This is a genomic window from Streptomyces sp. NPDC059785, assembly GCF_042732375.1.
Classification (GTDB): Bacteria; Actinomycetota; Actinomycetes; order Streptomycetales; family Streptomycetaceae; genus Streptomyces.
The window spans coordinates 57672-114338 of record NZ_JBHWHV010000030.1; the positions used below are offsets into that span (position 1 = coordinate 57672).

A 56667-nucleotide genomic window follows, 5' to 3' on the forward strand; every position below is an offset into this window, starting at 1 on the left:
TCGACCCGGACGCCGCCGACCACTTGGCGAAGAACTCCCTCTCCCACATCGACCTGGCCAACTGCCGCAAGGTGGGCAAGCTGGGCGTGGAGATCGCCCTCACCCGGCCCAACGCCGAGCTGCCCAGCCAGCTCGCGATGACCGGCACGCCCATCGTCCGGGACGGCTGGGACGACCCGACGAAGCCGGTGGGCACCGGCCCGTTCCGGTTCGTCTCCTTCACCGCCGGACGCAGCTTCGCCGGCCGTCGCTTCGACGACCACTGGAACGGTGCCGCGCATCTGGACGAGGTGCGCATCCTGTCCGCCGAGACCGAGGCGCGCGCCGCCGCCGTCCGCAGCGGCGAGGTGCACTTCGCGCACGAGATGACGCCCACCTTCGCCCGTACCGTCGCCCATGACAGCCGGGTGCGGGTGGTGGCGACCAAGCGCAGCGGGGTGCAGGGCTTCGCGCTGAAGACGGACCGGGCGCCGTTCGACGACCCGGACGCGGCTATGGCCGTGAAACTGCTCATCGACCGGGAGCGGCTGGTGGAGGTGGTCTGCTCGGGCCGCGCGGAGATCGGCAACGACCTGTACGGCAAGGGATACACCTACTACCCGGACGGCCTTGAGCAGCGCGAGCAGGATGTCGCTCAGGCCCGGAAGCTGCTCAAGCGCACCGGCCTGTACAACAAGAAGGTCACCTTCTACACCTCCACGGCTGCGGACGGGTTCGCGCAGGCCGCCCACCTGTTCACCGAGCAGGCCGGGGAGGCGGGGCTGAAGGTGGAGGTCGTCAACGGAGCGCCGGAGTCGTACTTCACGGACGCGCTGACCAAGGGCACCGTCACCAACCACCGCTGCGGCGCCATGACCATCCCCACCTACATCAGCGAACGGCTGCTGTCCGACGCCCCGCAGAACCAAAGCGCCTGGAAGCACGAGGACTTCGACGACGACTTCACCGCCGCGCGGGCCGTGGTGGACGACGACAAGCGGACCGCGCGGTACCGGTCGGTGCAGACGACCCTGCGCGATCAGGGCGGTCTGGTGCTGTGGGGGCACCCCGAGTGGCTCAACGCCGTCTCCCGCAGCGTCCAGGGCGTGCAGGAGGCCCCGCCCAACACCGTGGACTGGGCGCGGTTCGACACGGTGTGGCTGGCCTGAGGCCGGGATGCTGCGCCATGCCCTGCGGCGGTCCGGGTGGACGCTGGTCCAGCTCGCCGCGCTCAGTGTCATCGTCTTCCTGCTGACGGACCTGCTGCCGGGGGACGCCGCGACCGTCGACTTCAACGAACAGGCGGGGCTGGACCAGGTCGCCCAGCTGCGGGAGCAGATGGGCCTCGACCGGCCGCTCGCCGAGCGGTTCGCCGACTGGGCCCACGGTCTGCTCACCGGTGACCTCGGTACGTCGCTGGTCGGCGGAGGTCCGGTCAGCGAGACGCTGTCGTCCTCGGTGCCGGTGACGGCCGCGCTGGCCGCCGTGACGATCGTGCTGCTGGTGCCGCTGGCCGTCGGGGTCGGCCTGCTGACCGGGCTGCGGGCGGGCAGCCGTACCGACCGGATCGTGTCCGCCGTGACCCTGACGCTCACCTCCGTCCCGGACTTCGTCCTCGCGCTACTGCTGGTGGGCGTCTTCGCGCTGCGCCTGAACTGGCTGCCGTCGACCTGGGTGGGCGCCGACGACGGGTGGTGGCAACGGCCCGAGCTGTTCGTGCTGCCGGTGGCGGTCCTGCTGGCCCGGACCGTGTGCGTGCTGTCCCGGCAGATCCGCGCCGGTACGGTCACCGCGCTGCACGCCGGGTACACGGTGCAGGCCCGCCGGCTCGGCGTACCACCCGCCCGGCTGGTGCTGCGGCACGTCCTGCCGGGCGCGGCCGTGCCCGGCGTACAGGAACTCGCCCGCACCGGCGACCAGTTGCTCGGCGGCGTACTCGTCGTCGAGGCCGTCTTCGCCGTCCCCGGCACCGCGACCGCGCTGGTCGAGGCGGTACAGAACCGGGACGTGCCCACCGTCCAGGCCCTCACCCTCACCCTGGCCGCCGTGGCCTGCCTGCTCAACCTGGCGGCGGACCTCGTCAGCCACCGCCTGGCTCCCCGTACGGAGGTACTGCGATGAGCGCCGTCGGACGGAAGCGGCGCGCGGCGGGCGGGGCCCTGCTCCTGGTGCCGCCGGTCGGCGCGGCCGTCGTCGGGCCGTTCGTCACGGACGCCGCCGTCCCCTCCGACGGCATGCCGTACGCCCTCGGTGACGGGCATCCGCTGGGGACGGACGGGCTGGGCCGGGACGTGCTGACGCTGGTGCTGCGCGGCGGGGCCAGCGCCCTGGGTGTGGCGTGCGCCGCGGTGGCACTGGCCGTCGCCGTGGGCGCCGTGCTCGGACTCGCCGCCGCCGCGTCCCGGAGCCGGTGGCTCGACGACCTGCTGATGCGGCCGGTGGAACTGCTGCTGCCGCTGCCCTCGTTGCTGGTGATCAGTGTGGTCGGGGTCGGCTGGCGCGGAAATCCTCTCGCCGTGGCGCTGGCGGTGGCCGCCCTCAACGTGCCGGCCGTGGCCCGGCTGCTGCGGGCAACGGCCCTGGACGCGGCCAGCGGCCCCGTCGCCGAGGCCATGCGATTGCAGGGCGAGTCCCCGGCGCGCGTCCTCTTCTCCCACGTCGGACGGGCCGTGCTGCCGGTGGCCGCCGCCGACGCGGGCACCCGCGTGGGCGGCGCGGTCTTCACCGTGGCCGCCGCCAACTTCCTCGGTCTCGGTCTCGATCCGACCTCGCCGGACTGGGGCGTGGCGATCGCCGCGAGCCGGGAGGCGCTGTTCGTGCAGCCGTGGGCGGTGCTGGCGCCGACGCTGCTGCTGGTGATGTTCGTGGTCGGCGTCAATCTGCTGGCGGACGGGCTGCTGCCGCACACCGCGCGGAGCAGGCGGAGCGAGGGGAAGGCGGCGGCGTGGAACCAGTGATCGAGGTCAGCGGCCTGAGCGCGCACGCCGGCACGGCCCGGCTCCTGGCCGGCGTCGACCTCACCGTCCGCGCGGGTGAGGTGACCGCTCTGGTGGGCCCCTCCGGCAGCGGCAAGACCACCGCCGCGCTGGCCCTGCTGGGCGAGGCCGCGCCCGGCGTCCGGCTCAGCGGCTCGGTACGTGTCGGGGGCGTCGAGGTGGTGGGCGGCGAGGGGCCGACGGGCGCCGGCCATGAGGTGCGCGGCCGGGTGGTCGCCTACATGCCCCAGCACCCGGCCCACGCCCTCAACCCCGCCCGGCGCATCGGCGCGGTCCTCACCGAACTGGCGCGTCTGCACCGGCCGTTCGACGAGAAGGGCGCCCGTGTCCGTGCCGCCGCCACCGCCCACGCGGCCGAAGCCCTGCGCACCGCCGGCCTGCCCGACGACCGAGCGACCCGGCGTCGCTTCCCGCACCAGTTCTCCGGCGGCCAGCGGCAACGCGTGGCCCTCGCCCAGGTGCTGGCCTGCGGCCCGCGCGTCCTGGTGCTCGACGAACCCAGCACCGGACTGGACACGGTAGCCCGGTTGCGGCTCGCGGAGCAGCTGTCCCGGCTGGCTTCCGACGGGTACGCGCTCCTGCTGCTCAGCCACGACCATGACCTGATCCGCGCGGTGGCCGACCGCACGGTGACGCTGGATCGCGGCCGCGTGACCGCGACCGGCCCCACAGCGAAGGTGCTTCCAGCGCCGGCGGTACCGGCCGTACCACCGGCGCCCCTCACCCCCGCGAGACCGGGCGGCGCCGTACTGGAGGCGCGGGACCTGACGGCGTGGCTGCACCCCGGGCGCCGGGGCGAGGTCCTGCACGAGGTGACTGTCCGGGTCGCGGAAGGGGGCTGTACCGCGGTCGTCGGCCCGTCCGGCAGCGGCAAGACCGTCCTCGCCCGCTGCCTCGCCGGGCTGCACGAACGCCACCGCGGCCACCTCACCCACCGGGGCGCTCCACTGCCCGCCCTCCGCCACCGCACCACCCGGCAGATCCGGGGCGTCCAGTACGTCTGGCAGGAGGTGCGCAACTCCTTCGACGACCGGCGCACCGTCCTCGAGCAGGTCGCCCGCACCGCCGTAAGGCTGCGCGGCCTCGCACCGGCGGACGCCGAGCGGCGGGCCCGGCAGCTGTGGGAGCGCCTCGGCCTGACGCCGGAACACGCCACGCGGCACGCCGTCTCGCTGTCCGGCGGCGAACTGCAACGCGCCGCCCTGGCACGGGCGTTGCTCGCCGAACCCGACGTCCTGATCTGCGACGAGATCACCACCGCCCTCGACGCCGTCAGCACCGGCCTGGTCACCGCCGAGATCACCCGCCTGCGTGAGGAGAGCGACACGGCCGTGCTGTGGATCGGCCACGACCTCGCACTCGTCGAGCGGCTCGCCGACGACCTGGTCGTCCTCGACGCCGGCACGGTGGTGGAGAGCGGCGGGACCCGTACGGTCCTGCACTCCCCCGCCGCCGGGACCACCCGTCTGCTGCTGCGGTCCCGGCACCTGACCACCACGACGCCATCCTCCGAACGAAGCGACCAGTGAAAGGAACACCTTGCCCATGACCACCACCCCCACTTCCACCACCCCCGACTGGCAGCAGTGGCAGACGAGCTGGGACCGCCAGCAGGAGTGGTACATGCCGGACCGGGAGGAGCGCTTCCGGGTCATGACCGACGCCGTCGAGGCGGTCGCGGGCCGCACCCCGCTCGTCCTCGACCTCGCCTGCGGTACCGGCAGCATCTCCGACCGGGTACTGCGCGCGCTCCCCGGCGCCCGCACCGTCTGCGTCGACATCGACCCGGCCCTGCTGACCATCGCCCGCGGCCACTTCGCCGGCGACGACCGCGTCGCCTTCACCGAAGCCGACCTCACCGACCCCGACTGGACCGCACGCCTCCCCCACACCACCTTCGACGCCGTGGTCACCGCCACCGCCCTGCACTGGCTGGACACCGAACCGCTGCGCCGCCTCTACGGCACCCTGGCCGGAGTGCTGCGCGAGGGCGGCGTGTTCCTCAACGCCGACCACATGTACGACGAGTCCGCCCCGCGCTTGAACGCCGCCATGACCACCCTGCTCACCGAGCGTCAGGAACGGCAGCGGGCCGAGGGCGCCCTGGACTGGGCCGACTGGTGGCACCGGGTCGCCGACGACCCCGCCCTCGCCGAACCGGCGGCCCGACGCTTCGCCCTGCTCGGCGACCCGCGTGAACCCCGGCCCGCCGGCGCGAAGCCCGACCGTCCCACCGCCGTCCAGTGGCATCTGGACACCCTGCGCGAACAGGGCTTCACCGAGGCACGGCAGATCTGGTGCTCGGCGGCCGACGCTCTGGTGGCCGGACTGCGCTGAACCGCGGTGCACCCGCGGACGTCGTCAGACGAGGTTCTTCTCGATCGCGGCGGCGTACTGCTTGACCGGGTGGTCGCGCAGAGCGTCACTGGCGGGAGCGAGGAGGTCGGCGGTGGCGCCCCTGACACGGTCACCGAGTGCGCCGAGGAGGGGCATCGAGTCGCGGATACGGCCGGAGGCGTCGATGTAGTGCAGGGTGTCGACGTGGGTGTAGGCCGGCTCCGGGGGGAGCTGGGGGACGATGTCGTTGTTGTTGACGTAGCGGTGCAGGCGGTCCTTGAAGTCCCTGTTGCAGGAAGCGGCCAGCAGGCGCTCGCAGGTACGGGGCTGGCCGTAGGTGTAGATGCCGTCGGCCTGCAGGCGGGGGGCCTCCAGGTAGAGGCGGCAGCCGGCGAGCATTGCGAGGGCGCCGCCGAGGCTGTGGCCGGTGAACCAGACACTCTGGTCGTCGTCCCGGAAGTCCGCGAGTGCGTCCTTGACGGCGGGGAAGACGGAGTCGAGGGCCTCGCCGAAGCCGTAGTGCACGAACCCGGTCCTCGCCGGGCCCGGCACGGGCGGGGTCGTGGCATCGGAGAGCCAGTCCTTGATCTGCGCCGGCTCCGTGCCCCGGAACCCGGTGATGATCATCTTGTCGCTGGCGATCGTGTACGCCTGCGTGTCCTGGATCGGGAAAGGCGGCGTGAACCGGGTGTGATGATGCCGGACCCGGTCGAAACCCCACTCCCGGGCCGTGGACTCCACCGTCGCCTCGTCCTTGTAGGCGAGGTCAGCGGCCTTCACCATCCAGTAGGCCAGGTCCAGGCTGTGCTCGGTCGTGTTGTGGTCGATCGCTGTCGGTACGGGCACCAGATGCCTCCATGGGACACGGCTTCTCCGACCCCGGTCCGCCGCCGGCCACCCCACCGTGCAGGCGGACCGGGCCGGCTGCAGGAGCACACGACCGTGTCCGACGAGCGCGGATGAATCAGAAGCACTGGGCAGGGCCGCCGCCGTTGGCGGGCGAGGGTCGCTTCGCGAGCGACCGTAGGCCGCGACCACCTCCGGGACGTGGGGGCGACACGGGCTGCGCGGGCAGGAACGGTCCCCCCTCACCCGAGCAGACCAACTCTCCCGCCGGGGCCGGCCAGGCCACTCTCGGACAGCAGCCGCCCGCACCACCGCCCCCTGCCGGGCCGGAGCCGGACCACGGGGCCCCGCGCGGACCACGGCCCCGCTCGGGCCGCAGGCGCTGTGAGAGGCCGGTTCCGGCCCCGGGTGGGCATTCGGCGGAGCGAGGCTGGTCAGGACGGTACGAGATCCTTACGGACGAGCAGTGCGAACCGAGTGGAAGAGACCTCCTGCTGCACGTCCACGCTCGGCGCCGGACCTTCGGCCGACGGCAGCTCGAGGGCCTTGGCCTGCGCCACGGGGAAGTCCCTGCGGGCCAGGCCGAGGGTCACGTGGGGCCAGAAGCCGTCCTCGACGATGTTCAGCCCTTGGGTGATTTCATCGTGGAGGCGGGCGAGTTCCGGGGTGTTCTCGACGCCCAGGCGGACCTGCTCCCCCTCCTGCACCGTGTCCTCGTCGTAGTGGTAGGCGGGGTCCTTGCCCAAGGACCAGCTCCCGTGGCGGACCTCGCCGGTCAGGCGGATACGCGGAGCCGTCCACGTTCCCTGCTCGATGAGGGTCCTCACCGCGGCGAGCTTGTCCTCGTCCGCGCCGTGGAGAAAACCGAGCGTGATGTGGATGTGCTCCGCCTCCTGCGGGTCGACCTGGTCGGGGCACTGGTGCTGCAGTTCGACCAGGGCGTCGACCAGCGAGCCGGGGACGCGCAGGCAGATGAAGGCGTTCGTCGTCTGGGACATGGGCTTCTTCCATCGTCGGGCCGACGCCGGTCCGCGGCAGTGTGGTGTCACTGCCGCGGCAGACGGGGGTTCGGGGCAGCGGCTTGCGTGCCGGCGGCCTTCGGAGGCCGGTCGCCGGTGTCGTGCTCGGTCGCTGAGAAGTCCGTTATAAGGGACCGGCAGCGGTCGCGGCGGTGAGGCACCGGGCCGGGCCCGCCCGGGCCCGGATGGAGCTTCGGGTGGGCGGGCCCGGCCGAGCGGGTCAGCGGTTGTCGCCGAGTCCCTGGTGCATCCGGGGCTGATTGTCCTGGTCGTGGGTCAGGGCGTGGTGCTCGATGTCGAGATTGCCCCGTCGTTCGGGAGGCGCTGTTCATCTGGTCAGGGATAGTTGACGGGGTCTCGGATTCACTTGTTCGGCCGCTGCCCGGTCGGCGTAGTACTTCTCCCCGAACTCGATGGGACTGAGCCGGCCGAGCCGTTCCTGGACGCGGCGGGAGTTGTCGAAGCCGTCGATGCGCTCGAAGAACGCGAGGTCTGGCACGCATCCAGCACCTGCCGGGCCGTCGCCCGCGCTCAGCAGCGCTCCCCCGAGCAGCGGGCCGAGTGAGATGGGCAGTCCCGAGGCCGCCGCCCACGAGGCGATGGCCCGGGCCCGGCCCTCGGCCGGGAAGAGCCGCAGGATCACCGCGAGGGTGGCCGGCATGATCGTGGCCGCCGCCACGCCCATCAGCGCGCGCGCAGGACGATGATCCCGAGGGGCGAGTCGAGGAACCCGGCCACCGACGTCGTCACGGCGAAGGCCGCCGTACCCCAGGCGAGCAGGCGCTTCAGGCCGAACCTGTCACCGGCGACGCCCGCCACGGGCAGGAAGCCGGCGAAGGTGAGGGTGTAGGCGTTCAGGAACCACTGCTGTTCCGTGGTGCTCGCGCCGAGTTCGCTCTGCATCGTGGGCAGTGCCACGTTGAGGATGGTGCTGCCCAGCAGCACCGCCGAGACCGTCAGCGTGAGCGCGAGCAGCGCCCGGACGGGACGGACGGTGGTCCGCCCTGTGCCGGTCATCGCGACATCCCTCGCTTCCCGTCCGGCTTCCCGTCCGGCTTCCCGTCCGGCTTCCCGTCCCGCTTCCCGTCCGGAAGGGCGACCACGCACTCGACCTCGATCAGGAACTCCGGGGCGAACAGCTTCGCCACCCCGACCAGAGTCGACGAGGGCGGTGGTGAACCGTGCAGGGCAGCCAAGATGCCCGGAATCAGATGCGGCTCGTGGTCCACGACATAGACGGTCTCCTTGACGATGTCCTGTCGCCGCGCGCCGAGGGCGTCGAGCAGGCGGTCGATGCGGCGGGCCACCTGCGCGGCCTGTGCCATGTGATCGCCCTCCCCGACGACACGGCCCTCCTCGTCCCAGGCCACCTGTCCGCTGATGAACGCGAGACCGAGGCCGGCCGGGACCGAAACCTGGCTGACGAGGTCCGGAAGGCCGAAGACACCGTCCGGTTCGATGCGGTGGATCATGCGTGGTCCCTTTCGGCCGGCGGATTGCCGGGCTGCGGATGGTGCAAGGTGGCTACGGCATCGGCGGCCTCGGCCGCGAGAGCGTCCGCGGCGGTCTCGTCCGAGGCCCACTCGACGTACCCGTCCGGCCTGATCAGGGCGGCGCTGACACCGGCCCACGCCGCGCGGGACCGCTCGACCGGCCGCGGGCACCGGTACCGGTCGAGGCGGGCGGCGGTGCCGTCGGATGAGAGGCCGTCGAGGCCGAAACTGTCGACGCGCGCGAAATCGACGAGTACGGGGCGCCCGTCCCGGAGCAGGTCGAAGAGGTGTTCCGTGTCCGACAGCCGCAGGTTCGGTGCCCGGCGGCCCGCGAGCGGATGGCGCCGGCCGGGCAGGGAGTACGTCACCGACAATCCGGACAGACGCTGCGCGAGGGCGTCGTTGAGCTGCGGCCGTTCCGCGATCAGTTTCCCCAGCAGGGATCGCAGCGCGGTTCCCTCCGGTGAGAAGACCGACATGATCGCGGTCTGCGCCTGCGTGTGCTCGATCGTGTCGTCCCCCACCGGATGCCGTTCCCGGTGGTAGGTGTCCAACAGCCCCTCCCCCGCCCGGCCGCTCACGACCGCAGCCAGCTTCCAGCCGAGATTCATCGCGTCCTGCACGCCCACGTTCAGCCCGACACCGCCCATCGGCATGTGCTGATGGGCCGCGTCACCCGCCAGCAGGACCCGGCCCTTGCGGTACTGCCGGGCCACGCGGCTGGTGTTGCTGTAGCGGGACAGCCAGGAGGGGCTGTGCATCCCGTAGTCCGTGCCGGCGATGCGCAGCACCCGCTCGCGCAGTTCCTCCAGCGCGAGTTCGCCCGGCCAGTCGTCGCGGACGTCCTCGGGCGAGTGCACCACGATCCGGTGCCTGCCACCGGACAGCGGGACGAGCATGAACGTGCCCCGCGTCGTCCACCTGCTCGTGACCGGGCCGGACGGCGGGTCGCCGAGCACCACATCGCCGAGCGCCCCCAGCGCGGTGAACCGGGTCCCCTCGAACTCGATCCCCGCGCAACCGCGCACGACGCTGCGCGTGCCGTCGCACCCGACGACGTACGCGGCGTCGAGCACGTACGCACCGTCCGGACCGTCGACCGACACCGTCACCGTGCCGCCGGTGTCCGCGCAGCCGGTCACCCGGTGCCCGCGACGGACGTCCGCGCCCATGGCCACGGCGCGCCGCTGGAGCAGTTCCGTGGTGCGCGCCTGCGGGATCGTGAGCGTGTACGGGAAGTCGGTGTCCAGCCCGCGGAAGTCGAGGCGGTCGTCGAGGACCGCGAAATGTCCGCTGGGTATGCGGCCGCCTTCCGCCAAGAAGTCCTGATGCGCGCCGCGGAGCGCGAAGGTCTCGATCGTGCGGGCGTGGACCGTCAGCGCCCGGGAGTTCGGGTCGATCTCCGGGTCCTGCTCCAGGACCACCGTGCGGACCCCGGCCAGTCGCAGCTCGCAGGCCAGCCACATGCCCGTCGGCCCGCCGCCGACGATGACGACGCTCTCACTCATGCCACACCACATCTCTCTATCACTGACCAAGTGAATGCCGGTACAGATATACTCGATCAGTGACCAAGAAACAAGCTGCCGCCCGCACCAAGGTCGGGATCACCCTCGACCACGTGGTCGGCGCGGCGTTCGACGTACTCGACCGTGGCGGCGTCGCCAAGCTCTCCACCCGGGCCATCGCGGCCGAACTCGGGGTCAGCATGAACACCGTCATGTGGCACATCCGCACCAAGGACCGGCTCCTGGACACCATGGCCGAGGCCGTCCTCGGGGAAGTCGATCTGGGAGACCTGCCCGAGGACTGGCACGACCAGGCGGCCGCACTGCTGGGACGGCTGCGCCAGGCGATGCTCCGGCACCGGGACGGTGCCCTGCTCGTCGCGGGCACCTTCCCCGCGGAACCGCAGACCCTCGCCTTCACCGACCGCCTGCTGACCGCCCTCCTGCGCGGCTGCCCCACCCGCAGGACGGCCGCATGGACGGCCTGGAACCTCTTCTACTTCACCCTGGGCCTCGTCCAGGAGGAACAGGCGACGCCCGCCGACCACCGGGACCGCCTGCGCGCGCACGTGGCCGAACACCACTTCCCCGGGCTGGACTCGGCACTGGACGCGTTCATGTCCGTCGACTTCGAGGCACGCTTCCGCTTCGGGATCGAGCAGATCCTCCACTCCGCCGCGACCGAAGCGGCACCCGAGCCCTGAGCAAGGACGGACAACAAGGAGGGACAACAAGGACGGACAGCAAGGACGGACAGGGAAAGCAACGAGACGACGTCGGACCAGACTTCACCGCGCCCCCTCGCAGGCACGAACCCGGCCCACGGCGGACGCGGATCGAACCCGGCCCGTGGTGCGGCCCGCGGTGGGCACTCGAGCCATCACCTCCGACCGGACGCCGACGCGGGACGGCCGCCGGCCGGATCGTCCTGAGGTGATCGGCGCGGTTCCCTTCCCGCTCCGGATCGCGACGCGGTGGGTCCGTCCTCCTCCTTCCGGAGTACGGGAACCGCCCAGGCGTCCGCGGTCGGCTGCGGATGTGGGCCGTCAGTCGGCTGCGGATGTGGGCCGTCGAAGGCGCTCGGGGAGCGGGTGCCCACCGCACTGACGGGCCGGGCCTGTGCGAGCGCCGACTTGAGTCGGGTGGTGACGGTGGGCCCCGTGACCATGCGGGTCCACCAGCGCGCGGCCGGAGCCCGCAAGAGGGGCCCGGCCAACAAGCCGGACGAATACGCTGCCGACCGGTGCCGCGGTGGGCCGACCACGAGGATCGAAGCACGGAACCCGCGCGGTGGCCCCTGCCCGTGCGAACCAGAGGGAGGAACTGCTCGATCCGGTCGCGCCTGGTGTACATGTCCCAGTACTGCTCGGCGAGGTCGTCGGGATCGACGATCGGGAACGGGAACTCCATGGTCGACCCCGCGGGGGTCCCGGCCTCGGCGATGAGTGGCCCTTCTCCAGGACTGCGGCATCCGTCCGGGCGGCCGGTATGAGGCCCTGCTCGGTGCTGAAGGGCCCGTACTCGATCACGTCGATGCGGCCGAAGCGGTCGCGGATGCCGGCGATCAGCGCCGGCATTTCGGCGGGCCGGGACAGGTCGGCGGTGAAGCCGGCCGCCTCGACGCCGTCCACCGCCAGCTGCTCGACGAGGGCGTCCAGGCGCCGGCGGCGGCGCGCCACCAGGGCGACACGGAAGCCCTCACGACCGAAGCGGCGGGCAGCAGCGAATCAGCCGGCGGGGTGCGGCCGGGCGCAGCTGCGCAAGGGTGAGCAGGACCTCGCCGCGGAGGTCCGCTCCGGCCTTCGCCGCCGTCACCCAGAGGCCGGCAGGGGGCGGCGGGGTGGAGGCGGGACGGGGGCACCGGCGTGCGTTGGCGCCATCGGGCCATTACAGATATTCACCAGAAGTGGCGTGAAAGCGCCCATTCAAGAACAATCGAATGGGCGGGCTGATTGGAGGACGCCGGTCGGGCGTCGCCCGGGAGCGGTTCGTTTCCCCGGAACGCCGCGGCTCGCCGTACACGAACTTCCGCAAGGGGCCTTCGTCATGCCTCGTAACAATCACCGGGTCATGCCTGACAACGATCACCGGACTTCGCGCAGCGGCTGTGCGGAAGCCGCCGGCGGTGGAGCGGGAGCGGTGCGCAGGCGGCGCGGACGGGCCGTGTGGAAAGGAGCACCGGAGGTGAGGGGATGAGGCTGGGGTGCAGAATCCGTCTGCGGCAGGACCCCCTCGCCTACATCGAGGAGCTGAGCCGCCGCAGCACGGCGGGGGTGATGCGGCTTCCCTGGGGCGGCTGGTGTGTCCGCGACACGGAGCTGGCGCAGATGCTGCTGCGCGATCCGGAGTACCACACGGGCGGGTCGGTCTTCTTCGGCGAGCTGCTGCCCGCCCGCGGCGCCCAGGCGGAGCTGGGCCACGCGGTGCGCAGCCTGCTGCGGGCCGGCGTGCCGCGCTACCGCGCCGCGTTGCCCGAGGCATTGGCCGCTCTGCCGGCGGCCAGCCGGTGGCCGGGCGCCGGCACGCGGCTGGTCTACCGCTGCCTGGCGGACATGCTGCTGCATCCGGACACTCCCGCCGGCAGCCGTGAGCTGATGCGCCAGGCCGCCCATGAGGGGGTGGCGGTGCGCTCGCCACACGTGTGGCAGCGGGCCCGGGCCGAGCTGGTGCGGACCAGGCTGGTCACCGCCGTGACCGAGGAGGCGCACCGCCGGCGTCGACAGCCCGCCGACGAGCCGCGGGACATGCTGGACGCCGTACTCACGGCATGCCCGGAAGCGGAGGTGACCGGCCGGACAGTGGCCGACCTGCACCTGATGATGTTCCGGGCGATCATGGCCCCCGTCAGCGCCTCGCTGGCGTGGTCGGTGCTGCTGGCCTGCCTGCACCACGCCGGGGCCGGCCCGTGGCCCTGGCCCGTCGACCACGTCGTGCGGGAGGCGCTGAGACACCGCCCGGTGCCTTGGATGCTCGGGCGCACCCTCCCGCGCACCGTGGAACTCGGCGGCACCGTCTTCCCGCCCGGTGAACTGCTCTCCGTCTGCCCGTACCTCCTGCACCACGACGCACGCCACTGGGAATCCCCCGACGCCTTCCAGCCCGACCGCTGGACCCGAAGCGGCGGCCACGGCCCCTACATCCCCTTCGGAACAGGGCCTTTCAGCTGTGCCGGCGCGGCGGTGGCACACACGCTGCTCACCGAGTCGCTGACCGCCCTCACCGACCGCGCCCGCCTGAGCGTCACCGGCGCTGACACCCGCGCCCGGATGTCGGAGGGCAATGTTCCACGGCCGTTCATCCTCCACCGCGTCCCTGACCACCGAACGCACACCACACGAGAAGGAGGTGACTAGCCATGGCCGCGATGATGCAACGCATCTTCACCAACAAGCCCGCCCGCCGCTGGTACTGGTACTGACCACCAGGGCCCTGCCCGCCCGGACACCTTCGGTGCCCGGGCCTTCCCCTGCCAAGACCGGCCGGCGCTGCCTGCCGGGTACGGGCGGCGTCCCGGTGATGTGCACCGCATCATCCGCCCCGCATGACGACTCGCACCTCCGGAGCACCGGGTCGGCGGGAGTCGGTGCCGTCGGCGCCCGCAGCAAGATCCAGACGATTGACCGAGTGAGCCGGACTTCTGGTGGTCGCCGTATTCCGTATACCGGCTCCGGTGATCGGACCACTGCCCGCCCGGCCGACCGTTGACCGGCAGCAACGGCTCGACCGCCCGCCACTGCGCACTGCCGGTGCCGCGGGGGACCGACGCCGCCGAGGCGGTCGCGCTGGGCGTGAACGCGTTCGTCGCCGAGATTGCGCTGCACCGAGCGGGGACGGCGGCGGGCGAACGCGTTCTCGTCCGCGGTGCGGGCGGCGGCATCGGTTCGCTGGCGACACAGATCGCATCCGCTCGTGGGGCCGAGGTCACTGCGGTCACTTCTTCGGCGGCCCGGGGCGAGCGGCTGCTGGAGTTGGGCGCTGCGCGGATCGTGGACCGGACCGCCGTAACCGTCCCCGATCAGACCTACGACGTGATCGTGGACACGGTCGCGGGCCCGGACATGGGCCGGTACCTGAAGCCGCTGCGAGCAATCCGTTTCCCCGAGCTGACCGATGATCAGTCACGCCGCCAGTGGAGGGCCGAGGACCGGCCCGACGAGGGTATCGAGTTCATGCTGCGCATGTGGGCGACAGCCCCCGAGACGGTGGCCAGGACGACCTCAGGGGTCGAGGAAGTCCTCAGCAGGCCGCCACAGACCTTCGCGCAACGGGCCGTCGCACACGCCGACGCCTTCCGCCTCTGACACGCAGGAAGCCAACCGGGATTTGCGCCCGGTCCGGAAGCCGACAGCGGATGCAGGTGGGTTTCGACAGCACTTCGTGATCGGTCAGCGGAGGGCTGTCGGCCGGATTCGGCAGCATCGAAGCGCCGCCCGGGCTGCTCCCCTGGTGCGATGGTCCTCTGCCCGGCGCGAGGAGTCGACTCAGTGCGTCGCGGTGGCGGTGCGGGCCGCGAGGAGGGCGGTGACCGGGTCAGTGGTGGCGGGGGCGCAGGGCCACCACTGGGCGGTGGGGCCCTGGCCTTCGCGGACGTAAGGGTGCCAGCGGTGGTCGGAGCCGAGGCGGATCTGGATGCCTTCGGTGTCGGCGGTGAGGCGGTTGCGCCAGGCGCGCAGGGTCGGGGTGCCGTCGGCGGTGAGGGCGGTGCGGGCCGCGGCCATGGCCGCGGGGTCCGGGGTGAGGGCGGCGCGGGCGGTGGCGACACCGGCCGGTCCGCTGTGGCGGTGGGCGCGGACCAGGCGGGCGAACTCGAGCGGGGGCAGACCGGTGGCGCGTACGAGGCGGTGGAACCAGTCTTCGCCGATGCCGGAGGCGGCCAGGCGTACGGCGTCCTCGACCGGGGCGCAGGTGACGGAGTCGGTGTGTCCGGTGGCAAGGCGGCGGGCACGCCGGGCGGCGTCACGGATGAGCGCGCCGAGGTCTTCGGTGGTGAAGGGGGCGCCGGGCGGGACCACGGTGGTGGGAGGGGGCGGGACCGCTGCGAAGGCGTCGGCGCCGGCGTCCGGTGTGTCTTCGGCCGGTCCTGGCGCGGGCGGCGTGAAGGTTCCGCTCCAGGCGGTGAACGCCTCCCGGGCGGGCACGCCCCGGCCGCCGGGTGAGCTGTCCGCCGGTGACGCGCCGCCGCCGGTGAGAGTCCGGCGGCGGGTGCGCAGCGCGGTGAGGACCGCGTCCTTGGTGCGGCCGCGCAGGGTGAAGAGCCAGAAGGGATCGGCGTCGAGGTGGGTGGCGGTGGCGTAGCACAGGGCGGCGGCGTGCTTGCAGGGGTGGCCCCAGTCGGGGCAGGAGCACTCCGGATCGAGCTCGCTCGGTTCGGGCAGCAGCGGGACGGCGGCGGTGCGGGCGTCGTCGACGAGGTCGGCGGGCATCTCGCCGTCGAGGAGGGCGGCGGTGCGGCCGGCTTGGGCGGCGATGGTGTCGAGGAGGGTGTCCCACTGGGTGGCGGTGAGGACGCGGAGGCGGACCGCCGAATCGTACGGCCGCGGGGCGCTGCCTTCCACCTCGGCACTCAGTACGCCGGGTGCGGCGGTGACCGGACCGACCATGCCTTTGCGCGCGTAGGTGCGGCCCCGGGAGAGGCGTCCGGCGTCGAGGGTGGAGGCCTCCAGGGCGTCCACCCATGCCTGGCCCCACCAGGTGGTGGCGAAGGCACGCACACCGGTGCGGGGCGCTGCGGGCGGGGGTCATACGGCGGGCTCCTCGGTCATGCCTCGAACTCCCCGGACAGGGCTACGAGTTCGGCCAGGTCGGCGTCGGACAGTTCGGTCAGGGCGGCCTCGCCGGAGACGATGACCTGGTCGGCCAGGGCGCGCTTGGCGCCGAGCAGGCGGGCGACCTTGTCCTCGACGGTGCCCTGGGTGGTGAGCCGGTGGACCTGGACGGGGTGGTCCTGGCCGATGCGGTAAGCGCGGTCGGTGGCCTGGTCCTCCACGGCCGGGTTCCACCACCGGTCGTAGTGGATCACATGGGTGGCGCGAGTGAGGTTGAGGCCGGTGCCGGCGGCCTTGAGGGAGAGCAGGAAGACGGGGAACTCGCCCTGCTGGAAGGCGTCGACCATCTCCTCGCGCCGCCGTACGGGGGTGGCGCCGTGCAGATAGCGGGCGCGGACGCCGCGGTCGGCGAGGTGCCGCTCGAGGAGCCGGCCCATCTGCGTGTACTGGGTGAAGACCAGGGCGCCCTCCTCCTCGGCGACCACCGTGTCGAGGAGTTCGTCGAGCAGTTCCAGCTTGCCGGAGCGACCGGGCAGCGGGCCGTTCTCGCGCAGGTAGTGGGCGGGGTGGTTGCAGATCTGTTTGAGCGCGGTGAGCAGTTTGAGGACCTGACCGCGGCGGGCGATGCCGTCAGCCTGCTCGATGGCGGCCATGGCCTCGCGGACCTGCGCCTCGTACAGCGCGGTCTGCTCGCCGGTGAGGGTGACGGGATGGTCGGTCTCGGTCTTGGCCGGAAGTTCGGGGGCGACGCCGGGATCGGACTTGCGGCGGCGCAGCAAAAACGGGCGGGTCAGACGGGCGAGCTGGGATGCCGCCTCCTGGGCCCGGCCGGCGGCCTCCGCGTCGTCGTCCGTACCGAGGGCGGCGCGCTCGACGGGTTTGGCGAAGCGGTCACGGAACGCGGGCAGCGTTCCGAGCAGTCCGGGGGTGGTCCAGTCGAGCAGCGCCCACAGTTCGGAGAGGTTGTTCTCCACCGGGGTGCCGGTGAGGGCGACGCGGGTGCGGGCGGGCAGGGCGCGCAGTTCGCGGGCGGTGGTGGCGTAGGGGTTCTTGATGTGCTGGGCCTCGTCGGCGGCCAGGAGCGACCACTTCACGGCGGCGAGGCGTTTCCGGTCGCGGCGCAGCACGCCGTAGGTGACCAGGACGAGTTCGTCGTCGGCGAGATGGTCCAGGGTGCGTTCGCCGCCGTGGTAGCGGCGTACCGGCACGGTGGGGGCGAAGCGGGCCGCCTCACGCTGCCAGTTGCCGAGCAGGGAGGCCGGGCAGACCACCAGGGTCGGGCCCGCGGTGTCGGGTTGTTCCTGGCGGTGCAGGTGGAGGGCGAGCAGGGTGACCGTCTTGCCCAGGCCCATGTCGTCGGCGAGGACCCCGCCGAGGGTGAGGCGGGTCATGTCCGCCAGCCAGGACAGGCCGCGGTGCTGGTATCCGCGCAGGGTGGCGGTCAGCCTCTCCGGTACGTGGACGGGGGCACGGCCCTCGGGGTCGCGCAGCCGTGCGACCAGTTCACCGAAGGCGCCGGCCGCCTGGACCGCGAAGCGCTCGCCGTCGTCCTCGAGACCTCCGGTCAGCACGGCCCGCAGCGCGTCCACCGGGGCCAGTTCGCGGGTGCGGCGCCGCTTGAGCCGGGCCACCAGTTTCGGGTCGGCGACGACCCACTGCTCCCGCAGCTTGACCAGGGGGCGGCGGGTCTCGGCGAGCTGGTCGAGTTCGGCTTCGGTGAGCTGGTCACCGCCGAGCGCGACGTGCCAGGAGAAATCCAGGAGAGTGTCGCGGCCCAGCAGGGTGTTCACGGTCGAGCCGGGCGCGGTGGCCGCCCCGATCTCCGCCCGCGCTTCGAGGGCTTTGACCAGCTCACGCGGCCAGTGCACGCGCACGCCCGCCGTGCGCAGCGTGTCGGTGGCGTCCCCCAGCAGCTCCATGGCTTCCTCGTCGTCCAGCAGCAGCGCGCTGGGGGCGGCTTCGGCGAGCAGGCGGGTCAGCGGCGGCCAGGCGCGGGCGGCGCGGCGCAGCGCGAGCAGCGTCTCGGCCTCGGCGTGCGGCCCCAGCAGCCGCTGCGCGCGGTCCGGGCCGGCCCACAGTTCGGCGGCGTCCAGCACCAGGGACGGATCGGCCGCCGTACGCAGTTGCAGCACCGCCCGGAAGACGCGGCGGCGCCCGGCCGGGGGTTCCACCCGCAGTTCCACGCCGACCCGCGCGGCCCGCTCGGCGGCCACCTCGTCCGCCCACGCGGCCAGCCCCGGATGCGGTGCGGTCGCGGGTACGGCGTACGGGTTGCCGGGCGCCGCCCAGCCGGTGGCCGGGGTGCGCGGCAGGGTGTCGGCGAGCGCGTCGCAGAACTCCCCGACCAGTGCGGACGGTTCGGCGATCCGCGCGGCCCCGTCGCCGGTCCGGGGCGCGGGCAGGTTGTGGGCGTACGGCGGCAGGGCGGCGGCCAGCGCGTCCAGGTCCCGCTTGCCTCGGGCGCCGGGCGGACCGAAGCGCCAGACGGGGTACGCGGCCGAGGTCAGCGCCGGGTACAGGCGTCCCTCACCGATCAGTTCAAGGGCACGGCGGGCGACGGCCGCCCAGGCGTCGAGCGACGGGTGCACTTCGGCAGCGCGCGACGGACGGGTCCCGGTAGCGGAGGACGGACGGGCACCGGGAGGAAGTGACGGACCGGCTCCAGGAGCGGGAGACATATCCGCCCCCGGGGCGGACGGGGCGGAATCGGGCAACAGGGCGGTATCGGGCAGCAGCACCGGATCGAGCAACAGGGCGGTGACGGGCAGCAGAGCGGGATCGAGCAGCAGGGTGAGCATGTCGCCGATGCCGAGCGCCCAGCCTTCCGTGCTGCGAGTACGCACTCCCCCGCCGTGCGGCAGGACCAGCGGCAGCCGGACCCGTTCCACCCGCTGTGGAACGGCGACCGCGGCGGGCACGCGGCGCGCGCCGGCGGAGGGACGGTAGAGCACCAGACGGCCGAACCGGGCCGGCTGCCCCGGATCGGCCGGGACGAACACGGCCGCCCAGCCTCCGGCGACAAGCCGCTCGCGTGCCCAGCCGACGGCGACGGGATCGGCCGGCGGCACGGCCCCGCCGGCCTCCTGTACGAGTGGGCTCACGTGGCGCTCCCCGCCTTGAACGTCGCCTTCCGCAACCGCTTGGCCAGCGGTTTGTCAACCGGTTCGACGGCGCCGGCGAGTGTGCCGAGCACCTCGCGGGCGTGCGGATGACGGGCGCGCCACAGGTCGTCGGCGCGCTCGGCGATCTGGTCGAGCGGGCGCTGCCCTTCGCCGGAACCGGCCAGCAGCCGCTCACGCACCGCCTGTTCACCGCGGCGCGCGAACGGCAGCATGCCGTCCACCAGCATCCACTCCAGCCCCCAGGCCGCCTCGCTCCCGGCGGGCTCCCCGATCCGGCGCAGCATCGAGGCCGCCGCGTGCGAGCAACCGGTGACCTGGGAGACGGCCGCCTTGCGCAGCACCGCTTTCGCCCGCCCGGAGTCGTCCGCCGCCAGTACGGCGGCCAGCACCCGCGGGGCCTGAAGGCGCCGCAGCGCGTCGGCCGGCTCCGTACCGTCGCAGGCGTCCACCAGTTGGACCGCCGCGTCCGTGGCGGAGCGCCCGGCCAGCCAGCCCGCCACCTCCGTCACCGCGTCCGCCTCGGAAGGGAAGGAAGCAAGTGCGGCCAGCAGTTCACCGGCGTCCGCCCGTGCGAGTGAGCCGATCACCGGTGCCGGGATCCCCACCTGGACGAGCAGCGTGCGCAAGCCTGAGCGCCCCAGCGGAGTGAGCCGGAAACGCTCTCCCCGCAGCAGGGCGCCCGGATCGCCGGACAGCACGACGCCCCCGCCCACCGGACTCTCGCCGCCGCTGTCAAGGCCCTCGCCGCTTTCGTAGGCGTCCTGGTCGTACGTGCCTTGGCCGTAGGCGTCCTCGCCGTACGTGTCCTCGCCGACCTCGCACTCGGCGGCGCCGAACAACTCCAGCGTCCCGGCGGTGACGTCGAACTGCTCGGCCAGGAGCGCCGACACCAACTGCCTGGCCGGGCCCTGGGGCAGCCCCTCCAGACCGTCCGCGAGGCGGCCGGCAACGTCCAGCCACTCCCCGTCCGGCAGCCCGTACGCGTCGAGCAGCATGAAGAAGACCAGAGGCGGGATCTCGTCGAGCACCTCCCCCAGCGCCTCAAGAGGCCCGTCCGCGACGGGAATGCCGAGCGAGAGGTCGGCCACCGCGCCCGCCGCCGCTTCCCGCCATGCGGCGAGCAGGGACGCGTCGTCGTCCTCGTCCGGCAGCGCATCGCCTGCGAACGCGCGGTTGCCCTCCACTTCCACGAAACCGCAGTTCAGCGCCCACTCCCAGGGCAGGTTCAGCAACTCCATGTCTAGCGCGCTGCGGACCTTCGCCAGCCGCGCCGAACGCTCATCAGGGTCGCCCCAGTCCTCAGGGGCGATACGCCACAACTCCGCCTCCTCGATCGCCTGCCGGGCGAGCACGGGCCGCAGCAGCCCCTTCGGCGTCAGTTCCCGCCCGCCCTTCACCCGCCGCGGTTGGCCCGCCGGCATCTTGCGGCCCTCGCTTCCCGCGCCGTGGCCCGCCGTGCACCAGCGCCCGAGCCGCACAGCGGCCATGAAGACGGGTACGCCGCGTACCGCTCGCGCCAGCTCCGCCTCGCCGGGCAACCGCACGGCCGGCAGCAGGAATCCCTCGGCCTCGAAGAAACCGGAGGGCAGCTCCCCCACGCCCGGCCCGTCAGGGGTGTCCCCGGACAGTCGGTGCGGCTCTCCACACTCGCAGTGGTAGGTCCCCGAAGGCACCGGCCGCCCACTCGGCCCGTCGTGCTTCGCGCGCCCCGTGCCCGCCGTCCGCCGCAGCCGGATGCCGGCGAGTGCCCGGCCGGCCTCGGCGGGATCGAACTCGGCCGGGTCGAACCCTTCCTCGTGAAGGCGGGCCAGTACCTCGTCGTACGGTCCGTCGTACTCCCGCCGTTCTCCGCCCGCACGCCGGACGACGGTGGCGCGCGGGCGCTCTTCGGCCTCGTACCGGTCGAGGAGTTCGGCCAGTCCCCACGAGCCGCCGAGGTCCTCGGCCGGAGGCATCGCCCGCCGCCCGCCCGTGCACAGCGGGACATCCCGCTCGCCCGGCCCGGCCGGGCGCACTTCCTCCACCGTGATCCGGTGCAGCCAGTCGTCACCGAAGTCGTAGGTGTAGTCCAAGCGGTCGCCGACACGCGGCAGGACGTCCGCGAGGGCGGTCTCCTCCTCGTCGAAGGCCGGGACACCGATGTCGACGGGCGGGGCGTACTGCACGCCCGAGCGGTCCACGAAGACGTGCAGGTGCGCATCGCGCCAGCCGAACACCGACTGGATCACATCGTGCAGCGAACCCAGCGTGATGTCCGAGGGAACCACCAGCCGTCGCCAGACCGGCGGCTTCGTCCCCTCGAGCCGGACCTTGAGCCGGTGGACGCAAGGGACTTGTGCGGCGGATCGGTACGGGGCGTTCATGGGCGTGCGCTTTCCACTCATCGGCGGCCCACGGGCTGCGACGGATCCTGGAGCCACCACGTGCGCCGAATGGCTGACCCGGCCATTCTGGCAGCAAGAGCCCACCGGGTCGTACGCCTGGCAAAAAGCTTCCGGCCCGCTTGCGCGCGGGCCGCGTCGTGTGCTGGGGCGTGCCGTGACGCGGACGTCTGCCAGGCCACTGGACCTGTGCCAGGCGCCCGGAGAGGCGGACGGGAAGCCTCCGTCCCGGCACCGGCTCGTCGCGTGAACGACTCGTTCGGATGGCGTCACTCGCTGCGGCCGCGAGAAATCCCCGGTCGCCGCACCCGCGCCCTGGTCCGCCGGCTGAAGGCCCTCGGCCACGGCGTCGGCCTCGCACCCGCCGGCTGGCGAGCGGCTGCTCTCCTCAAGCTCCGGCCGGCCGGCTAACGCGTCAGCGTGCCCGTGATCCGGGTGATTCTCCGTTCGGCTGCCGAGCCCTCATCCGCGCGATACCGCGATACATGGACCCACACCGCGGGCGACGGGACGCCCCGCTTGTCCACGGCCACGGTCATGTACCAGCCGGGCGGCACGAGCGCCGGGTCCTCCGGTACGCGCACGGTGAGCGCGCCGGCAGTGCGGCGGGTGATGTCCAGGGCGACGGAGCGCTGGTCGAAGTCGGTGACGTGGGTGGCGGATCCGGGGCGCATGAGCCGTACCCGGTCGATGTCCGCGGGGTGCGCGGTCCGCAGCACGATCTCGTCCCCACGTACGGTCTCGGTGTCGCCGTCGGCCGTCAGCCGGGGGCGCTTCCCGTGGTGGAGGTAGGGCGGCGAGAAGATTTCCACGCGCTGTTCGAAGTGACCGGGGCGGGAGCCGGCTTTGTCGGCGAAGAGCGGGTCGGAGCCGAACACCGCGATCCGGCCGTCGGGCAGCAGCAGGGCCTCGGTGTGGTAGTCACGGCCCACCTGCGGGTCCGCGGCCGGCGTGAAGGTGTTGGCCGCGGGGTCGTAGATCTGCGACTTGTGGATGTCGCTGGCGTGCTTACCCCGGTAGCCGCCGCTGCCGCCGGTGGTGAACACGGTGTCGTCCGGCATGATCACGCTGTTGAGGTACCTCGTCCCCTGCGGCAGGTCGGGTCCCGGCTCGAACGCGGGCCGCTTCGCGTTCAGGTCGACGACCGCCGTGCGGGAGGTGGACGCGGGCGACTCGCCGACGCCTCCGCCGCCGAGCACCATCACCTTCCCCTCCTGCGCGGGCGGCAGCAGCACGGAGGAGGAGGTCTCCAGGATGTCCGGGTCCCTCAGGCCGGGAACAGTGGTGAAGGTGTTGGTCGCCAGATCCCACAGGCCGGGCTTACGGCCCTTGTTCGCGGGACCGTATCCGGCGTTCGATCCGGAGTAGAAGACCTTTCCCCTGCCGGTCATGAAGAGGGACGGATAGGTGGGGAAGTACCGGGTCGGCGCCTTGGACCAGGTCTTCGTCGACGGGTCGTACAGCTCGTTCTTGCCGGGGACGATCTGCCCGATGTCGTCCAGCCCCGAGACGGCGAGGACGCGGCCGTCGGAGAGCGTGGTCAGGGTCGGGTACCAGCGGGCCTCGCGCATCGAGGCGACCTTGGTGTACTTCTCGGTGACCGGGTCGAACTCGTAGGCGTCCTTGATGCCCTGGAAGTCCTTCTTGTCGAGACCGAGTTTGTTGGCGATGCCGTAGAGGTTGCGGGCGTCCGCGCCCTTCAGGCCGTCGATGGCGTACTGCTCGGTGGTGTTGGTGATGCCGAGTGGTCCCTCGTCGGCCGCCTCGACGAAGACCCGGGCCTCGCTCGCGGTGACCCGGACGCGGTCGCCCCGTCCCGCCTTCCTCGCGGCGGGCACCCGGACGGCGAACTGGGAGCGGTACTCCACGCCGGCGGGGGAACGGAAGACGGTGCCCTCGGGGAAGGTGCGGGCGCGGTCGGGGTCCTCGTTCTTGACGAGCATGGCGCCGCCGGCGCGTTTGACGTCGCCCTTGAGTTTCTCGTAGCGGGCGGTGCCCCCGGCGATGAGGACCTTGCCGTCGGGCAGTTGCGCGTGCCCGCCGCAGAACAGGTCCGCCGGGGTGTCGATCTTCTTGAAGGTGTCGGCGGCCGGATCCCACAGGGTGCTCTTGAAGACGCCGCCGTCGAATTGCTCGACGTCGTTGCCGGACCCGGCGATCAGCAGCACCTTGCCGGTGTGCAGCAGGATCGCGTGAATGGAATTGAGCCGGTACTTCTCCGGCAGACCGGCGAGCGACCAATGGCCGTAGCGGGCCCTGTACTCGGGCTGGTCGATCCGCCAGCGGTGGTAGGCATGCTGGGCGAAGCCGGACATCGCGGGGGCGTTGAGCGCGGCCAGCGCGACGACGGCTGTGGCGCCGAGCCAGGTCTTGCGGCGGGTGAGACGTGCGGAACGTGCGGCCATCGGGGTGCCTCCACGGCGGGGCGGCTCGAACTGGACCTGTCGAGGCTTACCGTCGCTGCGCGGCGGACCCGGGGCGACACGCTTCTTTGCACTATGCAAATAACTCGGAGGGCTCAAGCACCAGGAGTCCGGGACCGCCACGCACGAACAGGCCCCGCGCCCGTCGCACGGTCCCGGCGGTGCACCGCCTCCGACCCGTCGCGCCCGGTGCGTTCCCATACCCCGCAGCCCACGGCGACCAGAGCGCGGCTGCGTGACCGGCCCGACAGACGCCGCACACCGGCGGACCGGTCGGATCCGGGCCGCCCGTCCGCGAGCGCGAGCGCGCGCGGCCTCGGACGTCGCTGGGGAGCCGGACGACGGCGGACCGCCGACTCGTCCTCAGCCACAAGCCCTGCCGCACACCGGCGGAGTGACCGCACGCTGAGGGCGGCCGTCACCCGCCGACGCCGCGCCCGGCTGTTCCGGCCAGTGGTACGGGATTCATGTCACCGGCTGTTCCGGCCAGCGGTACAGGGATCATGCCACCGGCCGGGACGGCGGCCCTTGCGCGGTGTCCCGGTCCGCGTAGCGCGGGCTTGGAGAGCGGCCGTCGCGGGCACTCACGCCATGGACGGCCGACTCGTCAGCTCGAACGAGCGCACCACCGCGATCGCGCACCCGGCCACGAACACGACGGTGAGGCCGGCCAGCCGAAGCTCCGCCTGGAGCAGTTCACCCGGGGCGGCGACGCCCCGTGCGGGCGCCAGCCCTCGCGGGTCGTAGACCACCGGGAGGGTGTCTCCGGGGGCGGTCGACTCACCGCAGCCGCGCCATACACGGGCGCCCGTCGGCACGGCGTCGACGCCGGTGACGGAGCAGACGACGCGCCCGTGGCCGGGTCCCGCTCGCACCGACGCCACTCGCGCCGGCTCCACCACTCCTCTCTGCCGCAGCGCGACGCCGGCCGTTCCCAGATGGCGGCCGCCTGGCTGACCCGTCTTGCCGGGGACCGCGTCGAGGTCCGCTCCGCCGGCTCCAACCCGGCCGAGCAGGTCAACCCGGCAGCCGTCGCCGCGATGGCCGAGGTCGGCATCGACATCTCCGCCGAGGTCCCGAAGATCCTCACCGTGGACGCGGTGAAGGAGTCCGACGTGTGCATCACCATGGGCTGCGGCGACACCTGCCCTGTCTTCCCTGGCAAGCGCTACCTGGACTGGAAATTGGACGACCCGGCCGGACAGGGCGTCGAGGCTGTCCGCCCGATCCGCGACGAGATCAAGACCCTGGTCGAGGGCCTGATCGCCGAGATCGCCCCGGCCGAGCCGGAAGCGACTGCGTAAGCGGGGTAGCCGACGTCGTCATCGCGGCGCACAGCCCCCGTCACCCAAGGGCCCTGCTGGCGTAGGCATACCGCAGCCCTGGAATACGTGCCTGGTACCAGCTCTCCGCACCGACCTTCAACCGGCCGACGTCCCGCCCGTCCAGGTAGGCGACGACAGCACGTCGCAGCCGCTCACCAGCCGGTGGTCGCGGCCGCCGCGTGCGCGTCCGGTACGAGCGGAAAGACAGCGGCGTGCCCCACCCGTGGCCCCGACCCGGACCCCCCCAACCCGGGGGCCCCGCCCGGGGCACCCCCCCGCGGGGGGGCGCCGCCGGCGGGTGGGCGGCCTCTCCGCGCGCACAGCCCGGGGCGGCCCCGCCGGGTGCGCCGGGCGGCCACGCCTCCAGCCGGTGGCCCGCGACGGGGGAAGCACGAACCACTGGGGCTCTATGTCACCACGGCGAGCAGCACACAGACGAGTGCCACGACGGCGCCGGGGCAAAGAGGAACTCCTCCGCCGTTGGGTGGCCCGTGCCGGGCGAAGTCCGGCACGGTCGGCGCTGCTGGATCTGCTGTGATGCGGAGAGATGGCTGCCGGCCTGGCACCCGGAGGACTGCGCCGCCGACCGCATCGGCCCAGGGGTGTAGACCCGTGGGCCGATGCCGTACGGGAGGGCATGTGACAGCGTTCCGTTGTGCGCACGGACCGGCCGTGGCGGCACGACTGACGTCCCGGACACGGAGGTCCCATGACCGCCTCGCCGTTCACCGCCTGCAGAAGCCTGACACGCCGCCGCATGCTGGGAGTCGCGCTGGCCGCCGGGGCCACCGTGCCGCTCGCCGCCATCGCAAGCCCCGCGTGGGCCGACCCGGACAGGCCCGCCCCCGCCCCGGAGCGGCTCACGCTACCCGTGCCTACCGGGCCGCACCCGGTAGGCACGGTCCCACTGCACCTCGTCGACCGGTCACGCCCGGACGGCATCGCGGGCCCAGGGCACTTCCGGGAGCTGATGGCCACCGTCTGGTACCCCGCCCGGAACGTCGAGCACTACCCGGTGGCGCCCTGGATGCCAGCCGGCGCCCTTCAGGCATTCCTCGCCGACGCCGGGTTCAGCGACCTGGTCCCCCTGGCACCGCTCACTGCCGGCCACGTGAGCGCTCCGCTGCGGCGGTCGGGCCGGCGGCTGCCCGTCGTCGTGTTCTCGCACGGCGCGCACAGCCACCAGGGCGACCACACCGTCATGGTCCAGGAGCTCGCCAGCCACGGATACACGGCTGTGACGGTGGCTCACCAGTACGACACGTACACCGCGTTTCCCGACGGCCGGGTCGCCGTCCCGCTCCACGACCCGAAAGCACCGACGCTGCCCGGGGACTTCGCCGCCGACCTGCGCTTCGTCCTCGACTGCGTCGAGCAGCTCGCCGCGGGGTGCAATCCGGACGTCGACCAGCGGGAGCTGCCGGCCGGGCTGCTCGGCTCCCTCGACCCGCGGCGCATGGGCGCGTTCGGCTGGTCGAAGGGCGGGACAGCCACCGCCTGCGCCACGATCGCGGACGACCGCATCCGGGCCGGTCTGAGCCTCGACGGTCCGATGCAGATGAACCCGCCGCTCGCCGGTGACCTGGACCGGCCGTTCATGATGATGTCCGCCGAGTTCACCCGGGCCACGGATCCCGAGGCCGCCGCGTTCTGGTCGCATCTGCGAGGCTGGCGGCTGAACATCCAGGCCCAGGGCGCCGTCCATATCTCGTACGGCGACAACGAGGCGCTGTTCCCCCAGGTGGCGAAGGTGTTCGGATGGAGCAAGCAGCAGCTCCAGGACGTGATCGGCACCCTCGACCCCGACCAGGCAGTGAGGATCCAGCAGGCGTACCCGCTCGCGTTCTTCGACGAACACCTGCGACACCGCCGGGGACACCTGCTCGACGGGCCGTCCCCGGCCTTCCCCGCCGTGACGTTCCTCCCCTGAGACCCCGACCAGCCGAGACAGACCACCTGAGACGTCATCCGCTTTCCGAACGTGATCGTCTGGTGCGGACTGGGCGGGCATGAGCGTCGGTTCACGGCGGGAGAGATGGGTGTGTCCGTCCGCTCTTCTCGGTCGTGGAGGTGGCTGGTGCCGTCGGTGATCGATCTGCCGGAGGCCTGGGAGAAGAAGGTCCGGGAAGAGGTCGCACGGTTGCGGACCGCGCTCGGTAAAGCGGAGCACGCGCTTCAGCGTCTGGTGGGTGCCCGGGTCACGGTGACTGAGGTGCTGGCCGAGCGGCCCTCCGTGGCAGAGAAGTCGCCGCTGCCCGGAGCGGTTGCGGGATCGGTGGTGCCGCACCGGACCGACGGCATGGCGGCATCCGTGCCGGCACCCGAGTACCAGCGCATCATGGAACTGCTGGACTCGGGCGTCGGCCGGGAGGGCATGCGCTGTCAGCAGCTGGCCGCAGCTCTGGGGCTCCCAGCGATGCCGGCGAAGGTCGAGGGGGTGCGGTCGAAGGCGAAACGGCTGGTCGAGCGGGGGTGGATCCGGCAGGTGCGACCGGGGTGTTCACCGCGCTGCCGCAGGCCGGCTGTGGTGGCGATGCGACCGGGGGCGTGGGCGGGCTGGTCGCGGGACGCGCGGGAGCGGGAACCGGCTCCGGGCCCGGCACGGTTTCCGCTACCGCTACCGGCTCCGGGCGGTCGCGAACGCTTTGCGGTGCGGCGGCCAAGTACCGGGTGAGACCGCCGACCGGCGGTCACGAGGGAGGGTCCGTGAGGACGGACGAGGACCGGGACGAGGGGTGCGAGGCGGCGCTTGTACGCGCCCGTGAGCACCCGGAGGCCTTCGAACCACTGGTCGCACGCCACTCGGTGGCGCTGCACGGGTACTTCGCCCGGCGCGCTCCGGACGCCGCGGACGACCTGCTCGGCGAGATGTGGCTGCAGGCGTACACCACGCGCCGGAGCTTCGAACCACGGCTGGGCACGGCGCGCGGCTGGCTGTTCGGCGTCGCGCGCAACGTGCTCTCGGCGCACTGGCGGCGGCTGGCCAGGGAGCGGCCGGGATCAGCCCTGGCCGACACCCAAGCCGTGGACTGGGCCGCCGTGGACGCCCGGCTCGACGCGTCCGCACTGGCACCGGGGCTGCGCCGGGCTGTGGCGGAACTGCCCTCTGAGGAGCGTGAGTTGCTGCTGCTCGTCGCCTGGGAGCAGCTCAGCCCCACGGAGGCCGCCGCGGCGGTCGGCGTCCCTGCGGGCACCGCGCGATCCCGGCTGTACCGGGCCCGCGCGCGGCTGCGGGAGCACACGGAACTCACCCCGGTACAACACCGCTCGGCCAACGATGCGATGAGGAGCAGTTGATGCACGACAACACCCGGTCCGAGGACCTGTCCGGCTTTCTCGACTTTCCCGGCGCCGACGACCTGGTCGCGGCCGGCCAGGTTGCCCCGCCGTCCGCGGCGGTGCTCGCGGCGGCGCGTCCGCCCGTGCCCTCGGCGCCGCCGGCCCTGGCTCCCACGCCCGTAGCGGTGGTTCTCGGCCCCAAGCGGCGCTCGCGGCGGTTGCTGGTCGCGGCGGCGGCCGTCGCCGCGATGGCGTGCGGCGCGGTGGTCTATCCGGTGGCCGGGGACGATCCCCCGGCCGGTGCGGGCGCGGCCGAATTCCTGATGGACGTGGCCCAGGTGGCCTCCCGGGCTCCCGCCTCCAAGGAGGCTCCGTACTGGAAGGTGCGGTACGAGACCAAGGAGCTGAACGCGCCGTTCGCGCTGTACACCGGCTACACCGACCGGCAGGGCCACGTCTGGTCGGTCGACGCCGACGGCACGGTGACCGGGCCGCCGAAGTCCCTGCCGAAGAGCAAGCTGAAGCGGTGGGAGGTCGGCAACCAGCGGCTGACCTGGCACGAGCTCGGCGCGCTGCCCGCCGATCCGGACGCTCTCGCGCGGCGGCTGGGCACGGCGAAGCTGGAGCAGGCGCCCGTCCTGCTGGCCGAGTCCCCGGTCGGTCCCCGGATCCGCGCGGCGCTCTTCCAGGTCATCGCGCACAGCGAGGGGGTCGAGTTGGTCGGCGAGGTCGAGGACCGCAAGGGGCGCGAGGGCACCGCGGTCGAGTTCCCCACAGGCCGGGGCGCCACGACCCGGCTCGTCATCGACCCGGCGACCAGCCGGCTGCTCGACTCCAAAACCTGGTCCAAGCGGCAGGTGGAGGACCACAGCACCTATCTGGAGGTGGGCCCCGCCTACAAGGTGCGCTGATCTGGCCGGGGGGCAGGACAGGCACGGAGGTCCGGCCGCTACCACGGGCGGCCGGACTCCGGCGGCGGGCCCGGGGTGTGTCAGGCGCCCCGGCCCGGCCCGCGAGCGCGAGGCCGACCGAGATGAGCGTCGATCGCAGCCGTTCCGTCCGCCGGCCGAACCGGCGGGTGAGTCCCGGCACCTGCTCGGCGAAAGTTCTGCGCGGACAGGAGGCTTCCGCGCATACGAACCGGCGCACCCGCAACGCCACCACGACCAACTCGCCTGCAGTTGGCAGGTCATGGGGGAATCGCAGATACGAGCCCTGTAATCGCCCTGAGGGGCCCTCGCAGCCCGGGCAGGTCGCCTGCCGGGCAGTGCTCAGGGCCCCGACCCGGACGATCATGTCGGTCACCTCGACCGACTCCACCAACACATTCCCCAGCGAGGAGAACAGCAACTCTTCGAGTTGCGGCCGTACTTCGTTCACGACGCAGCACTGTCGACCACACGGCACACCGGCCGAGCGATTCCGGGCTATCTCAGTCACCCTTACGAGAAGGTCAACAGTCACCCTGCGTACGCGGCCACACAAAGTGGACCAGAGCCGGTTCTCAGCGGGAAAGCCAGTCGCTTCACCCCGGGGGATCGGGCGGCGGAGCCGCGGATTCGAGCGCCTGTCGGGGGTCTGTCGGCCCGATGTCGGTGGCTTGTCGGCGGGGTTCGGCACCTTTGCACAGAGCCTGCCGGGTGCCCACCGGCAGGCATGTGACAGGCAAGGAGCCACCATGCGCACCCCTGACAACTCCCTGATCCTCATTCACGGCGCGCAGCACGGCGGCTGGTGCTGGCGCAAGACCCTCGGACCACTGCGCGCCCTGGGCTACGACGTCCACGCGATCACTCTCACTGGTCTCGGCGAGCGAGCTCATCTGCTGTCGCCGGACGTGGATCTGAACACGCACATCACCGACGTACTGGCGATGATCGAGACGGAGGAACTGAACGGCGTGACGCTGGTCGGCCACAGCTACGGCGGCATGGTCGCGGCCGGCGTCACCGCCCGGCTGCGGCACCCGACCGTGCGCCGTCTGATCCATCTGGACAGCCCGGTACCGGCCGACGGTGACAGCATCGCCACGGTGACCCCCTTCGGTGACCGCCTCGCGCAGCTGCGCGAGGAGTTCGACGGCGTGGGCGTGCTCAGGCCGGGCGACGCGGCCGCGATGGGCGTCCACGGCGACGACCTGGCCTGGGTGCGGCGTCGGCTGACCGCGCACCCGTACGCCGCGGTCACCACGCCCCTGCACCTGCCGGACGGCTGGGACGACGGCGTCGAGCAGGTCTACATCCGCTGCGTCACCGGACCGGAGGACCAGACCCGGCTCGGTCTGGATCTATCCCGGGTCGACGAGTCGGCCGGCTGGCGCTACTTCGAACTGCACAGCGGCCACGACGCGATGATCGACGCACCCGACGGGCTGGTCACGCTGCTGGACAAGGTGTGCGCCGCTGAGAGCGCCGGCTCATGACGGCGGCGACACCCGCGGCACTACCGGCGCACATGTGAGGCGGGCCTCCGCCTTCCGGCGCCGGTTCCCGGCCGGGGCAGTGGCGGGCGCTGTGAACCACAGGTCAGGGGCGTACCGCTCGACACACGAATGCCGACCTCGACGCGCAGATCCGGCTGCAACGGGCGGAGACGCTGTGGAGACGGGTGCGGCCACCGTTGATCATCGGTGTGTGAAGACCGAGGATCATGCGGTGGCAGCAGGTCACAGCGTAGACCCTGCCTGCCGCCGGCAGGAGGAGTTCGAGGGCCTGATGAGCCGGATCGTGGGACGGGTCGCTCGGGTCGAACCCCGGCGCCGGGCGCGGCGGTTGGTGCTCGGGCTGCTGTCGGACCTGCCGCGCAAGAACTGCTGGACCATCGCCGAATGGGCCGGGGAGAGTACCCCGGGACGGCATGCAGCACCTGCTGGGGCGGGCCAAGTGGGACGCCGACCAGGTACGCGACGACCTGCGCGACTACATGGTGGACCATCTGCACGACGACCAGGCAGTACTGGTGGCCGACGAGACCGGGGACGTGAAGAAAGGCACCGGCGCCGTCGGCGTCCAGCGTCAGTACACCGGCACCGCGGGCAGGATCGAAAATGCCCAGGTCGCCGTCTACCTGGTCTACGCCGGCCGGCGCGGGCACGCGGCCGGGTCAGGGGGTGAGGGCGGTGCCCAGGCTCTCCGTCGCGAGGTAGGGGTTGAGCAAGGGATGGCGGCCGGCCACCGCGACGTCCCGCCAGTAGCGCTGCAGGGCGTTCGACGTGCGAAAGCCACTGGCGCCGTGCAGGTCGAGCATCCGCTCGACGGCTTCCCGGCAGTCCCTCGCCGCACCCGTCAGGCTCATCTGCAGGCGTGCGCGGTCGAGTTCGCCGAGGTCGGCCCGCGGGCTGTCGTGGGCGACGGCGAGCATGGTCTGCTCGGCCCGGTCCACCAGCCGCGCGGCCTCGGCGAGCCAGTGGCGTGCGCCGGGGGACTCGCCCATGCGTGCGTAGCTCGTCATGTAGGGCTTGCGAGCGGACGCGAACATGTCCTCGATCACATGGAGCGCGCCCTGCGTCGCCCCGACCACCGGTGCCAGCGCACACAGGGCGAAGAACAGTCGGTCCTGCGGCTGCGGCGGGGCCACGGCTGCGGTCTGCCGTGCCGGCACCAGGAGGCCGTCGGCGACAAGACGCTGGCTTCCGGTGCCACGCATGCCGGCCATGTGCCAGTTCCGCTCGACGGTCAGCTCCGCGGTGGGAACCACCATGACGTGGTACGCACCGTCGATCATCAACGCGAGCTGTGCCCAGTCGGCGTCCTCGCAGCCGGACACGGTCTCCCACCGGCCGGTGACCCGCACACCGTCCGCCTCGCGGATCCCCTGGGCCGCGGGAGCCCCGGTGCCGCAGGCAAGCGCGTTCGGATCGGCGAAATACTCCTTCTGAACCGGTTCGTCGAAACTCTGGGCGAACAGCGTCTTGGCCGTGGCACATGTGCCGGCGATCCACGCGGCGGACGGACAGGCCCGGCCGATCTCCGCCAGCCGGACGGCGCCCGCCGACGCGTCGGCCCAGGCGCCGCCGTACTGGACGGGCGTACGCAGGGCCAGTGCCCCGCTGCGCCGCAGTGCCTCGACGCTCACCTCTGTCAGCCGGTCCTGCTGCTCGGTCCGCTCCGCGTGTGCGAAAAGGACCTGGTCGTGCTCGTTGTCTGGTGCGTTGCTCATCACCTGACCGAGCCAACCAGCGACTGCACCGAGCGGCCATAGCCGCATGACGCGTCGGCATACGAATCCGTGCGCCGGTGGCTGTTAGCCTTCCTGCGTGGACGTCCTGAGCGAGATGATCGGCAGTATCCGGATCGGACGCGCCCACGCTCGCCGCATCAAGGAGACAGGCTCCTGGGGCATGCGCTACGACGCGTTCACCGGCAGCGGCTTCCACGTCGTGCTGCACGGCCGGGGCTGGCTCATCACCGCCAACGAGCCGCCCCGAGCCCTGCGCCAGGGAACTGTCGTCCTCGCCCCGTTCGGCGTGAGGCACGGACTGAGCCATGCCCCCTGCTCGCTCGACGCCCTGCCTCCCGGCGACATGAGCGCGCAACCGCCACCGGACGGTCACGCCGACTTCGAGTTCCTGTGCGGGGCCTACCGCCTCGAGCACGGACAGGTGCACGAGTACCTGCTCTCGCTGCCCGACTTCATCGTGGGCTCGCCCGACGACGGCGTCCCCGAACTGGCGTCACTGGCCGCCCTGCTCGTCGCAGACGTGTCCCAGGCCGGCCCCGGCACGGAGGCGACCCGCTCGGCGCTGCTGGACCTGCTGCTGGTGCACGTACTGCGCGGATGGCTGCGCGAGCACCACAGCGCGGACTGGCCGCACGTCAAGGACCCGGTCGTCGTCGCGGCGCTGCGGCACATCCACAGCGAGCCGCACACACCCTGGACCGTCTCCCGGCTCAGCGCCGCCGTCGGCATGTCACGCACCGCGTTCACGCGCCGCTTCACCAGCCTCATGGGCAAACCGCCCCGCGACTATCTGACCGGGGTGCGCCTGTCCCAGGGCGGCCGGCTGCTGCGTGAGACCGACGCGTCCCTGGCGGCCATCGCGCGCCAGGTCGGGTACTCGACGGAGTTCGCCTTCGGCGCCGCCTTCCGCCGGGAGTACGGCATCTCCCCCGGCCGCTTCCGGGACGCCGCCCGGACCGGACCCGTGGTTCAGGACGAGCGCGACCGACACGTCGGGACAGCGCCCGGGCCGTAGGGCGACAGGAACGCGGTGCGGCTTGGGCTCTGGCGGCCGGTTGTCGATCTGAAATGTGTTGCACAAGGTCGCGTTCGGGCAGCCAGATCCTGTGAAGGCAGCTTTCTGGTCATGACGCGAGAGCGAGGTTGCGCATGGGCAGCAGCGGAGACTCGCCATGGCAGCCGGGTAGCAGGCCGCGGTGGTAGCGGTGGGGTCTGCGGAGGTTGCCGCGGAGGCGGCCGGAGTGGCGCGACGCCGACGACCAGGCGGGCTGCGCTCACCGGCCCGCGAACGGACCGCCTCGCCGTACGTGTGGGCCCGCCTCGCCGCCGACGTACTCGAGGTCCGAGTCCAGGCCATGCGCCGCGCGGACCGACACGACTCCCCCACCCGGCCACGCACTGTCGCCGTGTCGGCCGCCTCGAGGCCACGCCCGCGGCCGTTCCGCTCGGAGGCGAAGACCAGCCGCGCTCCAGAGAGACGACCGGCGTCGGCACGGTACAGCAGACTGCCGCACGCTCGCTGCGGCCGCCGCCGGGGTGCAACGGAGCGCCCGGGAGCGTGTCTCCGGGCGAAGCCGCCTTGTACGACGCGCCCACGGAGCAGGAGCCGCGCCCGCGGGACTGATCTGGGGCGGCCCCTGCTCCAGAGCCCAGGCATGCGGCCGCAGCCGTCATCACGGTGGATCTACGCTTCGTTGCTGATGCTCGCCGACTGCCGGGGGGGCGGCCGGGATCACTGCTGTCTGGCGGTGGCTCTTGCGCTGGCCGGTCCGTGGCGCGAGCTGCCGGGCATGCCTTGATCAGTTGTCGAACAGTTGCAGAGCGCTGAGCCAGATCGCCCAGGGATTGACGCGCTCGGGGTAGCGCTGCTTCATCGCGTTGAAGAACTGCGCACGGTCCGTGGACCGCTCAAGGACAGAAGCGCCGACCTCCAGATAGCGGCGGGTCTCTTCGATGTCAGAGGCCGGGTTGCCCCGTCGTGTGTCCTTGTGGCTGGCCACGACGGAGCGCGGCTTCAAGGCGGCGACCTTGTCGAGAGCCAGGTGCCACGCATCCAGGCCGCCGCCCCGGCCCTCTCCGAGGTACTGGTGCACATTGTTGTAGACCACGTCGCCGGCCACGACCAGATCCAGGGAGGGCGCGTGCAGCACGCTGGTGCTGTCGGTGTCCGAGTGGCCGACCTCATGAGCGAACAGCTCGTGCCCGTCGAGGAGCAGTCCATCGGCAGGGAAAGCTGAGCCGTGGACGGTTACGGGCGGCTCAGGAAGGGCGTCGCCGAAGAAGTTCCTGTACCGGTCGGCGAGCACTCCGCCGGGGGTCTGGCGGACGATGCGGGAAAGTACCGCGTCGCTTGCGACAACCGTCGCCTCCGGGAAACGGCGGAGCAGGTAGTTCGTCGTCGCGAAGTGATCAAAATGGGCGTGGGTGAGATAGATGTAGCGCAGAGCCACATCGTGGCTCTCGACCCAGGTGATGAGGGTGTCGGCCTGCTCGCTGGTGATCGGCGGATCGGTCAGCAGCGCCTCGGTCCGTCCGTAGATGAGCGTGTGGGACAGCGACGACCACAGTGACGGACCGTTGTCCGGCCGCGGCGGGGTCGCGACCGGCGCCATGTCGGACACGAAGACCTCGTAACGAAGATCGGTTCTGCTGCTCATCGGGTTTCCGCCTGTCTGTCAGCCGCAGCGGTGTGCTCCCACTGCGGGAAGTGCTTGCCGTAGTCGGCGTCGTCGAGGTGCATCGCGGCGTACCCCTCAAGGCACGCCGCTCATCGCGAAGGTCGCCGACGCGACGCGCGTGGTGCCACTGCGTCACTCGGATACCTCGTTCGGCCGCCATGAGCCGGGGCTCCGTCTGCCCGGATGGGCGGCCACGGCCACCTCCTCGACCACCGATGACATAACCGTATGACTTACGACTATGTCAATGCAATGCCAGGTGCAGAACCACGTCCTCTGGCGGGCCTCGGTTCAGCGCAGACAAGACGCGTACACTTCTGTCATGGAGAAGCCGGGACAGCAGGACGAAGACGTCGACGCCGGGGACACCACCGGCACCGGCAACGAGCGGTTCCGCATCGCGGTGGCCCCTGGCGAGCTGCGGGTCGTTCAGGACCTGCTGAACACCGCGCCCATCCAGAAGGCCGGTGGCGATGTCCCGGACCTCCTGGACGCGCCGGACACCGCAGCACGGTGGCTGCGCGTGTACGGAGTCGAGGGCGACCATCCCGGGATGAGCGATCTGCGGGTACTGCGCGATGCGGTGCGGCGCTCGCTGGCGGAGCGGGACCACGGCCCGCATCACGACGACGGCGGTGCAGGCTCGCCGACCTTCGAGACACGCGCCGTCGTCCGGCTCGAGGCCGACGGAAGTGTGCGGTTCCTCCCAGGTACGCCGAGCATCCCCGCGCTCATCCAACGGGTACTGCTGGCGATGTACGACGCCCAGCTCACAGGAACACTGCGCCGCCTCAAGCTCTGCCGCAACCCGAAATGCCTGGTGGCGTTCTGGGACAGCTCCCGCAACACCAGTGGCGTCTGGCACGACGTACGCACCTGCGGCAACGCCGCCAACCTGCGGAAGTCCCGTGCACGGCGCTCCACCCGGGAAGCAGATCCATCAACCTGACGCCCGAGCAGTCACCGTCCCGACCCAGGCTGTCGACGCGCCTGCCGTCACACAAGGCCGCCGACGAACGAACCTCGCCCACCAGCCCAATGACCTGTCAGGCCGAGGAGTTCGTCCAAGTGCGCGGCGGGGCGAGTCCCTCTTGCACTCCCCCTCGGCCGCGACTCGACCGGTGGCCGGCCCGGGCTGCGTCGAGGGAGATCCCTCAAGGAGCGCACGCGCACGAAGGGCTGCCGGTCGGTGTACCGCACCGGTGCGGTACACCGGGTAAGCAAGAAGGCGCCGGGGCCCGCCTCCTGCCCCCGGGACGCCAAGGCCGAGAACGGCCGGCGCCGGCGCAACGGGCTGGCCTCGCTCCAGCGAGTGAGGGCCTCAAGGGCTGCGCGACGGGGCGACCTGGACGTCGGCGGGCTGGAGTTGGCGGACGGCGACAGTGTCACGGTCGGCCGGATCGCCCAGCGTGCTGCGGACCGGGCGCGGATCGAAGCAGCCGATGCCGTCGAAGGCTTCGATCACGTCATCACGTCATCACGTCATCACGTGATCACGTGCGGCCCGGCCCGCTTCGGGGGCACCCCGGAAACCTGTGCCGGGTTCCGGCAGAGGACGTCACGGCCGATCAACAACCCGGCCCCCGCGTCCGCAGGTGGTGCCAGGCCCACCCCCGCAGGGGTGCTGAGCCGCTCGTGCGCTCAGCGGGCCGCTCATAGCGTCGGAACATGACGGATGCCACGAACGAACAGCGAACGGGAATCAACAGGCGGACGGCGCTGCGCAGTGGGGGGCTCGCGGTGGGGGGCATGGCCCCGGCCGGCGGGCTCGGAGCCTCACGAGCGGTGGCGGAGCCACGCCGCGGGCCCACCACCTATGTACTGGTGCACGGTACCCACAGCGCCGGCGCGTTCTGGATGCCGATCGCGCGGGAGCTGACGCTGCGCGGTCACCGCGTCGTCATGGCGGACCAACCGGGCCACGGCACGCAGGCCTTCGTCCCGGAGTCGTACCAGCGGCAGGACCTCGAAGCGATGGCGGCCGAGCCGTCCTCGCTGAAGGGCCTCGGGCTGGACGACTACGAGGCGCGCGTCACGGGCATCGTGCGGCGCGCGGCGCGGAACAGCCCGGTGGTGCTGGTCGGGCACAGCCTCGGCGGCGTATCGGTCAGCCGTGTCGGCAACGCCGTCCCGCATCTGCTTCACCACCTCTGCTACATGGCAGCCTTCTGTCCCAGCCGCACCCTGCCCACCGCGGACGCCTGCACGGCGGCGCCCGAGAACGCCAACGCCGTCAGCCCGGTCGAGCTGACGGTGGGCGACCCGGACCAACTCGGAGTGCTGAGGCTGAACTTCCGCACAGGCGACAGCCGTGAACTGGCCCTGCTGAAGGAGATGATCTGCCCGGACTTCCCCGACGCCGACTTCCGCCGGATCCTGGCCGGCTTGCAGAGCGACGAGCCCATCGCCGCTTACGCGGGCCGAGCGGTCGGCCGGGCTGACAGCTGGGGACGCATTCCCCGCACCTACCTGCGCTTCGGCGCAGATCGTACGATCGCCACCGCGCTGCAGGACAGGATGGTCGCAGAGGCCGACGCACTCACACCCGACAACCGCTTCCGCGTACACAACTTCCCCCAAGCGTCGCACGTGGGCCCTTTGGACCCTGCCCCCGTCACAGAAGCCCTGGACACACTCGCGCGGTAGGCGCAGCCTGATCGCGCCGGTCACGGCGCAGGCCGACCGGCCCGACCCGGTCGCCCCCTCCGGCGTACCCCCCTACGAGGAGCGGCTCCAGGGCGGTGTCTCGGACCGCGCGATGACGACCAACCACTACTCGGTGCGAGCGGCGCACGGAACGCGCGCCGGCCCGAAGAGATGCTTACGCCCAGCCGGCGCGCGACCGCGATGCGTACCGGGCCATGAGGACGACGGGAGCCGACCGCCGGTGCCGCGAGAAACCAGGCCGTCGGTGGCAGCCGCGACGCCCCGCCCGCGGGGAGGACAGCGTCTGCACGCGACAGGGCCCGCCCCGGCGGCCGGTTCAGGCGGCCGACATGATCGCCTGGGTGACGGCGGTGATGGCCGGCGCCGGGCGGCCCGCCAGGCGGGCCACGAGCACCCGGCGGACCTCCACCGGCGCGCCCTCCACGCGCAGCAAACTCACCCCGTGCGGCAGCACCGGGGCGAGCCGGGCCGGCACGGTGGTCACGCCGAAGCCGCCGGCGACCAGATGGAGTTTGGTCAGCCAGTCGCGCGCGGAGTGGACGACGCGCGGCCGGCCGGGCAGGCCGGGCCACACCCCGAGCAGCGGCTCACTCCCCGACGACGGGGCGGCGATCCAGGCGGCCTCGGCCAGTTCGTCGACGTGCACACTGGCGCGTCCGGCGAAGTCGCCCCTGGCTGGGGCGGCCACGGCCAGTTCGGTCTCGGCGACGGTGTGCAGGTGCAGGCGCGGCGTCTCGCCGTCGAAGGGGCGGTGGGGCGGGCGGGAGGTCAGCACCGCCAGGTCGAGCGAGCCCGCCCGCAACGCCCGGACCAGGGACGGTGTGGTGCCCTCGCGGGTCGTGACGGTGAGGTGCGGGTCGGTCTGGGCGAGGCGTGCCAGGGCGGCGGGCCAGATGGCGGCGCCGGCGCTCGGGACGGCTCCGCACCGCACCGGTGCGCTGTGCACGGCGCCGCCGGTCAGGTCGCGTTCGGCCGCCGCGAGCGCGGCGAGCATCGTGCGGGCGTGCCGCAGCAGGGTCAGGCCCGCCGGGGTGAGCCGCACCCCGTCCGGACGGCGCTCGAACAAGACGGCACCGGCGCTGTGCTCGAGGGCGGCGGCCTGGCGGGAGACGGCCGACTGCGTGTAGCCGAGCCGGGCGGCCGCCGCGGTGAAACTGCCGGACTCCGCGATCTGCCGCAAAACCCGCAACCCCGTACTGGAGATGTCCATGCGTCCTACGCATACCACATGTGCCAGACCATCGCTTCCCGCATGCCCCACCCCGCTCCTAGGGTCGAAGCCGAACAGCACGGACGAAAGACATGTGGAGGTCCTCACGTGCGCGCAGCAGTCCTGACACGCTTCGATGCCCCTCTTGAGGTGCAGGAGAGGCCCGACCCGAAGGCCGGTGGCGGCGAGGTGGTCGTCGAGGTCCTCGCCGCCCTGGTGGCGCCCTACGCCGCCGACGTCTTCAGCGGCGTACGCAAGTACCCGCTCGTCCCGCCGGTCGTGCCCGGCACCGGCGCGGTCGGCCGGGTCGTTCACCTCGGCCCCGACGCCACCCGGCTGAAGACTGGCGACCTGGTGTGGTGCGACCCGACCGTGCGCTCCCGCGACGACGCCCTCACCCCTGACATCGCCCTGCAGGGCTGGAGCTCACGCGGCGAGGGCGGCGCACGTCTGGCGACACACTGGCACGACGGCGCCTTCGCCGAACTCATGCGCCTGCCGACGGAGAACGTCTACCCCTTGCCCGCCGCCGCGGAGGAGGACCCGGCCCGCTGGGCCGCCCTGACCGTGTACACCATCGCCCACGGCGGCCTGCAGGCCGGCCGCCTCACCCCCGGCGAGACCCTCCTCGTCAGCGGCGCCACCGGCAACCTCGGCAGCACCGCCATCGCCGTCGCGTTCGCGATGGGGGCCGGCCGCGTCGTCGCCCCCGGCCGCAACAGGGATGTCCTGGACTCGCTCGCCAGCCGGTTCGGCCCCCGCCTGCGCCCAGTCCCCCTCACCGGCGACGAAGCCACCGACCGTGCGGCGATGTCCGCCGCGGCCGGCGGCCCCATCGACATGGTGATCGACCTGCTCCCGCCGAGCGCACCCAGTTCGGCCACCCGCACCGCCGCGATGACCGTCCGCGAGTACGGCCGCATCGTCCTCATGGGCGGCGTCGGCATGCTCGGCGGCACCGACCTCCATCTCCCCTACCCCTGGATCATGCGCAACTCGATCACCGTCCGCGGACAGTGGATGTACCCCCGCACCACCAACACCCACCTCATCCGCCTCCTTGCCAACGGCACCCTCGACCTCACCCACGAACGAGTCCGCTCGTTCGACCTCGACGCCGTCAACGACGCCATCGCCCACGCCGCCGCACACCCCGGCCCGTTCGAGCGCACCACCCTCACCCCCACAACCCACTGACAACCCCCACCCACTGGTCGAGCCGGTCCGTCCGCAACCCCGCCGGCGGCGAACGAACCGGCCACCTCCCCCACACGCCCGCGCAACACCCCCGTGACACGAACCACCGCCACCGGCTCCCGCGTTTCCTCGGCCGGCGAACCGCCACGCCGGTATCTGGTCCTGTCGGGTCAGATATCGGTACACGAGGGCCAGTGGTCCACCGCCCACTCCGGCCAACCCGGCCAGCCCCCGGGCGGGCCGGAGATCTCGTCCCCGGCGAGTTCGTCGGCGTCAGGCACCTGGAACTGCTCCCGCCACCGGTCCACATCGGTCTCGCTCATAGGAAACGTCCGATGCGGTGTCGTCGCCTGGCGGTGCGCGATGCGGGCGAGTTGGACGTCCTTGTTCACAGGCACGTAGACCACCTGACATGCTGCCCCGGCCGAGCGCGCCAGCCAGCGCAGTGCCGACCGTTCATCGCGGCCCCACAGCCCGTAGTCGAGCACGACGCTGGTTCCCAGCCGCAGCGCCTGGAGGGCGACCGAGATGAGCCGCCCTTCGAGCACCCAGCGCTTTCCGTCGGCCACCGAATCGCCGAACAGCGGGAGCATCCAGTCATCCGGTGTCAGCCGCAGTGCCCGGTGCGCTGCGGCGAGCTCTTCTGCTCGGGTGGTTTTCCCAGCTCCGGGCAGCCCCACCATCAGGAACAGGGTGGCGGCACACGGATCCCGCGCGACGAAGGAGCCGGCCCCATGGGGGCAAGGAGATGAGGTTTCGTACGGTGAATCGAAGCGCTGCGACTGAGACATGACTCCCCTGATCAGGCAGGATGGCCCGGCAGCACAGCAAGAAGCCAGTGGCTGCCGGCAGGACACTGATCCGGCGGTACGTCATGGCACTGGCCCCGGCCGGGGCCAGCAACGAGGCCGCGGTTACGGGCAACCGCGAATACCGCCGCTAAGCGGCGGTTCGGGTGGTCATGGCAGCACAGCAACACATGTCTCCACCCTGGCCGACACCGCACAGGCACTCACCGAACTCACCGCAGACAGCGCCCAGTCCCCGGCCGGTGAACACCGATGACCACACACCCCACACCGCCGGCCACACCTCCAAGGGCCCGCACCGCAGACGTGAGCGGACCCCGGGGTGCGCCCGCGCGAGCCCACAGCCGCCGAACGGATCAAACTCCGAACGCCGCGACGTCCCCCACGGCCACGCGCTGCCGCAGGCCGCTCGATCACCATGGTGTCCTCCCGCCGGTCCACCAGGTGATCGCGGGCACGGGCAGGCCCTCGGCTGTCGGTGCCGAGGCGGAGCAGGCAACCGGCCTCCCCCGACGGGCGCCGGGCGAAGACGGCCGCGCGGACGACCGGTTCCCGTCCCGCCCGGCATGCGTCAGCGCACGTCGCCGCCCAGAAGACCACCAAGCAGATCGACCGGTGCTCGCCCCACCGGTGGTACAACACGCGGGCCAATTGACGATCTCCAAGCAGAGCGGGATCGGCGCCCGCTGGTCAGCCCACTGCTGCCACCCCCGCCGCCTTCCGTGATGGCCCTCCTGGCGGACTTCGCCCGGCGCTCTATGGTGTGCATCGCGAACGTCCACTGATCGGCCCGGAGATGTCATGCCCTTGCAGATGAAGCTGTGCGCGATAACACTCGACTGCTCTGATCCACTGGCTCTGGCGGCGTTCTATCAGCAGGCCACCGGCCTCGAACCTCACCCGAAATCCGACGTCAACTTCGCCGGCCTCAACTGTGCGGACGGACTCTTCATCGGCTTCCAGCGAGTCGACGACTACCGGCCTCCCCGCTGGCCTGATCAAACTGTTCCTCAGCAGTCCCACCTCGACTTCGCGGTCGATGACCTGGACGAAGCCGAGACCCGGCTGCTTGAGCTGGGGGCGAGCAAACCTGAGCATCAACCGAATGAGGACAGGTGGCGGGTCCTCACCGATCCGGCTGGGCATCCTTTCTGCCTGGTCAGACGCTGACGCGACGACGTGCGTACGCGACTACGGCCGTTTGGGCGTGATGTAGCCGTAGATGACGAAACACCCGACCTTGCACGATCCAGTGAGACTCGCTGTGTCACGTCAGCCGCACGGACACAGATGAGACCAGCGGCGAATCCGACGAAACGCGATAACAAACAGACACGATCGTGTGAGACGGGACAGCCGCGGACCCCCCGGGCCGACGTCAACGACGTCGTCGAGCTGGACATCGTACGCGTCGAGCCCACCGGCTAACCCCGCGCGACCTCGGCGGTGTGCGCGGGGGTGTAGCGCTCGCCCCTCACCTGGTCGCTCAGCGGGTCCAGCGCGGCCAGCGCCTCGGTGTCCAGGGTGAGCTCCAGCGCGGCCGCGTTCTGCTCCAGCCGGGCCGGGCTGCGGGTGCCCGGGATGGCCGCCACCGCCACCCCGAGCCGCTCCGCCTGGGCGTACACCCAGCCCAGCGCCACCTGGGCCGGGGTGGCACCCAGCCGGTCGGCCACCTCGCGCACGGTCTGCGCGATCTTCTCGTTGGCCTCGCCCGCCGCGCCGGCGAAGCGGGGGTTGGTGCGCCGGAAGTCCTTCTCGCCCAGCGTGGAGCGGTCCAGTGCGCCGGTGAGGAAGCCCCGCCCCAGCGGCGAGTACGGCACCAGCCCGACCCCCAGCTCGGCCATCACCGGGGTGAGGGCCTCGACGTCGCGGGTCCACAGCGAGTACTCGCTCTGCACCGCGGCGATCGGGTGCACCGCGTGCGCCCGGCGCAGCAGCTCGCCGTCGACCTCGGACAGGCCCAGATGGCGGACCTTGCCCGCCTCGACCAGCTCGGCCATCGCCCCGACGGTCTCCTCGATCTCCACGTCCTGGGGCGGGCGGTGGGCGTAGTACAGGTCGATCACCTCGACGCCCAGCCGCAGCAGCGAGGCGTCACAGGAGCGCAGCACGTAGTCGCGGGCACCGCGGATGCGGCGTGCCCGGTCGCCGGCGCTGCGGTCGATGCCGAACTTGGTGGCCAGCTGCACCTGGTCCCGGCGGCCGTGGACGGCCCGGCCCACCAGCACCTCGTTGTGCCCGGTGCCGTAGGCGTCGGCGGTGTCCAGGAACGTGATGCCCAGCTCCAGGGCCCGGTCGATGGTGGCCAGGCCGCCGTCCCAGTCGGCGGCGCCGTAGCTCTCGCTCATCCCCATGCACCCCAGGCCCATCGCGCTGACGGTGAGACCCGGCGAGCCGAGCGTGGTTCGGGTGATCATGCGCGGATACTCCTCCTGCCCGGCGAACCGGGCGGTACCTCGAGGGCTGACGAACGCCGCCGACGCTAGGACTTAGAGCGCGCCCGAAGTCAAGCCGGAGGCCCCCCGCCGGCGGGACAGGCACGGCGGGAGCGGGTGAGGGTGCAGCGGTCCACCGGCAGCAGACCGCCGCAGGGCCCGGACACCGCCGTCCGAACGCGCTGCCCCGGACCTGACTCTCTTACCCGGCACGTCCGGTCCTTCGCGACCATGCTTACCGGCAGACAAGGCGAGCGCCTGCCGGACTGGCTGTACGCAGTCCGGCGGGACGACTTGCCCAGCCTCCACAAGCTCGCCGCCGGCATCGACCGAGACCGTGACGCCGTCATCGCCGGCCTTACCCTGTCCTGGAAGGCGGGCGTCGTCGAAGGCCATGTCAACCGGATGCTGAGGCGCCAGATGTTCGGCACGGCCGCCGGCGAGATCGTCGGCCCACGAGCCACGCACATCGATCGGCTCAAAGCTCACGTGGGCGAGCTCAAGGATCGGGTCGCCGAACGCAGCATTCAGTTCTCCGAGTTGACCGAGTTCAAGCAGTACACACTGTCTCGCATCGCCGCCCAACACCGGGAGATTGAGCGCCTGCGTGCTCAGATCGGAGCAGGAAGCAAGGTTACTCCGCTACCTAGGTGATCAATTTCCAAGAGATACCTGCGGAGGGTGTGAGGGGTGGGCGGTCAGGCGGTGCAGGGAGAAGTTGCCGAGCACGATCGCGATCCGAATCTCAGCCGGGTAGAGGCTGCACAGGTAACGGCAGAACTTCAAAAACCTCGTCCGGTTCTTCCTCGGCTTGATGTGACTGTGGAGCCTGTCCCGGGCCAGGCCGTAGGCGGCGAAGAGGTGACGGACGCCCTGCGGGAGGGTGCAGGTCGCCCGTCGGCGGGGGCGAAGTTTCCGGTCGGGGGCCTTGTGCTTCCCGCCGCGCTCGATCCGTTGCCGGCCGGGATCGGGCTGGAGGTTGAGCGGGCCGAACTCAACGCAGCAGAACACGGCTTCAGCTCACCGAATCCGGGTACGACTTCGCCGCCGGCGATGGCGCAGGGGTGCTCGACGCGGGCCTTTTTGGCCGCGTAGTCGCGGTTGCGGAAGGTCTTCCAGGTCTTCATCGGTTGCAAGAAGACGCCCTCCTCGCGGAGGAGAACCCGAAGGCCCTCGTGGCCGATGTCGTCAACCACCTCCTCGGCGATCTTCGTGGTGGGGCATGCCCCGAGCGGACAACAGCACCATCTGGGCGTGCCGCCAGGTCACCACCGACCCGGTGCCGCAGCGGTCGCCCACCCTCGCCGTCACCGATCTCACGGACGCGTACTCGTTCTGCCACCCGCACAGTTCGACGGGCGGGCGATGCACGCTGAGCACGTGACCCGGGCGGCAGCCGGTACAACTGCCTGATGCGGCACACGGCTACGCCCTGTGGGTCTATGTCTGGTCGAAATCCCAGACGAACACGACTTGCTTGTCTTCCGGCGTGCCCCCGGCGTGGCTGTACGTCGCCAGTGCCGCCGCGTTGTCCTCGTCCGTGACCACCCACATGCCGTAGCAGCCGCGTACGCGTGCCAGGTCTGCGAGCGCCGACGCCAGGGCCCGGCCGACACTGCGGCCACGGAACGACTCGTCCACGCCCAGCTCGTACAGGAACATCTCAGTGCCCTTGTCCGGGTGCGTCATCTCGACGCCCGTGACCATCCCCGCCGGGACGCCCTCCACATAGGCGATCAGGAGGTGATGGCACTCGTCTGCAAGGAACCGCTCGATTGCCTCCGGCCGAGGGGGCGCGTCGAACAAATGCCCGGCATCCTCGATGGCCTCGACCTGAGTGACGCGGCGGATCTCCATGCGGGGATCCTGACAGGTCTCGGCACGGAGGGCACCGGGTTTCTCCCCATCAGAGCCCTTCCGACCCTCAGGAACAGGCTCCGGGCCCCAACTCCGCGATTACAACTTCCCGGCCGAGCACTGGACCCACCTGCGGATCAAGAACGCCATCTAATCGACGTTTCCCACGGCCATGCTGCGGACCAAGGTCGCCCGCGGAGCCGGCAGCCCCGCCGCGGCCTCGGCGATGGTGTGCAAGCTCATCGAATCCGCCCAGGCCCGCCGGTGTGCTATCCGTCGAGCCCACCCGGTCGCCCCGGTCCGCTCCGGAGCCAAGTTCGAGAACAGCCTTCTGGTCGGACGCAAGGAGACTGCCGCGGCCTGACACGGGCGGGAGCCGGGCACATGATCAGTTGCGGCCGCAGGTCGCCCTGGCACCATGACCGCCATGAAGCGTGTCGTGATCCTCGGCCGTGGCGGCGCGGGCAAGTCGACCCTCGCAGCCACCCTGGGCACCGCAACCGGAATCCCCGTCATCGAACTCGACGAACACTTCTGGGGGCCGGACCTGGAAGCGACCCCACCTGACCGGTGGACCAACGTTCAACGCGAACTCGCCCGCGCCGACCGGTGGATCATGGACGGCGACCTCGGCCCCTACGACGTACCCGAAGTCCGCCTCCGCGAGGCGGACACCATCCTCCTGCTCGACTACTCCTTCCCGCGCTGCGCCTGGCAGGCACTGCGCCGCTCGCGGGAACGGGCCGACTTCTGGCTCTGGGTATGGTCATGGCGCCGCCGGAGCCGACCGCTCCTCCTCCAGGCGATCACCGCTCATGCCCCGAACGCGAAACTGCACACTCTCCGAAACCCCCGCACAACGGCACGCTTCGTGGCACAGGTTCGGAACGACCAGACCGGCGGACCGGCGTGACGATCCACAGTTCTTGACAAGTACTACCCCTGGGCTGAGGGGGTCCGGGCCGACTACGAGCGCCTCGCAGGCTGAGAATACGGGTGCAAGGCGGACGCGCTGGCTGGTAGCGTCCCGCCGTCTACAGCTGGGCGCATCGCCCCCGACCCGAGCAGGTGCATTGTTTGAAGGTCCGACCGAGCTCCTACGCATCCCGTCCCTTCCTCAAGGACTCAAGGAGCCCGTTCACCGATGTCCGACATCACATCGACGACTTCGAACAACGACCTCGCTAACCTCCTGAACCACCCTCGCCACCCGCGCAGCAACCGCTACGACATCCGCTGGACCATCGAGAACCAGATGGGCCCACACGCCCTGTGGCTGCTGGAATGGCTGTCCCCCGTGCTCGGCCTCGAGGAACTGCGCCCCGGCGCCCGCGTCCTCGACCTCGGCTGCGGCCGCGCCATGACGTCCGTCTTCCTCGCCAGGGAGTACGGCTTCCAGGTCGTCGCCGCCGATCTGTGGGTCAAACCCGACGAGAATGCGGCGCGCATCGCCGAGGCGGGCGTCGCCGACCGTGTCCTGCCCGTTTCCGCCGAAGCAGACGACCTGCCCTTCGGGCAAGGCCACTTCGACGCGATCGTGAGCATCGACGCCTACCAGTACTTCGGCACGAACGACCTCTACCTGCCCACCCTCGCCAGGCTGCTGAAGCCCGGCGGTCGGATCGGCGTCGTCGTACCCGCGCTCCGGGAGGAACCGGACGGCGCCGAGCCCCCCGAGCACCTCAAGCCGTACTGGAGGCCGGACTTCTGGGCCTTCCATTCCCCCGCCTGGTGGCGGCGCAACTGGACACGCAGCGGAGCCGTGGAGGTAGAGGCCGCCGACTGGCAGCCCGACGGCTGGCGCGACTGGCTGCTGTGGAGCGAGGTGTGCGCCAAGGAGAGCCCGTACGAATGGATGGCGCGCATGGCCCGCGAATCGGTGGAACTGCTTCGCGCCGATGAAGGCCGCGCGCTGGGCTTCGCACGGGTAGTGGGGCGTCGCCTCTGATCAGCGCAACGCCCGCGCCGCATCCATTACGGCGTGCGACGCGGGCGCACAGGCGTACTGTTTGGCATGCTGCGATCAAGAATGGGCACTGGAGTCACCGCGATCTCGGTGGACGGCCAGTCCAGAACGGTCAACTCGTGCCACTCCACCTGCCACCGCACCGCCTTGGCCTCATAGACAGACCGCGGGGCGAGTACCGGGTTCGGCCCGAGAACGAGGTGGATCACGTCCGACAGCCCATGGGCCGCATAGACACGCCACCGCCCGTCCGCCTCCGCGCGTACTCCCAGACGGCACGTCGTTGCGGCGAAGCTGTCGATCGCCTCCTCGGCGGAGTCATACGGAGGACCCGGGACACCGAACTTGTCCCCCTGTCGGGCACCGTCCGCACTCCCGGGAACGGCGCAGCCGCAGTGCGCCGATCGACGATGGCGCGCCGCGCGGCGGACCGGTCGCACATCAGGCGGTGCGTCGTCCGTGACGTCGCCGCGAAAGAACTCGCCGAAGAAACCGATGTGGACGGTGTCACGTTCATGATCCGCACCTTCCTGCTGGGCATCTCCACGCAGGTGTGCGACGACACACCCGCCCATGACCTGCACGCCGCGGCGGACGCCGTCCTCGCCACCTGGCGCGCACCCGGGCACGGGAACTGACCGGCATACCGTACGGGGCACGACCGCACTCGGCGTCTGAGGTGAAGGTGTCGGTGAAGCCGGCCGGAAGATCCGGTGAACCGTTCCGGGAGGAGCAGATCACAGCAGTCTGCGGGATCAAGTCGCGGGGATATCTTCTGGGCGGTGCCGCGGCCGTCGAGCTCGGCGTCGGTTTCGTTCCCTTCCGCAAGGGCGAGGGCCTCTTACCAGGCGACGAAGTCGTGCGTCAGTCGTCTGCCGACCACCGACGCCTTCGTCACACGCTGCGCCTTCAGCAGCACCATTCGAGGGCTGTTGACTGCGCAGGAACTCCCACCGTGCGAGTCGTGAGTTCAGCTTCCCAACGTCGAACCGATCTCGAACCTGAGGCAGGTTTCCGCAGTTCAGCGGACGCGGGGACGACCTCCGTCTGATCATGCGCTCCGCGCATCTCCTCGGCGGCCGCTTTGTCGTCGAGGATGTGCGGAGCCGCGTCGTCTCGGTGGAGGCCCGGCCGAGCCGTCGTCGTAGGGCCCGGGGTCACGCCCGCCGGTGCTCACGGCGTGGCGGGGAGCCGAATGGTGACGAGGAGACCTCCGGTGGGGCGGGGTGTGAGGTCGAGGGTCCCGTCGTGTGCTCGGACGATGCTGTGCACGATGGCCAGCCCGAGGCCGACGCCGGCGTGCTCGTCCGTGCGGATACGTGCTGTTCCGCGTTGGAAGGGTTCGGTGAGGGTCGGCACCAGTTCCGGCGGGAGCCGATGGCCGGTGTTCTCGACCCACAGCACGCTCGCGTCGCGTCGCGATTCGGTGTGGACCGTTACGGTGCCGCCGGCACGCAGATTGTGGACAATGGCGTTCTGGACGAGGTTCGTCACCATCCGAAGCAGGAGCGCCGCGGAACCGGCGGTCTGTGTCTTCTCGCCGGTGACGTTGAGCGTGATGCGGCGCTGTTCGGCGAGGGGCAGCAGTGTTTCGGTGGCTTCTTCGACGCTGAGGGACAGATCGACGGGCTCGCGGGTGAAGCTCCTGCGGTCGGCGCGGGTGAGCAGCAGGAGGGCCTCGGTGAGGTCGATCGCCCGCGTGTTGACGGTGTGGAGGCGTTCGATCAGTTCGCCCTGGTCCCGTGTGGGGTCGTTGCGGGCGACGTCGAGGAGTGTCCGGGAGATCGCCAGCGGGGTGCGCAGTTCGTGGGAGGCGTTCGCGGCGAATCGCTGCTGTTCGCCGAGGTGGGACTGGAGTTGTTCGAGCATGGTGTCAAACACGTCGGCGAGTTCACGGAATTCGTCTTCGGGGCCTTCCATGCGGATCCGATGGGACAGCGATCCGTTCGAGGCCGTCCGTGCCGCGTCTGCGATCCGTGCGAGGGGTGCGAGCATCCGGCCGGCGAGGACCCATCCTCCCAGGAGGCCGAACGCCAGCAGGAAGGCCAGTCCTGTGGCCGCGGCGGGAGCGAAGACGCGCAGGAGGAGGTAGCGGTTGGGCGCGACTCCTAGAAGGCCCTTGGGGCTGTCGGGTACGTAGCGCAGCAGGAACATCCATACCAGGGCCAGCAGGAGAGTACTGGCGAGGAGGAGGAAACCGGCGTAGCTGATGGTGAGTTTCAGTCGGGCGCTGAGCCCTGGGCGTCTACTCATGGGGGTTGCCGGGGTGGGTGGGGTTCGTGCCGGTGTCGATGCGGTAGCCGACGCCGGGCACCGTGACGATGAGCCGTGGTTCGCCGAGTCGTTTGCGCAGGGCGGAGACGGTGATGCGGACGGCGTTGGTGAAGGGGTCGGCGTTCTGGTCCCAGGCCCGCTCCAGGAGTTCTTCGGCGCTGATGACACCGCCTTCGGCGGTCAGGAGGACTTCGAGCACGGCAAACTGCTTGCGGGTGAGCGCGACATAGCGGCCATCACGGAAGACCTCCCGGCGGAAGGGGTCCAGTCGCAGGCCGGCGATCTCGCGGACCGGGGGCCGGGCGTACGCGCGCCTGCGGTCGAGCGCCCGCAGCCGCATGACGAGCTCGCGAAGCTCGAACGGTTTGGTGAGGTAGTCATCGGCGCCGAGCTCGAACCCCGAAGCCTTGTCATCGATCCGGTCGGCAGCGGTGAGCATGAGGATCGGGACACCGCTGCCGGAGGCGACGATGCGCCGGGCGACCTCGTCACCGGACGGGCCGGGAATGTCGCGGTCGAGGACGGCGATGTCGTAGACGTTGATGCTCAGCAGTTCCAGGGCGGTGTCGCCGTCACCTGCGATGTCGGCGGCGATCGCTTCCAGCCGGAGACCCTCACGGACGGCTTCGGCCAGGTAGCGCTCGTCCTCCACGATCAGCACACGCATCCCTGAAGCCTAAGCAGCACGGCATATCGTCGGCATATGCGCCATGACCTCAACGGCATGCAAGTCTCCCACCGGCTGATCCTGGGCAACGCCTGGCCCGGAGGCCCTACTTCTGATGGGCGGCCCCGTCCAGGTCTTCCGGTGAGTGCGCGCCCCGCCGCCGCGTTCCCAGGCGTTCGTGGTCCAGGGCAGACGTGCGGGCGTGACGATGCCGGTGCCTCGGTGTATCGCGGGCGTATCGAAAAGCGCATACGCCGCCGCAACACTCTTGCGTCTTCAGTGCAGGCATGGACAGCAGCAGACCTGCGACGGCCGACTCGTCGATCGGGAACGGATCGTGATCATGGACTCGGATTCCACACGTGGTATCGACCGGCGGCGCCTGCTCGGGCGGGGCGGGCTGGCGGCCGCCGCCGGCGTGGTGGCGGCCGGCGTGCCGCTGGCGGGCGCCCGACGCGGCCACGCCGCAGCCGCGGGACAGCACCGTCCGGCCTCGACCGACCCCGACGTCCCGCCGGACACCCGGCCCGGCGGAGCCTACGACCGGTACGTGGCGAAGCTGGCCGACGAGGGCAGCTTCTCCGGCGTGGTGCTCTTGTCTCACCAGGGCCGGACGGTGCTGTCGCGCAGCTACGGCATGGCCGACGAGGACAAGGGGATCCGCAATCACGAGGGCGTCGCGTTCAGCCTCAGTTCCGCGGGCAAGCCGTTCGGCGCGGTGGCCCTCCTACAGATGGCGCAGCAGGGCAGGCTGAAGCTGTCGGACACGGTGGGCACCCATCTGACGGGCTTCCCCAAGGACATCGCCGAGAGGGTGACCATCCACCACCTGCTCTCCGGCACCTCCGGACTGGACAGCCCCGGTGACGACGTGCAGCGCGTCTTCCAGAGCCGGGACGAGGCGCACACGTACTACGAGCAGCGGGCCCGGCAGGCGAGACTGGTGGGCGTCCCGGGCACTCCCGACACCGCTCACGCGGAGGCGGAGGTCACCGTTTCCGCGCTGATCGTGGAGGCCGTGGCCTCCACGACGTACTGGGACTACGTCGAGGAACACGTCTTCAAGCGCTGCGGCATGACCGGCTCGGCGTTCTGCACCAGGCCGCAGTGGCTCACCGACCAGCACATCGCGCACCCGTACATGACGCTGGCCGACGGCAGCCGGGTGGACGCCGTCCGCAACCTGGACAAGAGCAGCCCGAACCCGGACGTACTCGGCAAGAACCCGGGCCGCGCCTTCATCGATGCCCCCGGAGACGGCGGCTTCGCCACCGCGCCGGATCTGGTCCGGTTCGCGCACGCGCTGGGCGACGGCACCCTCCTGGACCGGCCCTGGGCCGACGTGCTCACCGGGGCCAAGATCCCACACGGACCGGCGTCGTTCGGCGCGTACATGCTTCCGGTCTCCATCGTCAACGGCCAGTGGAAGTACCAGCGCGCCGGCGGCAACCCCGGCGTCGCCGCCAACTGGAACATCTACCCGTACACCGGCTGGGTCGGCGTCATCCTCGGCAACATCGACGGCCTGCCACTGCAAGACATGATCGGGCGGGAGACACAGGCCATCACCGGGGCTACGTCCGGGGGCGGGTCAGGTGGCTGAAGTGATCCGGCGGCTGACCCGATGAGAAGAGATCTCCGCCAGCGATGCGCTCGGTGCTGGGACGGCCGCTGCGGCCGGAACGCATGCGCGAGGTGACTGCGCGGATCGAGTCCGAGGCCGACCAGGTCGCCGAACGGGTCGTCGGCCGGGGCCGGTTCGATGTCGTCACCGAACTGGCGGAGTACCTGCCCATGACCGTGGTGTCGGACCTGGTCGGGCTCCCCGATCACGGGCGGGAGAAGATGCTGGAGTGGGCCGCGGCCATCTGGAACACCCAGGGGCCCGCCGACGACCGGGCAGCCGCGGCCGGACCTACCGTCGAGGAGTTCATGGCCTTCGCCATGAACGACGCCGTGCCGGGAAAGATCGACCCCGACGGCTGGGCGGCGCAGCTCTACGCGGCAGCCGACCGCGGCGAGATCGCACGCGACAAGTGCCCGGTGATGATGCTCGACTACGTCACACCCAGCCTCGACACCACCATCCTCGCCATCGCCAACGCGATCGCACTGTTCGCCCGGAATCCTGATCAGTGGGAACTGCTGTGCACGGATCGCTCGTTGATTCCGCACGCGATCAACGAGTCGTTGCGCCTGGAGACCCCGGTGCCGCAGTTCAGCCGGGTGCTCACCGAAAACCACGAGATCGACGGAGTCCCGCTGCCCGCCGGTTCTCGGGTCGCGCTGCTCTACGCCTCCGCCAACCGCGACGAGCGCCACTACCCGGACCCGACACGCTTCGACATCGCCCGCCGGCCCTCGGACCATCTCGCCTTCGGGCGGGGCGAGCATGTGTGCGTCGGAATGCACCTCGCCAGGCTGGAAATGGGTGCGCTGCTCGAAAGGCTCGCGGACCGGGTCGCCCGGTTCGAAATTCTCGGGCACCAGCCGATGATCAACCGCCGCCGCCAACCCCGTCACCCAGCAACGCTGGCACGACCTGCTGCTGAACAGCTCCTGGTTCGCCACCCGCGAGAACTACCTCACCAACCAGGTACGCCAACTCCGCGCGACGGGCCGGCTCGCGGTCGCCACCTACGGCCCCCTCCAACAGCCCGCCATGGTCAGCGACATCGGACCGACGAAGACACCATGGCTGCTCAACAGCCTCTGCACCAACCTCGTCGCCCAACCCTCGGCGTACGGCGCCACGGCACACCACCCCACCTTCTTCGACGCCTTCCGCACCCTCCAGGACACTTCCCAGGGGTAGGGCGGCCCGGGGTGTCCCCGGACGCTATCCCAGCAGGAACCGTGCCTGGGAGCCGGGGCCGGTGGAGTCCATCCAGAAGGAGACGATCGCGCGCCGGCCGGCCGCCGCCCAGCCCGACGGTGCGCGCCTCGCCAGGGGAAGCGTCAGCGTGGACCCGTCGGCCCGCGTGCTGTCGAGTGCGCGGGTGTCGACCAGCACGTCCGCGGTCGCACCTCCCCGCCCCCAGGGCAGGGCGCCGGTCCGCGAGCCGGTGAAGGTGTCACCGTGCCAGAGCACGCTCTTCACGGCCTTGTCCCCCTGCAGGTAGTCGACCCGGATGCCGAACACCGACTCCGACGACAGCGGCTCGGCGGCCAGACCCTCGGCCGATATCCCCACCTTCAGCTGGTCCGGCAGACCGGTGTACTCCGCGCCAACCAGCGCGGTGCCCTTGTCGCCCTTGACCCCGACGTAGGCGATGGCGCGTACCGCGTCGTAGCACCCGTAGGCGTTGCCCCGGACGGAGACCTTACCGTCCTGGTCCGCGATCCGGTCGGCGTAGGTGTGCTTGCGGACCAGCGCGGCGTCCAGTCCCTCGCGGTCCAGCACGGGGTGTGCGGACTTGGCGCCCACCTCGACGTAGGCGATGCCCGGCCCGGCGACCGTCACCGTCTTGGTCAGCGATGCGGACACCTGGTCCAGGGCGGTGACCTCGGTGGGGGCGAAGGTGTGGTCGCTGCCCTCCAGCGGGCTGCCGTGCTCGCTGTCGATGTGGTGAACGCGCACCTCGGCATCGTCCGCGCCGGCGGTGCGCAGGTGGGTGAGGCGCACGTCGAAGGTGTGCGGCTGGTCGGTCTCGTTCCACATCAGCACCGCGCTGCGGTGCTCGTCCCCCGAGACCATGGCGCCGACACCGGACGGCAGGTCCCCTTGCAGCGTGCCGCGCCGCTCCGGCATCCGCGCGAAGAGCTTCAGCGCGTTGAACAGCGGAAGCTGCAGCGCCTCGCCGCCCTTGTAGGCGATCAGGTGGGAGATCCAGCCGCTGAACGTGAAGGTCTGCAGGTCGGCGACGCGCAACGCCTTCTCCAGCGACTTCATCGACCGCGCTGCCTCCAGCGTGCTCCCGGCGCGCTCCTCCCACTCCCCGGGCAGGAACACGCCGGACTGCGCCTGGATGAGCGGAACGGTGTTGAAGTCGGTGCCCAGCGCGTTGCGAGCGCCGGCGAAGAGGGCGCTTAGGTCCTCGCCGTAGTTGTTCAGGGTGAGGTAGTCGAAGGGCAGGCCGGGCTGGGCCTCCAGACGTTCCCGCAGCGCGTCGGTCGACGCCTGGAGGTGGGTGCGGTTGCCCAGCGCCGGGCGGACGGTGGCGCTCGGCGTGATGAAGCTCGCCATGCCGAAGAGTCCCTGCGGGGCGATCGCGTTCGTGTAGGCGGCGTAGATGTCGGTCATCTGCTTGACCGAGACGGTGTCCGGGGACCCGGTCAGTGTGTGACTGGGCTCGTTCCACATACACCAACTGATCGGATGGTCGGCACTGTAGAGCTTGGTCCACTTGCCGACGGCTTTCGCCGCGTTCGCCAGTTCGTCCGGCTTGGGGAAGAGGTGGGGACGGTCATCCTTGTCGTAGTCCCAGTACTGTTTCGGCGCCCCTTCGAGCTGCACCATGATTTCTATGTTGCGCCGACGCAGTCCGCTGAACAGGTCGTCGAGGAAATCGTTGCGCGAGACCGTGACCTCGCCGTCCTCCGCGACCTCGAAGGGATACGGCGTCAGCGAGGGGTAATCGGTGTCCGGGAAACGCAGTTCCCCGTCATAGAGGGCCGGCCGGATCTGGTCCATGAATGGAAGGCTGTCCAGGATTCTGGTGGTGCTCAGCGCCCTTCCCACCCCGGTCTTCGACTTGAGCAGCGGAAAGAAGTCCGTCTTGCCGAAGTCGACCTCGAGCGCCGTCGAGGCGGCCTCGGTCGCCCCTCCGGCGACGTCACAGCCGCTGAGGAAGGCTGCGGCCCCGACGCCGAGGGCGGAGGCCAGGACACTGCGGCGGGTGAAAGCGGCGGGATTCGACCGGTTCGTATGGTCCATGGGTGGCATGGATATGTGCGCCCCTCGACGGTGGTGTTGGTGATTCGTCTGGCTCTGATACCCAACAGTTCACGGAGGGTACCTACGTCGCGGTCCGGCTGCCGCCGGGTGCACGGCGAACCCGTCACTCTCGGCCTTGAGGTCCGCAACCTCCACCGTCTGGGAGATTTGCACCGCCGAGGGCATCGGTCCGGCGCCCGCCCGGGGCCGCCGTCACCTGAGCCGACTTCCCTCGCACCCAGGCCGACGCCCTCCTGGCTTGCGACTGCATCGAGACCTTTCCCCTGACGGGACACGTCAGTACGTCTTTCCGGTGATCGAGCACGCCACCCACCGCGTGCGCGTCCTCGGCACCACCGCCCACGCCACCGTCCGGCCCGACGTCGGACAACAGGATGGACGGCGCCGGCGGAGCAAGGACCATGCGAAGCCGGTTGAGGTCGGCTCGCCACTGCTTCCAGTCTGCCGGGTCGCCCCAGGTCGAGGCCGGCCCGGCGTCCTCACCGATGACGCGGGCAAGGGCTTCTTCCGCGAGCGTGCGCGACTCGTCGGGGACGGCGGGCAAGGTTGTCCCGGAGCCGCAGAGTGTGCCGATCGGCTCGCCGCCTGGTCAATGCGCCGCAATCAGCGCGGCTCCGGCGACCGCTTCTTCTGCCTCCATGAGCTGCTTCCATGAGCCAGCCGACGGCGTCGAGGGTGCGCGTGAGGACACCACGGATCAGTTCCTCGCGCTCCTCGGGCGTGGCGTCGTCGAGAGCGTCGGCGAAATCCGCGGCTGTGTCGTTGTCGAACGGGCCAGCGCCCCAGGTGCCCATGCTGGTCTCTTGGTACGCGGGCCGGTCGGAGAGCGCGCTGGATGCATCGCTGGGGAGACCTCAAGACTGTCAGGAAGTACCTGACGCACGGATCGCTGACATCGACTCCCCACCCCCTGCCACACAACTGGCCACGGCATGAGCTTCGCTGTCACACCGGACGAACTCCTCAGGGCGTTCGGCCCGTCCGGCGTCGTGTACTTCCCCCGTCACGCATCCTCCGACAGCCGCCTCGACGCCCGCACCGCACAGTTCCTCAGCCAGGTCGGTCTCCCCGACGAGCAGTACTTCATGTCGAAGGCAAGTGTCGGCTCGCAGGAGTCGATCAACCTCGCCGCATGGTTCCGGGCCAAGGACGACACCCTGCCCGAACAATGCCGGTCATGGCTGGTGCTCGCCTACTTCGCCGCCTCCCTCATCGCCCTGGACCCCGAAAGCGGCAAGGTGTACGAGTTCGGCGAAGGCGAACCCCTCGCCTCCTACCGGCAACTCCACCGCGACGTCGAATCCCTGGTCCATGTCCTGCACCTGTTCCAGGCGTTCACCGAACACGAGCGGGACGAC

Annotated in this window: 50 protein-coding genes and 5 pseudogenes (2 of these 55 running past the window's edge); 29 read left to right on the forward strand and 26 right to left on the reverse strand. The window is 71.3% G+C overall.

Annotation, left to right across the window (positions count from 1 at the left end):
* The 5 genes in view from ACFV6E_RS22845 to ACFV6E_RS22865 are tightly spaced (at most 16 nt apart) and all read left to right on the forward strand, a layout consistent with a single transcriptional unit that may run on beyond the window.
* Window positions 1-1148, forward strand: the 3' portion of a protein-coding gene (locus ACFV6E_RS22845; RefSeq protein WP_385464095.1) for an ABC transporter substrate-binding protein. It extends 388 nt beyond the left edge of the window; the window shows 1148 of its 1536 coding nt (coding positions 389-1536); the start codon falls outside the window, past its left edge; the stop codon is at window positions 1146-1148.
* A gap of 7 nt (window positions 1149-1155) precedes the next feature.
* A complete protein-coding gene (locus ACFV6E_RS22850; RefSeq protein WP_385464098.1) occupies window positions 1156-2100 on the forward strand; it encodes an ABC transporter permease in 945 nt (314 codons plus the stop codon).
* Entirely contained in the window at window positions 2097-2936 is an 840-nt protein-coding gene (locus ACFV6E_RS22855) for an ABC transporter permease (protein WP_385464101.1), read from the forward strand. Before ACFV6E_RS22850 ends, ACFV6E_RS22855 begins: the two co-directional genes overlap by 4 nt.
* Window positions 2924-4504 carry an ABC transporter ATP-binding protein gene (locus ACFV6E_RS22860; RefSeq protein WP_385464104.1) on the forward strand — a complete coding sequence of 527 codons (1581 nt, stop codon included), beginning with the start codon at window positions 2924-2926 and terminating at the stop codon, window positions 4502-4504. The genes ACFV6E_RS22855 and ACFV6E_RS22860 overlap by 13 nt, the downstream gene beginning before the upstream one ends.
* A gap of 16 nt (window positions 4505-4520) precedes the next feature.
* Window positions 4521-5312 carry a class I SAM-dependent methyltransferase gene (locus ACFV6E_RS22865; protein WP_385464107.1) on the forward strand — a complete coding sequence of 264 codons (792 nt, stop codon included), beginning with the start codon at window positions 4521-4523 and terminating at the stop codon, window positions 5310-5312.
* A gap of 24 nt (window positions 5313-5336) precedes the next feature.
* On the opposite strand, the gene ACFV6E_RS22870 is transcribed toward ACFV6E_RS22865, so the two are convergent.
* The 6 genes from ACFV6E_RS22870 to ACFV6E_RS22895 form a co-directional block, all read right to left on the reverse strand.
* Complete coding sequence (locus tag ACFV6E_RS22870) at window positions 5337-6158, reverse strand: lipase family protein (protein WP_385172554.1); 822 nt, start codon at window positions 6156-6158, stop codon at window positions 5337-5339.
* 434 nt (window positions 6159-6592) lie between these two features.
* Window positions 6593-7156, reverse strand: coding sequence for a 2'-5' RNA ligase family protein (locus ACFV6E_RS22875; RefSeq protein ID WP_385172556.1), 564 nt, complete (start codon window positions 7154-7156; stop codon window positions 6593-6595).
* A gap of 349 nt (window positions 7157-7505) precedes the next feature.
* The gene (locus ACFV6E_RS22880) at window positions 7506-7856 is read right to left on the reverse strand and encodes a hypothetical protein (RefSeq protein ID WP_385172559.1); all 351 of its coding nucleotides are present in this window, start codon (window positions 7854-7856) and stop codon (window positions 7506-7508) included.
* Window positions 7857-7861: 5 nt separating this feature from the next.
* Window positions 7862-8194: an MFS transporter gene (locus ACFV6E_RS22885; RefSeq protein WP_385172561.1), complete on the reverse strand. Its 333-nt coding sequence runs from the start codon at window positions 8192-8194 to the stop codon at window positions 7862-7864.
* Window positions 8191-8649, reverse strand: coding sequence for a RidA family protein (locus ACFV6E_RS22890; RefSeq protein ID WP_385464110.1), 459 nt, complete (start codon window positions 8647-8649; stop codon window positions 8191-8193). Before ACFV6E_RS22890 ends, ACFV6E_RS22885 begins: the two co-directional genes overlap by 4 nt.
* Window positions 8646-10178: an FAD-dependent monooxygenase gene (locus ACFV6E_RS22895; RefSeq protein ID WP_385464113.1), complete on the reverse strand. Its 1533-nt coding sequence runs from the start codon at window positions 10176-10178 to the stop codon at window positions 8646-8648. The genes ACFV6E_RS22890 and ACFV6E_RS22895 overlap by 4 nt, the downstream gene beginning before the upstream one ends.
* 59 nt (window positions 10179-10237) lie before the next feature.
* Here ACFV6E_RS22895 and ACFV6E_RS22900 point away from each other — a divergent pair, with 59 nt between their 5' ends.
* Window positions 10238-10882 carry a TetR/AcrR family transcriptional regulator C-terminal domain-containing protein gene (locus ACFV6E_RS22900; RefSeq protein WP_385464116.1) on the forward strand — a complete coding sequence of 215 codons (645 nt, stop codon included), beginning with the start codon at window positions 10238-10240 and terminating at the stop codon, window positions 10880-10882.
* Window positions 10883-11224: 342 nt separating this feature from the next.
* On the opposite strand, the gene ACFV6E_RS22905 is transcribed toward ACFV6E_RS22900, so the two are convergent.
* A complete protein-coding gene (locus ACFV6E_RS22905; protein WP_385464119.1) occupies window positions 11225-11857 on the reverse strand; it encodes a hypothetical protein in 633 nt (210 codons plus the stop codon).
* 513 nt (window positions 11858-12370) lie between these two features.
* Here ACFV6E_RS22905 and ACFV6E_RS22910 point away from each other — a divergent pair.
* Both ACFV6E_RS22910 and ACFV6E_RS22915 read left to right on the forward strand, forming a co-directional pair.
* On the forward strand, window positions 12371-13531 hold the full coding sequence (locus ACFV6E_RS22910; protein ID WP_385172572.1) for a cytochrome P450: 1161 nt from the start codon (window positions 12371-12373) through the stop codon (window positions 13529-13531).
* A gap of 348 nt (window positions 13532-13879) precedes the next feature.
* On the forward strand, window positions 13880-14479 hold the full coding sequence (locus ACFV6E_RS22915) for a zinc-binding dehydrogenase (RefSeq protein WP_385464122.1): 600 nt from the start codon (window positions 13880-13882) through the stop codon (window positions 14477-14479).
* A 180-nt stretch (window positions 14480-14659) separates the two neighbouring features.
* On the opposite strand, the gene ACFV6E_RS22920 is transcribed toward ACFV6E_RS22915, so the two are convergent.
* The 5 genes from ACFV6E_RS22920 to ACFV6E_RS22940 all read right to left on the reverse strand — a co-directional run bounded on the left by ACFV6E_RS22920 (window position 14660) and on the right by ACFV6E_RS22940 (window position 24753).
* Window positions 14660-15889: an SWIM zinc finger family protein gene (locus tag ACFV6E_RS22920; protein ID WP_385464125.1), complete on the reverse strand. Its 1230-nt coding sequence runs from the start codon at window positions 15887-15889 to the stop codon at window positions 14660-14662.
* A 47-nt stretch (window positions 15890-15936) separates the two neighbouring features.
* On the reverse strand, window positions 15937-19044 hold the full coding sequence (locus ACFV6E_RS22925; protein ID WP_385464128.1) for an SNF2-related protein: 3108 nt from the start codon (window positions 19042-19044) through the stop codon (window positions 15937-15939).
* Window positions 19041-21428: a hypothetical protein gene (locus ACFV6E_RS22930; RefSeq protein WP_385464131.1), complete on the reverse strand. Its 2388-nt coding sequence runs from the start codon at window positions 21426-21428 to the stop codon at window positions 19041-19043. The genes ACFV6E_RS22925 and ACFV6E_RS22930 overlap by 4 nt, the downstream gene beginning before the upstream one ends.
* Window positions 21429-21853: 425 nt before the next feature.
* On the reverse strand, window positions 21854-23851 hold the full coding sequence (locus ACFV6E_RS22935; RefSeq protein ID WP_385464134.1) for a galactose oxidase-like domain-containing protein: 1998 nt from the start codon (window positions 23849-23851) through the stop codon (window positions 21854-21856).
* A 602-nt stretch (window positions 23852-24453) separates the two neighbouring features.
* Entirely contained in the window at window positions 24454-24753 is a 300-nt protein-coding gene (locus tag ACFV6E_RS22940; protein ID WP_385464137.1) for a hypothetical protein, read from the reverse strand.
* Between the two features lie 24 nt (window positions 24754-24777).
* On the opposite strand from ACFV6E_RS22940, the gene ACFV6E_RS22945 reads away from it, so the two are divergent.
* From ACFV6E_RS22945 to ACFV6E_RS22965, 5 genes are all read left to right on the forward strand, one after another.
* On the forward strand, window positions 24778-25173 hold the full coding sequence (locus tag ACFV6E_RS22945; RefSeq protein WP_385464216.1) for an arsenate reductase ArsC: 396 nt from the start codon (window positions 24778-24780) through the stop codon (window positions 25171-25173).
* A gap of 730 nt (window positions 25174-25903) precedes the next feature.
* Window positions 25904-27124, forward strand: a complete 1221-nt coding sequence (locus ACFV6E_RS22950) for an alpha/beta hydrolase family protein (RefSeq protein ID WP_385464139.1) — start codon at window positions 25904-25906, stop codon at window positions 27122-27124.
* A gap of 147 nt (window positions 27125-27271) precedes the next feature.
* On the forward strand, window positions 27272-27868 hold the full coding sequence (locus tag ACFV6E_RS22955; protein ID WP_385464142.1) for a hypothetical protein: 597 nt from the start codon (window positions 27272-27274) through the stop codon (window positions 27866-27868).
* 32 nt (window positions 27869-27900) lie between these two features.
* The gene (locus ACFV6E_RS22960; protein WP_385464144.1) at window positions 27901-28491 is read left to right on the forward strand and encodes a sigma-70 family RNA polymerase sigma factor; all 591 of its coding nucleotides are present in this window, start codon (window positions 27901-27903) and stop codon (window positions 28489-28491) included.
* Complete coding sequence (locus ACFV6E_RS22965) at window positions 28491-29384, forward strand: hypothetical protein (protein WP_385464147.1); 894 nt, start codon at window positions 28491-28493, stop codon at window positions 29382-29384. The genes ACFV6E_RS22960 and ACFV6E_RS22965 overlap by 1 nt, the downstream gene beginning before the upstream one ends.
* On the opposite strand, the gene ACFV6E_RS22970 is transcribed toward ACFV6E_RS22965, so the two are convergent.
* The gene (locus ACFV6E_RS22970) at window positions 29275-30183 is read right to left on the reverse strand and encodes a transposase family protein (RefSeq protein ID WP_385464150.1); all 909 of its coding nucleotides are present in this window, start codon (window positions 30181-30183) and stop codon (window positions 29275-29277) included. The two genes, ACFV6E_RS22965 and ACFV6E_RS22970, sit on opposite strands and share 110 nt — an antisense overlap.
* Between ACFV6E_RS22970 and ACFV6E_RS22975 the strand changes: the two genes are divergently transcribed.
* The gene (locus ACFV6E_RS22975; RefSeq protein WP_385464153.1) at window positions 30152-30895 is read left to right on the forward strand and encodes an alpha/beta fold hydrolase; all 744 of its coding nucleotides are present in this window, start codon (window positions 30152-30154) and stop codon (window positions 30893-30895) included. The two genes, ACFV6E_RS22970 and ACFV6E_RS22975, sit on opposite strands and share 32 nt — an antisense overlap.
* A gap of 292 nt (window positions 30896-31187) precedes the next feature.
* Window positions 31188-31641 (forward strand): annotated as a pseudogene (locus ACFV6E_RS22980) (transposase); the annotation flags it as partial.
* Here the strand turns inward: ACFV6E_RS22980 and ACFV6E_RS22985 are convergent.
* Window positions 31576-32631, reverse strand: coding sequence for an acyl-CoA dehydrogenase family protein (locus tag ACFV6E_RS22985; protein WP_385464156.1), 1056 nt, complete (start codon window positions 32629-32631; stop codon window positions 31576-31578). The pseudogene ACFV6E_RS22980 and the gene ACFV6E_RS22985 overlap by 66 nt on opposite strands.
* A gap of 97 nt (window positions 32632-32728) precedes the next feature.
* Between ACFV6E_RS22985 and ACFV6E_RS22990 the strand changes: the two genes are divergently transcribed.
* Window positions 32729-33667, forward strand: a complete 939-nt coding sequence (locus ACFV6E_RS22990; RefSeq protein WP_385464159.1) for an AraC family transcriptional regulator — start codon at window positions 32729-32731, stop codon at window positions 33665-33667.
* Between the two features lie 784 nt (window positions 33668-34451).
* On the opposite strand, the gene ACFV6E_RS22995 is transcribed toward ACFV6E_RS22990, so the two are convergent.
* On the reverse strand, window positions 34452-35309 hold the full coding sequence (locus ACFV6E_RS22995) for an MBL fold metallo-hydrolase (RefSeq protein WP_385464162.1): 858 nt from the start codon (window positions 35307-35309) through the stop codon (window positions 34452-34454).
* Between the two features lie 343 nt (window positions 35310-35652).
* On the opposite strand from ACFV6E_RS22995, the gene ACFV6E_RS23000 reads away from it, so the two are divergent.
* Window positions 35653-36279, forward strand: coding sequence for a CGNR zinc finger domain-containing protein (locus tag ACFV6E_RS23000; protein ID WP_385464165.1), 627 nt, complete (start codon window positions 35653-35655; stop codon window positions 36277-36279).
* 372 nt (window positions 36280-36651) lie between these two features.
* Here ACFV6E_RS23000 and ACFV6E_RS23005 read toward each other — a convergent pair whose 3' ends face one another.
* On the reverse strand, window positions 36652-36795 hold the full coding sequence (locus ACFV6E_RS23005) for a hypothetical protein (protein WP_385464167.1): 144 nt from the start codon (window positions 36793-36795) through the stop codon (window positions 36652-36654).
* A gap of 284 nt (window positions 36796-37079) precedes the next feature.
* On the opposite strand from ACFV6E_RS23005, the gene ACFV6E_RS23010 reads away from it, so the two are divergent.
* Window positions 37080-37976 (forward strand): alpha/beta hydrolase, encoded by an 897-nt coding sequence (locus ACFV6E_RS23010; RefSeq protein ID WP_385464219.1) that lies wholly within the window; start codon window positions 37080-37082, stop codon window positions 37974-37976.
* A 337-nt stretch (window positions 37977-38313) separates the two neighbouring features.
* Here ACFV6E_RS23010 and ACFV6E_RS23015 read toward each other — a convergent pair whose 3' ends face one another.
* The gene (locus ACFV6E_RS23015; RefSeq protein WP_385464170.1) at window positions 38314-39207 is read right to left on the reverse strand and encodes a LysR family transcriptional regulator; all 894 of its coding nucleotides are present in this window, start codon (window positions 39205-39207) and stop codon (window positions 38314-38316) included.
* Between the two features lie 108 nt (window positions 39208-39315).
* Here ACFV6E_RS23015 and ACFV6E_RS23020 point away from each other — a divergent pair, with 108 nt between their 5' ends.
* Window positions 39316-40404, forward strand: coding sequence for an alcohol dehydrogenase catalytic domain-containing protein (locus ACFV6E_RS23020; RefSeq protein WP_385464172.1), 1089 nt, complete (start codon window positions 39316-39318; stop codon window positions 40402-40404).
* 170 nt (window positions 40405-40574) lie between these two features.
* On the opposite strand, the gene ACFV6E_RS23025 is transcribed toward ACFV6E_RS23020, so the two are convergent.
* Window positions 40575-41087, reverse strand: coding sequence for an AAA family ATPase (locus ACFV6E_RS23025; RefSeq protein ID WP_385464222.1), 513 nt, complete (start codon window positions 41085-41087; stop codon window positions 40575-40577).
* Between the two features lie 927 nt (window positions 41088-42014).
* Between ACFV6E_RS23025 and ACFV6E_RS23030 the strand changes: the two genes are divergently transcribed.
* Window positions 42015-42383 carry a VOC family protein gene (locus tag ACFV6E_RS23030; protein ID WP_385167823.1) on the forward strand — a complete coding sequence of 123 codons (369 nt, stop codon included), beginning with the start codon at window positions 42015-42017 and terminating at the stop codon, window positions 42381-42383.
* Between the two features lie 254 nt (window positions 42384-42637).
* Here ACFV6E_RS23030 and ACFV6E_RS23035 read toward each other — a convergent pair whose 3' ends face one another.
* On the reverse strand, window positions 42638-43630 hold the full coding sequence (locus tag ACFV6E_RS23035) for an aldo/keto reductase (protein ID WP_385464175.1): 993 nt from the start codon (window positions 43628-43630) through the stop codon (window positions 42638-42640).
* Between the two features lie 249 nt (window positions 43631-43879).
* Here ACFV6E_RS23035 and ACFV6E_RS23040 point away from each other — a divergent pair, with 249 nt between their 5' ends.
* On the forward strand, window positions 43880-44302 hold the full coding sequence (locus ACFV6E_RS23040) for a hypothetical protein (RefSeq protein ID WP_385464178.1): 423 nt from the start codon (window positions 43880-43882) through the stop codon (window positions 44300-44302).
* Between the two features lie 42 nt (window positions 44303-44344).
* Here ACFV6E_RS23040 and ACFV6E_RS23045 read toward each other — a convergent pair.
* A pseudogene (locus tag ACFV6E_RS23045) lies at window positions 44345-44990 on the reverse strand (IS630 family transposase); the annotation flags it as partial.
* Between the two features lie 98 nt (window positions 44991-45088).
* Window positions 45089-45505, reverse strand: a complete 417-nt coding sequence (locus ACFV6E_RS23050; protein ID WP_385464180.1) for a GNAT family N-acetyltransferase — start codon at window positions 45503-45505, stop codon at window positions 45089-45091.
* 427 nt (window positions 45506-45932) lie between these two features.
* Between ACFV6E_RS23050 and ACFV6E_RS23055 the strand changes: the two genes are divergently transcribed.
* Together ACFV6E_RS23055 and ACFV6E_RS23060 are read left to right on the forward strand one after the other, a co-directional pair.
* Window positions 45933-46418 carry a hypothetical protein gene (locus ACFV6E_RS23055; protein ID WP_385464182.1) on the forward strand — a complete coding sequence of 162 codons (486 nt, stop codon included), beginning with the start codon at window positions 45933-45935 and terminating at the stop codon, window positions 46416-46418.
* A 231-nt stretch (window positions 46419-46649) separates the two neighbouring features.
* Window positions 46650-47453, forward strand: coding sequence for an SAM-dependent methyltransferase (locus ACFV6E_RS23060; protein WP_385464185.1), 804 nt, complete (start codon window positions 46650-46652; stop codon window positions 47451-47453).
* Window positions 47454-47479: 26 nt separating this feature from the next.
* Here the strand turns inward: ACFV6E_RS23060 and ACFV6E_RS23065 are convergent.
* A pseudogene (locus ACFV6E_RS23065) lies at window positions 47480-47818 on the reverse strand (nucleotidyltransferase family protein); the annotation flags it as partial.
* A gap of 48 nt (window positions 47819-47866) precedes the next feature.
* Between ACFV6E_RS23065 and ACFV6E_RS23070 the strand changes: the two are divergent.
* Entirely contained in the window at window positions 47867-48109 is a 243-nt protein-coding gene (locus ACFV6E_RS23070) for a hypothetical protein (protein WP_385464224.1), read from the forward strand.
* 535 nt (window positions 48110-48644) lie between these two features.
* Here the strand turns inward: ACFV6E_RS23070 and ACFV6E_RS23075 are convergent.
* Both ACFV6E_RS23075 and ACFV6E_RS23080 read right to left on the reverse strand, forming a co-directional pair.
* Window positions 48645-49724, reverse strand: a complete 1080-nt coding sequence (locus tag ACFV6E_RS23075; RefSeq protein ID WP_385464189.1) for a sensor histidine kinase — start codon at window positions 49722-49724, stop codon at window positions 48645-48647.
* On the reverse strand, window positions 49717-50412 hold the full coding sequence (locus ACFV6E_RS23080) for a response regulator transcription factor (RefSeq protein ID WP_385464192.1): 696 nt from the start codon (window positions 50410-50412) through the stop codon (window positions 49717-49719). Before ACFV6E_RS23080 ends, ACFV6E_RS23075 begins: the two co-directional genes overlap by 8 nt.
* Before the next feature lie 343 nt (window positions 50413-50755).
* On the opposite strand from ACFV6E_RS23080, the gene ACFV6E_RS23085 reads away from it, so the two are divergent.
* The 3 genes and pseudogenes from ACFV6E_RS23085 to ACFV6E_RS23095 all read left to right on the forward strand — a co-directional run bounded on the left by ACFV6E_RS23085 (window position 50756) and on the right by ACFV6E_RS23095 (window position 53227).
* On the forward strand, window positions 50756-52015 hold the full coding sequence (locus ACFV6E_RS23085) for a serine hydrolase domain-containing protein (protein ID WP_385464194.1): 1260 nt from the start codon (window positions 50756-50758) through the stop codon (window positions 52013-52015).
* A 446-nt stretch (window positions 52016-52461) separates the two neighbouring features.
* A pseudogene (locus ACFV6E_RS23090) lies at window positions 52462-52851 on the forward strand (cytochrome P450); the annotation flags it as partial.
* 223 nt (window positions 52852-53074) lie between these two features.
* The gene (locus ACFV6E_RS23095) at window positions 53075-53227 is read left to right on the forward strand and encodes a hypothetical protein (RefSeq protein ID WP_385464227.1); all 153 of its coding nucleotides are present in this window, start codon (window positions 53075-53077) and stop codon (window positions 53225-53227) included.
* Between the two features lie 24 nt (window positions 53228-53251).
* On the opposite strand, the gene ACFV6E_RS23100 is transcribed toward ACFV6E_RS23095, so the two are convergent.
* The gene (locus tag ACFV6E_RS23100; RefSeq protein WP_385464197.1) at window positions 53252-55288 is read right to left on the reverse strand and encodes a hypothetical protein; all 2037 of its coding nucleotides are present in this window, start codon (window positions 55286-55288) and stop codon (window positions 53252-53254) included.
* A 313-nt stretch (window positions 55289-55601) separates the two neighbouring features.
* On the opposite strand from ACFV6E_RS23100, the gene ACFV6E_RS23105 reads away from it, so the two are divergent.
* Window positions 55602-55964 (forward strand): hypothetical protein, encoded by a 363-nt coding sequence (locus tag ACFV6E_RS23105; protein ID WP_385464230.1) that lies wholly within the window; start codon window positions 55602-55604, stop codon window positions 55962-55964.
* A 70-nt stretch (window positions 55965-56034) separates the two neighbouring features.
* Here the strand turns inward: ACFV6E_RS23105 and ACFV6E_RS23110 are convergent.
* Window positions 56035-56103, reverse strand: a pseudogene (locus tag ACFV6E_RS23110) (DUF4259 domain-containing protein); the annotation flags it as partial.
* 138 nt (window positions 56104-56241) lie between these two features.
* Between ACFV6E_RS23110 and ACFV6E_RS23115 the strand changes: the two are divergent.
* Window positions 56242-56667, forward strand: the 5' portion of a protein-coding gene (locus ACFV6E_RS23115; RefSeq protein ID WP_385464200.1) for an SUKH-4 family immunity protein. 129 nt of this gene lie beyond the right edge of the window; only the first 426 of its 555 coding nucleotides appear in the window; it begins with the start codon at window positions 56242-56244; its stop codon lies beyond the right edge, outside the window.

Coding starts and splice junctions, on each gene's coding strand:
- ACFV6E_RS22850 (WP_385464098.1), top strand. CDS start 1,156: ATGCTGCGCCATGCCCTGCGGCGGTCCGGGTGGACGCTGGTCCAGCTC.
- ACFV6E_RS22855 (WP_385464101.1), top strand. CDS start 2,097: ATGAGCGCCGTCGGACGGAAGCGGCGCGCGGCGGGCGGGGCCCTGCTC.
- ACFV6E_RS22865 (WP_385464107.1), top strand. CDS start 4,521: ATGACCACCACCCCCACTTCCACCACCCCCGACTGGCAGCAGTGGCAG.
- ACFV6E_RS22875 (WP_385172556.1), bottom strand. CDS start 7,156: ATGTCCCAGACGACGAACGCCTTCATCTGCCTGCGCGTCCCCGGCTCG.
- ACFV6E_RS22885 (WP_385172561.1), bottom strand. CDS start 8,194: ATGACCGGCACAGGGCGGACCACCGTCCGTCCCGTCCGGGCGCTGCTC.
- ACFV6E_RS22890 (WP_385464110.1), bottom strand. CDS start 8,649: ATGATCCACCGCATCGAACCGGACGGTGTCTTCGGCCTTCCGGACCTC.
- ACFV6E_RS22895 (WP_385464113.1), bottom strand. CDS start 10,178: ATGAGTGAGAGCGTCGTCATCGTCGGCGGCGGGCCGACGGGCATGTGG.
- ACFV6E_RS22910 (WP_385172572.1), top strand. CDS start 12,371: ATGAGGCTGGGGTGCAGAATCCGTCTGCGGCAGGACCCCCTCGCCTAC.
- ACFV6E_RS22930 (WP_385464131.1), bottom strand. CDS start 21,428: ATGAACGCCCCGTACCGATCCGCCGCACAAGTCCCTTGCGTCCACCGG.
- ACFV6E_RS22935 (WP_385464134.1), bottom strand. CDS start 23,851: ATGGCCGCACGTTCCGCACGTCTCACCCGCCGCAAGACCTGGCTCGGC.
- ACFV6E_RS22950 (WP_385464139.1), top strand. CDS start 25,904: ATGACCGCCTCGCCGTTCACCGCCTGCAGAAGCCTGACACGCCGCCGC.
- ACFV6E_RS22965 (WP_385464147.1), top strand. CDS start 28,491: ATGCACGACAACACCCGGTCCGAGGACCTGTCCGGCTTTCTCGACTTT.
- ACFV6E_RS22975 (WP_385464153.1), top strand. CDS start 30,152: ATGCGCACCCCTGACAACTCCCTGATCCTCATTCACGGCGCGCAGCAC.
- ACFV6E_RS22970 (WP_385464150.1), bottom strand. CDS start 30,183: ATGAGGATCAGGGAGTTGTCAGGGGTGCGCATGGTGGCTCCTTGCCTG.
- ACFV6E_RS22985 (WP_385464156.1), bottom strand. CDS start 32,631: ATGAGCAACGCACCAGACAACGAGCACGACCAGGTCCTTTTCGCACAC.
- ACFV6E_RS22995 (WP_385464162.1), bottom strand. CDS start 35,309: ATGAGCAGCAGAACCGATCTTCGTTACGAGGTCTTCGTGTCCGACATG.
- ACFV6E_RS23000 (WP_385464165.1), top strand. CDS start 35,653: ATGGAGAAGCCGGGACAGCAGGACGAAGACGTCGACGCCGGGGACACC.
- ACFV6E_RS23010 (WP_385464219.1), top strand. CDS start 37,080: ATGGCCCCGGCCGGCGGGCTCGGAGCCTCACGAGCGGTGGCGGAGCCA.
- ACFV6E_RS23015 (WP_385464170.1), bottom strand. CDS start 39,207: ATGGACATCTCCAGTACGGGGTTGCGGGTTTTGCGGCAGATCGCGGAG.
- ACFV6E_RS23025 (WP_385464222.1), bottom strand. CDS start 41,087: ATGGTGGGGCTGCCCGGAGCTGGGAAAACCACCCGAGCAGAAGAGCTC.
- ACFV6E_RS23030 (WP_385167823.1), top strand. CDS start 42,015: ATGCCCTTGCAGATGAAGCTGTGCGCGATAACACTCGACTGCTCTGAT.
- ACFV6E_RS23035 (WP_385464175.1), bottom strand. CDS start 43,630: ATGATCACCCGAACCACGCTCGGCTCGCCGGGTCTCACCGTCAGCGCG.
- ACFV6E_RS23040 (WP_385464178.1), top strand. CDS start 43,880: ATGCTTACCGGCAGACAAGGCGAGCGCCTGCCGGACTGGCTGTACGCA.
- ACFV6E_RS23050 (WP_385464180.1), bottom strand. CDS start 45,505: ATGGAGATCCGCCGCGTCACTCAGGTCGAGGCCATCGAGGATGCCGGG.
- ACFV6E_RS23055 (WP_385464182.1), top strand. CDS start 45,933: ATGAAGCGTGTCGTGATCCTCGGCCGTGGCGGCGCGGGCAAGTCGACC.
- ACFV6E_RS23060 (WP_385464185.1), top strand. CDS start 46,650: ATGTCCGACATCACATCGACGACTTCGAACAACGACCTCGCTAACCTC.
- ACFV6E_RS23075 (WP_385464189.1), bottom strand. CDS start 49,724: ATGAGTAGACGCCCAGGGCTCAGCGCCCGACTGAAACTCACCATCAGC.
- ACFV6E_RS23080 (WP_385464192.1), bottom strand. CDS start 50,412: ATGCGTGTGCTGATCGTGGAGGACGAGCGCTACCTGGCCGAAGCCGTC.
- ACFV6E_RS23085 (WP_385464194.1), top strand. CDS start 50,756: ATGGACTCGGATTCCACACGTGGTATCGACCGGCGGCGCCTGCTCGGG.
- ACFV6E_RS23095 (WP_385464227.1), top strand. CDS start 53,075: ATGGTCAGCGACATCGGACCGACGAAGACACCATGGCTGCTCAACAGC.
- ACFV6E_RS23100 (WP_385464197.1), bottom strand. CDS start 55,288: ATGGACCATACGAACCGGTCGAATCCCGCCGCTTTCACCCGCCGCAGT.